This window comes from Rhizobium sp. CF142, assembly GCF_000281145.1.
Classification (GTDB): Bacteria; Pseudomonadota; Alphaproteobacteria; order Rhizobiales; family Rhizobiaceae; genus Rhizobium.
Genome location: NZ_AJWE01000135.1, coordinates 1 through 52415, shown reverse-complemented (window position 1 = coordinate 52415; position 52415 = coordinate 1). Strand labels below are relative to the sequence as shown.

43 protein-coding genes, 1 pseudogene and 1 riboswitch are annotated in these 52415 nt (G+C 61.3%); of the genes and pseudogenes, 23 read left to right on the top strand and 21 right to left on the bottom strand.

Translation table 11 applies throughout. The features are described 5' to 3' along the window. Window positions 1–58 precede the first annotated feature (58 nt). Window positions 59–952, bottom strand: coding sequence for a dihydropteroate synthase (gene folP, locus PMI11_RS34360; protein WP_007826837.1), 894 nt, complete (start codon window positions 950–952; stop codon window positions 59–61). A gap of 102 nt (window positions 953–1054) precedes the next feature. Here folP and PMI11_RS34355 point away from each other — a divergent pair, with 102 nt between their 5' ends. Beyond that, the gene (locus tag PMI11_RS34355) at window positions 1055–1684 is read left to right on the top strand and encodes a DUF922 domain-containing Zn-dependent protease (protein WP_007826835.1); all 630 of its coding nucleotides are present in this window, start codon (window positions 1055–1057) and stop codon (window positions 1682–1684) included. A 298-nt stretch (window positions 1685–1982) separates the two neighbouring features. Here the strand turns inward: PMI11_RS34355 and PMI11_RS34350 are convergent, their stop codons facing one another. Then, window positions 1983–2303: a 2Fe-2S iron-sulfur cluster-binding protein gene (locus PMI11_RS34350; RefSeq protein WP_007826833.1), complete on the bottom strand. Its 321-nt coding sequence runs from the start codon at window positions 2301–2303 to the stop codon at window positions 1983–1985. A 204-nt stretch (window positions 2304–2507) separates the two neighbouring features. Continuing rightward, window positions 2508–2879 carry an Hpt domain-containing protein gene (locus tag PMI11_RS34345; protein ID WP_007826831.1) on the bottom strand — a complete coding sequence of 124 codons (372 nt, stop codon included), beginning with the start codon at window positions 2877–2879 and terminating at the stop codon, window positions 2508–2510. Window positions 2880–3342: 463 nt separating this feature from the next. Here PMI11_RS34345 and PMI11_RS34340 point away from each other — a divergent pair, with 463 nt between their 5' ends. Together PMI11_RS34340 and PMI11_RS34335 are read left to right on the top strand one after the other, a co-directional pair. Further along, window positions 3343–10302: an apolipoprotein A-IV repeat region-like domain-containing protein gene (locus PMI11_RS34340; RefSeq protein WP_007826829.1), complete on the top strand. Its 6960-nt coding sequence runs from the start codon at window positions 3343–3345 to the stop codon at window positions 10300–10302. Window positions 10303–10497: 195 nt separating this feature from the next. Continuing rightward, window positions 10498–11364: a D-alanyl-D-alanine carboxypeptidase family protein gene (locus PMI11_RS34335; protein WP_007826827.1), complete on the top strand. Its 867-nt coding sequence runs from the start codon at window positions 10498–10500 to the stop codon at window positions 11362–11364. Window positions 11365–11442: 78 nt separating this feature from the next. Here the strand turns inward: PMI11_RS34335 and PMI11_RS34330 are convergent, their stop codons facing one another. The 4 genes from PMI11_RS34330 to PMI11_RS34315 form a co-directional block, all read right to left on the bottom strand. After that, the gene (locus tag PMI11_RS34330; RefSeq protein WP_007826825.1) at window positions 11443–12057 is read right to left on the bottom strand and encodes an ABC-type transport auxiliary lipoprotein family protein; all 615 of its coding nucleotides are present in this window, start codon (window positions 12055–12057) and stop codon (window positions 11443–11445) included. Window positions 12058–12136: 79 nt separating this feature from the next. Continuing rightward, window positions 12137–13507 (bottom strand): MCE family protein, encoded by a 1371-nt coding sequence (locus PMI11_RS34325; protein WP_007826824.1) that lies wholly within the window; start codon window positions 13505–13507, stop codon window positions 12137–12139. Window positions 13508–13516: 9 nt separating this feature from the next. Then, on the bottom strand, window positions 13517–14380 hold the full coding sequence (locus PMI11_RS34320) for an ABC transporter ATP-binding protein (protein WP_007826823.1): 864 nt from the start codon (window positions 14378–14380) through the stop codon (window positions 13517–13519). A gap of 1 nt (window position 14381) precedes the next feature. After that, window positions 14382–15551, bottom strand: a complete 1170-nt coding sequence (locus PMI11_RS34315; RefSeq protein ID WP_037072674.1) for an ABC transporter permease — start codon at window positions 15549–15551, stop codon at window positions 14382–14384. 101 nt (window positions 15552–15652) lie between these two features. Between PMI11_RS34315 and dgcA the strand changes: the two genes are divergently transcribed. Then, entirely contained in the window at window positions 15653–16636 is a 984-nt protein-coding gene (gene dgcA, locus PMI11_RS34310) for an N-acetyl-D-Glu racemase DgcA (protein WP_007826819.1), read from the top strand. Here dgcA and PMI11_RS34305 read toward each other — a convergent pair. After that, window positions 16588–17808, bottom strand: coding sequence for an MFS transporter (locus tag PMI11_RS34305; protein ID WP_007826818.1), 1221 nt, complete (start codon window positions 17806–17808; stop codon window positions 16588–16590). The genes dgcA and PMI11_RS34305 overlap by 49 nt on opposite strands. A 189-nt stretch (window positions 17809–17997) precedes the next feature. After that, complete coding sequence (locus PMI11_RS34300) at window positions 17998–18810, bottom strand: UDP-2,3-diacylglucosamine diphosphatase (RefSeq protein WP_007826816.1); 813 nt, start codon at window positions 18808–18810, stop codon at window positions 17998–18000. A 246-nt stretch (window positions 18811–19056) separates the two neighbouring features. Between PMI11_RS34300 and PMI11_RS34295 the strand changes: the two genes are divergently transcribed. After that, on the top strand, window positions 19057–21369 hold the full coding sequence (locus PMI11_RS34295; RefSeq protein ID WP_007826814.1) for an NADP-dependent malic enzyme: 2313 nt from the start codon (window positions 19057–19059) through the stop codon (window positions 21367–21369). Between the two features lie 43 nt (window positions 21370–21412). Here PMI11_RS34295 and PMI11_RS34290 read toward each other — a convergent pair whose 3' ends face one another. Further along, a complete protein-coding gene (locus tag PMI11_RS34290; protein WP_037072673.1) occupies window positions 21413–21946 on the bottom strand; it encodes a ribonuclease H family protein in 534 nt (177 codons plus the stop codon). A 198-nt stretch (window positions 21947–22144) separates the two neighbouring features. On the opposite strand from PMI11_RS34290, the gene PMI11_RS34285 reads away from it, so the two are divergent. Continuing rightward, entirely contained in the window at window positions 22145–23227 is a 1083-nt protein-coding gene (locus PMI11_RS34285) for a DUF2865 domain-containing protein (RefSeq protein WP_007826810.1), read from the top strand. Window positions 23228–23256: 29 nt separating this feature from the next. On the opposite strand, the gene PMI11_RS34280 is transcribed toward PMI11_RS34285, so the two are convergent. Then, window positions 23257–24111: a LysR family transcriptional regulator gene (locus PMI11_RS34280; protein WP_007826808.1), complete on the bottom strand. Its 855-nt coding sequence runs from the start codon at window positions 24109–24111 to the stop codon at window positions 23257–23259. A 134-nt stretch (window positions 24112–24245) separates the two neighbouring features. Here PMI11_RS34280 and PMI11_RS34275 point away from each other — a divergent pair, with 134 nt between their 5' ends. After that, the gene (locus tag PMI11_RS34275) at window positions 24246–25790 is read left to right on the top strand and encodes an MFS transporter (protein WP_007826806.1); all 1545 of its coding nucleotides are present in this window, start codon (window positions 24246–24248) and stop codon (window positions 25788–25790) included. Window positions 25791–25807: 17 nt separating this feature from the next. Here PMI11_RS34275 and bluB read toward each other — a convergent pair whose 3' ends face one another. After that, window positions 25808–26509, bottom strand: coding sequence for a 5,6-dimethylbenzimidazole synthase (gene bluB / locus PMI11_RS34270; protein ID WP_007826805.1), 702 nt, complete (start codon window positions 26507–26509; stop codon window positions 25808–25810). Between the two features lie 41 nt (window positions 26510–26550). Continuing rightward, window positions 26551–26742, bottom strand: a riboswitch (cobalamin riboswitch). Window positions 26743–26827: 85 nt separating this feature from the next. Here bluB and PMI11_RS34265 point away from each other — a divergent pair. Both PMI11_RS34265 and PMI11_RS34260 read left to right on the top strand, forming a co-directional pair. Continuing rightward, a pseudogene (locus PMI11_RS34265) lies at window positions 26828–28309 on the top strand (DHA2 family efflux MFS transporter permease subunit); the annotation flags it as partial. A 242-nt stretch (window positions 28310–28551) separates the two neighbouring features. Next, window positions 28552–29619 carry a 3-deoxy-7-phosphoheptulonate synthase gene (locus PMI11_RS34260; protein ID WP_007826801.1) on the top strand — a complete coding sequence of 356 codons (1068 nt, stop codon included), beginning with the start codon at window positions 28552–28554 and terminating at the stop codon, window positions 29617–29619. A gap of 777 nt (window positions 29620–30396) precedes the next feature. Here the strand turns inward: PMI11_RS34260 and PMI11_RS34250 are convergent. The 3 genes from PMI11_RS34250 to PMI11_RS37555 are packed head-to-tail and all read right to left on the bottom strand — an operon-like array spanning window position 30397 to window position 33127. After that, window positions 30397–31230, bottom strand: a complete 834-nt coding sequence (locus PMI11_RS34250; RefSeq protein WP_007826797.1) for a TolB family protein — start codon at window positions 31228–31230, stop codon at window positions 30397–30399. A 26-nt stretch (window positions 31231–31256) separates the two neighbouring features. After that, window positions 31257–32936, bottom strand: a complete 1680-nt coding sequence (locus PMI11_RS34245; protein ID WP_037072672.1) for an NAD+ synthase — start codon at window positions 32934–32936, stop codon at window positions 31257–31259. Between the two features lie 44 nt (window positions 32937–32980). Beyond that, window positions 32981–33127 (bottom strand): hypothetical protein, encoded by a 147-nt coding sequence (locus PMI11_RS37555; RefSeq protein ID WP_157179728.1) that lies wholly within the window; start codon window positions 33125–33127, stop codon window positions 32981–32983. Between PMI11_RS37555 and PMI11_RS34240 the strand changes: the two genes are divergently transcribed. The 7 genes from PMI11_RS34240 to PMI11_RS34210 all read left to right on the top strand — a co-directional run bounded on the left by PMI11_RS34240 (window position 33126) and on the right by PMI11_RS34210 (window position 41383). Further along, entirely contained in the window at window positions 33126–33662 is a 537-nt protein-coding gene (locus PMI11_RS34240; protein WP_007826793.1) for a DUF1003 domain-containing protein, read from the top strand. The genes PMI11_RS37555 and PMI11_RS34240 overlap by 2 nt on opposite strands. A gap of 124 nt (window positions 33663–33786) precedes the next feature. Beyond that, window positions 33787–36519, top strand: a complete 2733-nt coding sequence (locus PMI11_RS34235; RefSeq protein ID WP_007826792.1) for an ATP-binding protein — start codon at window positions 33787–33789, stop codon at window positions 36517–36519. 82 nt (window positions 36520–36601) lie between these two features. Continuing rightward, the gene (locus tag PMI11_RS34230; protein WP_007826791.1) at window positions 36602–37147 is read left to right on the top strand and encodes a hypothetical protein; all 546 of its coding nucleotides are present in this window, start codon (window positions 36602–36604) and stop codon (window positions 37145–37147) included. Between the two features lie 65 nt (window positions 37148–37212). Continuing rightward, window positions 37213–37851, top strand: a complete 639-nt coding sequence (locus PMI11_RS34225; RefSeq protein WP_007826789.1) for an ArsR/SmtB family transcription factor — start codon at window positions 37213–37215, stop codon at window positions 37849–37851. Continuing rightward, on the top strand, window positions 37848–39089 hold the full coding sequence (locus PMI11_RS34220) for an MFS transporter (protein ID WP_007826788.1): 1242 nt from the start codon (window positions 37848–37850) through the stop codon (window positions 39087–39089). Before PMI11_RS34225 ends, PMI11_RS34220 begins: the two co-directional genes overlap by 4 nt. 293 nt (window positions 39090–39382) lie before the next feature. Beyond that, the gene (locus tag PMI11_RS34215; RefSeq protein WP_037072671.1) at window positions 39383–40213 is read left to right on the top strand and encodes an alpha/beta fold hydrolase; all 831 of its coding nucleotides are present in this window, start codon (window positions 39383–39385) and stop codon (window positions 40211–40213) included. Between the two features lie 228 nt (window positions 40214–40441). Next, a complete protein-coding gene (locus PMI11_RS34210) occupies window positions 40442–41383 on the top strand; it encodes an MBL fold metallo-hydrolase (RefSeq protein WP_007826786.1) in 942 nt (313 codons plus the stop codon). On the opposite strand, the gene PMI11_RS34205 is transcribed toward PMI11_RS34210, so the two are convergent. Then, window positions 41380–41775: a GFA family protein gene (locus PMI11_RS34205; RefSeq protein WP_007826785.1), complete on the bottom strand. Its 396-nt coding sequence runs from the start codon at window positions 41773–41775 to the stop codon at window positions 41380–41382. The two genes, PMI11_RS34210 and PMI11_RS34205, sit on opposite strands and share 4 nt — an antisense overlap. Window positions 41776–42064: 289 nt before the next feature. On the opposite strand from PMI11_RS34205, the gene PMI11_RS34200 reads away from it, so the two are divergent. Together PMI11_RS34200 and PMI11_RS34195 are read left to right on the top strand one after the other, a co-directional pair. Beyond that, window positions 42065–42487, top strand: coding sequence for a TadE/TadG family type IV pilus assembly protein (locus tag PMI11_RS34200; RefSeq protein ID WP_007826784.1), 423 nt, complete (start codon window positions 42065–42067; stop codon window positions 42485–42487). Window position 42488: 1 nt separating this feature from the next. Next, a complete protein-coding gene (locus PMI11_RS34195) occupies window positions 42489–44228 on the top strand; it encodes a pilus assembly protein TadG-related protein (protein ID WP_007826783.1) in 1740 nt (579 codons plus the stop codon). A gap of 18 nt (window positions 44229–44246) precedes the next feature. On the opposite strand, the gene PMI11_RS34190 is transcribed toward PMI11_RS34195, so the two are convergent. After that, the gene (locus PMI11_RS34190) at window positions 44247–44621 is read right to left on the bottom strand and encodes a nuclear transport factor 2 family protein (RefSeq protein ID WP_081493327.1); all 375 of its coding nucleotides are present in this window, start codon (window positions 44619–44621) and stop codon (window positions 44247–44249) included. 270 nt (window positions 44622–44891) lie between these two features. Here PMI11_RS34190 and PMI11_RS34185 point away from each other — a divergent pair, with 270 nt between their 5' ends. Beyond that, entirely contained in the window at window positions 44892–45641 is a 750-nt protein-coding gene (locus tag PMI11_RS34185; protein ID WP_007826780.1) for an aminoacyl--tRNA ligase-related protein, read from the top strand. A gap of 96 nt (window positions 45642–45737) precedes the next feature. Here PMI11_RS34185 and PMI11_RS34180 read toward each other — a convergent pair whose 3' ends face one another. Beyond that, complete coding sequence (locus PMI11_RS34180) at window positions 45738–46151, bottom strand: NUDIX hydrolase (RefSeq protein ID WP_051034670.1); 414 nt, start codon at window positions 46149–46151, stop codon at window positions 45738–45740. A 130-nt stretch (window positions 46152–46281) separates the two neighbouring features. On the opposite strand from PMI11_RS34180, the gene PMI11_RS34175 reads away from it, so the two are divergent. After that, entirely contained in the window at window positions 46282–46764 is a 483-nt protein-coding gene (locus PMI11_RS34175) for an HIT family protein (RefSeq protein ID WP_007826776.1), read from the top strand. After that, window positions 46761–47519, top strand: a complete 759-nt coding sequence (locus PMI11_RS34170) for a hypothetical protein (protein WP_007826773.1) — start codon at window positions 46761–46763, stop codon at window positions 47517–47519. The genes PMI11_RS34175 and PMI11_RS34170 overlap by 4 nt, the downstream gene beginning before the upstream one ends. Window positions 47520–47568: 49 nt before the next feature. Here the strand turns inward: PMI11_RS34170 and tyrS are convergent, their stop codons facing one another. Further along, on the bottom strand, window positions 47569–48843 hold the full coding sequence (gene tyrS / locus PMI11_RS34165; protein ID WP_007826771.1) for a tyrosine--tRNA ligase: 1275 nt from the start codon (window positions 48841–48843) through the stop codon (window positions 47569–47571). A 194-nt stretch (window positions 48844–49037) separates the two neighbouring features. Further along, on the bottom strand, window positions 49038–49514 hold the full coding sequence (locus PMI11_RS34160) for an NUDIX hydrolase (protein WP_007826769.1): 477 nt from the start codon (window positions 49512–49514) through the stop codon (window positions 49038–49040). A gap of 79 nt (window positions 49515–49593) precedes the next feature. Between PMI11_RS34160 and PMI11_RS34155 the strand changes: the two genes are divergently transcribed. Next, complete coding sequence (locus PMI11_RS34155) at window positions 49594–50406, top strand: hypothetical protein (RefSeq protein ID WP_007826766.1); 813 nt, start codon at window positions 49594–49596, stop codon at window positions 50404–50406. A gap of 173 nt (window positions 50407–50579) precedes the next feature. Here PMI11_RS34155 and PMI11_RS34150 read toward each other — a convergent pair whose 3' ends face one another. Next, window positions 50580–51953 carry a class II 3-deoxy-7-phosphoheptulonate synthase gene (locus PMI11_RS34150; protein WP_037072668.1) on the bottom strand — a complete coding sequence of 458 codons (1374 nt, stop codon included), beginning with the start codon at window positions 51951–51953 and terminating at the stop codon, window positions 50580–50582. A gap of 255 nt (window positions 51954–52208) precedes the next feature. On the opposite strand from PMI11_RS34150, the gene PMI11_RS34145 reads away from it, so the two are divergent. Next, window positions 52209–52415, top strand: a 207-nt coding sequence (locus tag PMI11_RS34145; RefSeq protein WP_007826762.1) for a pilus assembly protein TadG-related protein, incomplete at its 3' end; no start/stop codon positions are given.

Below are 52415 nucleotides of genomic sequence, written 5' to 3'. Positions count from 1 at the left end.
GCATGTCGCGCAAAAATGTGCAGCGGTTTTGCGATAACGACATGCGAAAAACAAAGACTTAAAGCGTGGCACCCGGATCTGATGGATCGTGACACGCTTTCGAAGCGTCGTTCCGGGCGGCCAGCATAGCATCGGCCACGGCAAGCGCATCCCTGTTGATTGCGACATTGTGTACCCGGAAAACAGCCGCCCCCTGCAGCCTGAGAAGCGCGCTCGTCGCCGCAGTGGCCGGATCGCGCTCCGCCGGCTCCCGGCCGGTGACGGCGCCGAGGAAGCGCTTGCGCGACGTGCCGGCCAGAAGCGGCAGGCCGAAGCGGTGCAGTTCCTCGAACCGCGCCATCAGTTCCAGATTTTCCTTCGGCGTCTCCTTGGCAAAGCCGAAGCCGGGATCGAGCACGATGCGGTCGCGCAGGACACCGGCAGCGGAAGCGATCTCCAGCGAACGCTCGAGAAAAAAGACCTGGTCATCGATGATATCGGCAAGCTTCTGCCGGTCGCGGCCCGTATGCATGATGCAGAGCCCCGCCCCGGTCTCAGCCGACAGCGCGGCGATTTCAGGCTCCTTCTGCAGGCCGAAGACGTCGTTGACGATATGGGCGCCGGCACTGATGGCAAACCGCGCCGTTTCTGCGCGATAGGTATCGATGGAAATCAGTGCTTCAGTCCGTCCGCTGAGCGCCTCGATGACGGGCAGTACGCGCGCCTGTTCTTCCGCCGGGCTGACGGAGGCCGCATCCGGCCGAGTCGACTCACCGCCGATATCGAGGATCTCGGCGCCGTCTGCGACCGCCTGCAGCGCGTGCTCGACGGCCCTGTCGACCGTGTCGTAGCGCCCGCCGTCGGAGAAGGAATCCGGCGTCACGTTCACGATTGCCATGATCACTGAGCGCTTGTTGAGCTCGATCTCGCGGCCATGGGCCACACGCCAGAAACTGCTATCGAGCTGTTTCACCAGTCTAATCCCGTCGCTAGCCAAAAAAGCCGCTATCCGATATTGCTCTTGCGGTGGCTATGCCCCAAGCTCCGCCAAACTTCAACACAGGTTCAGTTCAGAATGCCGCTTGCGTTGCGTTATATGCGCTTTCCCATCGCCTTTTCCATGATTGCCTTTTTCCTCTGCGGCCCCGCGGCAGCCGAAGTCGTTGCTACGAAAAGCTATTCCTATTTCGATATCAAGGGAAAGACGGCCGACGAGCTGGACGACGAGCTGAGTCGCCGTGGCCCTACGGCGAACGGCTCCTCCGCCCGCCATCCCGGCGCCACCAAGATCCGTTTCGGCGGCGAGGCGACCTATATCCAGGAAAATGGCCGCTGCCGCGTCGGCAACGTCAAGGTCACCGTCCACACACAGATCATCATGCCGCGCTGGAGCAACCGCAAGGGCGCGAGCCGTGAGCTGTCGATGATCTGGGATGCGCTGTCGAGCGATATCAGGCGCCACGAGGAGCGCCATGCGGAGATCGCCCGCACTCAGGCGCGTGCCATGGAACGCGAACTCAAGGCGCTGCCTTCGCGGCGCAATTGCGAGGCCATGCAGGAGCTCGTTTCGGATGTGTCGGCTCGCGGGGTAGAGGAGCACGACAAGTTGCAGGCCCGATTCGATCGCGTCGAGGCGGTCAATTTTCAGAACCGCATGCTGAGATTGATCAACAATAGACTCAAGGGCAAGGGCGGCGAAAGATAAGCTCTTTTTGCCCACAACGCGAGCAGAGAACGTTAGCTGCCCAATGAAACTTGTGCGAAGCTTGTGGAACTCCCAGCCTTTTACCGGTCATTTTTCATTCTGGTGGACTCAACCGGAACGCGGTAATATGACTATATTCGAAAGTGCAGTAAGGCAGCTGGCTTTCGTGACTGTGTTCTCCTGGCGCGTTCCGAAGCCGCGGGTGTTCCTCCCTCATCCGTAGGTAATGCGCCCGCCTCGCCTCGCCCGCCTCCGGCGTGCGAGGCTCTCTTTTTGGAAAGAGCTGCGATTTTGGGACTTAAGCCTGCCGTTCCGGCACGTGCACCGTGAGCCCGTCAAAGGCAGCCTTCATCCTGATCTGACAGGAAAGACGCGAGGTTGGGCGCACGTCGAAGGCGAAGTCCAGCATATCCTCTTCCATCGCTTCCGGCTGGCCGACGATCTCCGTCCACTGCTCGTCGACATATACGTGACAGGTCGCACAGGCGCAGGCGCCGCCGCATTCGGCCTCAATGCCGGGTACGGAATTGCGGACCGCATTCTCCATCACGGTGGAGCCTTGATCGACGTCGAGATCGAAGCGCGTTCCGTCAAAGGCGACGATGGTAAGTTTGGGCATCAGGGTTAGGTTCCGGTCTTTCGTAGTAGATGGGCGGATTTCTTCCGACAATTCGGCGCGTCAGTCAACATTGCCGGATCGCCCCGAGATTCGCAGATCGGCCAGGGTTGCGCCATTCTCTATGCGTCACGGAGGAAGTCGCAAAAAGACCCGCCGTTCCGCTATGGAACAGCGGGCCTAGCTCAGCCCCTAATCTGCCCTGCCTTATCCTCGGCAGAGTTTCAGAATGAAATTCTCGGCGTCGACGACGGCTGCACCCAACGCCGCCATGGCGGTTGCGTCGCCATTGTTCTCTTCGACGGCTTCCGCTGATTGCGAAACCCGGAAGGCGCCGACGGAGCTTGCTGCTCCCTTCAGGCGGTGTGCCGCAGCACCCACCCTGGCAGACTCGCCGCTTGCAATGTCCTGCAAGCAGGCGCGCGCCTGGCGCGCAAACATCTGGAGAACTTCGATTTCCACCGTCTTGTCGCCCATCGTCTGGCGCGCAAGATGAACAAGGTCGATCGGCCGGACCTTGGAGGGCGAAGGCCCTGTGGAATTGTCAGGTGCTTCGAATGCGATACTCACTGCTGCCATTTGCCAATTCTCCCGTCTTATATCGTCCGCGCTTGCTACTGTTGTGCGGTCGGAGAATGGCGATCCCGTTAAATTCCGGCGTATTCGGGGCGAAAATCTAACCATATGGTTAACGTCCCTTAAATATCGCTAAAATATCGGCTTTTGGGCCGCTTCCAAAATTTAAAGGTGTTAACAACAGGTTAAGAGGGATGGAAACGCAAGGGTTCATTAATTGTGTAGGCAGCCCAGATGTGTCACTACGATACTGTTGAGGCGGGCTCATGCCGCGCGCCTTTGCCGACAGAGTGGATAATGGTAGTGTTTTGATACCTTTCGTTTGAAAAATCGGCTATCTACTCTGAAATGACATGCTTATCCGTCCGTCTTGGATGGAAGGCTGGAATGGCAAAGGTTCTTTCCGGGCAAAGGCGGTGGCCCGGATGCGCTGCCGGACTGGCCGGGAATTGCGAGGCATATCGGAATGGCGAATAACAAGTACAATGAATCGATCGAGGACAAGGCGTTCAAGGCATTGGACGAGGCGCTTCAGATCGATTTCGGCCAGGAGAACGTGCCGTCTCGCCGCGGCAACGCGCCCCACGCCCCGGAGGCTAATGTGACTGACCCATCCAATGCCCGTAATCAGTCCCAGGAAGAAGCACAGCGCCGCCGCGGCCGCTCTGGCCGTACAGGCGATCAGCAGGCCCCCCGGGCACCGGCCTTCGCCCCGGCCAACGATGCCAGCCGTAATTCGCCCGCTTCGCTTCTGAAGTCGCTGGAAAACGGCTCCAGCCGCCCCGCCCTGCGCACGGCCGCTCTCGTTTCCATCCTGTGGGTCATCATCGGCCTCGGGCTGATGTTCATGCTCTATGCGCCGCAGATCTCGCAGATCCGCTCGCTGACCGATCTTGCCGCCCTGCCGGGCGTGATCGCCGGCATCGTCGGCATCATCGTGCCGGTCATGATGTTCTATGCCTTCGCCATCATGATCTCGCGCGCCCAGGACATGCGCAACGCCGCCCGCTCCATGGCTGAAGTTGCGCTGCGCCTTTCCGAGCCGGAAACCATCGCGTCCGAACGCATCATGACGGTCGGCCAGGCCGTGCGCCGCGAAGTCTCGGCGATGAACGAAGGCATCGAGCGCACCATCGCGCGCGCTTCCGAACTCGAAACGCTCGTGCATTCCGAAGTGAATGCGCTGGAGCGTTCCTATGCGGATAACGAACTGCGCGTGCGCGGCCTTGTGCACGAATTGGGCTCCGAGCGCGAAGCGATCGTCAATCATGCTGACCGCATCCGCTCCTCCATCGCCGGCGTTCACGACCAGCTGAAGGAAGAACTGTCGCTTGCGACAGAAGAGATCGCCATCCGCCTTGCGACCTCGGGCGAAGCCTTCGCCTCGCTGATCGATACGCGCGCTGCTGCGATCATGGAAAAGTCCGACAGCGCCATGCAGTCGCTCGGCACGCTGCTGGCTGCCAAGACCGACACGCTGCTCCATACGCTGACCGCGTCCGGCCTTGCGATCGGCAATGAATTCGACAATCGCTTGGACGCGCTGACCAACACGATCAACGAACATGGCGATCGCCTGCTCACCCAGTTCGAGACACGTGCTTCGACGATGGATGCGAGCACCGAGCGCCTGAACGCCGCCCTGCAGGAGCGCACCCAGCAGCTCAATGAAATCCTGGTTTCCCGTACCCGCGAGATCAATCAGAGCCTGACATCAGGCGAACGCACGATCGGCGGCACGCTCGACGACGTGCTCTCCAGGCTGAATGCCGCACTCGACGAAAAGGGCGCCAGCTTCCGCCAGAGCCTGCAGTCGACAGCCGACGATGCCGTCATGGATCTCGACGTGCGCTCCGGCTTCTTCGAGGAACGCCTGCAGACGACTGTCGCCCAGCTTTCGACCGCCTTCGACGAACGGGTCGCCGAATTCACCGATGCCTTCGACAAGCGCTCCGGCTCGCTCGACACCAAGCTCATCGAAAGCCTCACCCGCATCAACGAAACGCTGTCGGGCAACGCGGATTCCATCGAAGGCATCCTCAATACCAATATCGATCGCCTCGGCGCGTCGATGAGTGAGCAGTCGCTGGCGCTGGCGACCGCCTTTGCAACCGGCCAGGAAGTGCTGGAAAGCACGCTTGCCGACCGTGCTGGGGAAATCACCTCGGCGCTGACGACCCGTACCGGCGAACTTGGTTCGGCGCTGAGCAACGCCACGTCGGAAATCTCGTTGGCGCTCGCAGCTGGCACCTCCGAACTGCAGAACAACTTCGCCGCCCGGGCAGCCGAATTCCGCGATACGCTGCAGACGACCACGACGGAACTCGCCGCTGCCGTCGATAGCGGCACTGAAAAGGTCACGGGGGCATTCGGCGGTCGCGCCGAAGAGCTGAGCAGCGTTCTCGCCGCCCGCGCCGCTGAAATCACCGATGCGCTGAAGGCTGCGCATACCGGCATCGACAGCGTGATGACCGAACGCGGCGGAGCGCTGATCGGCGCGCTTGCCGACCACCACACCCGCTTCGACGAGGCGCTTACGAGCCGTTCCGAGGCCATCATCAATACCGTCTCGGGCACGCATGACCGTCTAGCCGAAACCCTCGACGAGAAGGCGATGGCGCTGGCGATCTCGCTGAACGAGACGCAGTCGCGCATCGAAGACACGCTCTCGACCCATTCGGAATCGCTCATCAATGCCGTTTCCGGCACCAATGACCGCCTCTCCGAGACGCTGCAGAAAAACCAGGCCCGCATCGAGGATACGTTTGCGGCCCGGTCCGAATCCTTCCTCAATGCCATCTCCGGTACGCATGACCGCCTCTCAGATGCGCTTGATGAAAAGGCGATGGCGCTTGCGATCTCGCTGAACGAAGGCCAGGCCCGTATCGAGGATACGCTTGCGACCCGCTCGGAGGCCATCATCGATGCCGTCTCCGGCACGCATGACCGCCTCTCCGATACGCTTGATGAAAAGGCGATGGCGCTTGCAATCTCGCTGAACGAAGGCCAGGCCCGCATCGACGACACGCTTGCCACCCGTTCGGAGGCACTGCTCAGCGCCGTTTCCAGCACGCATGACCGTCTCGCCGATACGCTCGATGAAAGGGCGATGGCGCTCGGCATTTCGCTGAACGAAACGCAGTCGCGCATCGAAGACACGCTCTCGACCCATTCGGAAGCCTTGATCAACGCCGTCTCCGGCACGCATGATCGTCTCGCCGAAACCCTCGACGAGAAGGCCATGGCGCTCGGCATTTCGCTGAACGAGACGCAGTCACGCATCGAGGATACGCTGTCGACCCATTCGGAAGCGTTGCTGAACGCCGTGTCAGGCACGCATGACCGCCTCTCCGAAACGCTCGACGAAAAGGCGATGGCCCTTGCCATCTCGCTGAACGAAAGCCAGAGCCGCCTGGAAGACACGCTGACGGCGGGCACTGATGCTCTCGTCCACGCGGCCACCGGCACGCATGACCGGATCGCCGCATCGCTCGGCGAAAGCCAGCTCCGCATCGAGGAAGCGCTCACGAGCCGCGCCGAATCCATCGTCAATGCCGTCACGAACAGCGCCGACCGCCTGTCCGATACACTTGACGAAAAGACCATGGCGCTCGCCATTTCGCTCGATGACGGCCAGAGCCGCTTCGAATCCGCGCTCGAAAACCGCAGCAACGCCATTATGGACACCGTTGCCAACGCCGAAGAGCGTGTTGCCGGCGCCTTTGCCGACCGCACGGAAGCGATCCGCGCCGCCTATACGGATAATCAGGCACGTCTTGAAACAGCGCTCGCCGAGCACACTTCCACCCTGTCCGAAGCCCTCGATGCCGGCAGCGCCCGCATGGAAGGCATCATCGGCAGCATGGCGGGCCGCATCGAGGATGGCCTTACCGACGCCCAGCAGCGTATGGCCGCCCTTGCCAACGATGCGGCAAGCAACGTTGAAGGCGGGCTCGCCGCCGCGCATGACCGCATCCGCACCACGCTTGACGACCGCACCAATGCCATCACGCTGACGCTGACCGAGGCCCATAACCTCATCAACGACACGCTCTCCGAACAGGCGACCTCGATCGGCACGTCGGTTGCGACGAGCATCGGCATGCTCGAAATGTCGCTGGAAGATCGCGAGGCTGCGATCCGCACTGCGATCGATAAGAGTGCACAGTCGCTTGAGGATCGCATGCGCGAAGGTGCCGGCCAGATTGCCGGCCGCTTCCAGGAAGCCGCCAACACGATCTCGCGTTCGGCCGCCGATTTCTCCGGCCATCTCGACCACTCCGTGGGCAACCTCACGGGCCGCTTCACTGAGACCGGCGCCCGCGTCGAAGCCAGCCTTGCCGCCATCGAGGCCCGTATTGCCGATGGTGTCGGCGGCGTGGCCGATAAGGTCGATGCTGCAGGCAGCCATCTCTCCGGCCTTCTGGATGACAGTATCTCCCGTCTGGGTTCGATCGGCGACGACACAGCCCAGCGCATCGCCGCAACGCTCGGCAACAGCGCCGCAAACCTGACCCAGGCGCTCGACAGCCGCACCGCAAGCCTGACGGAAGCTTTCGACGGCCGCGCCGCCAGCCTGACGGATGCGCTGCATGCCGGCAGCGCCAACCTTACCCAGGCCCTCGACAACAGCAGCGCCAACCTCACGCATGCTCTCGACAGCCACAGCGCCAATCTCACCCAGGCTCTGGACAGCCGCCGGGCACATCTTGCCGAAACGCTCGATAGCAGCAGTGCGAACATGGCCCAGTCGATCGACGGCCGGACCTCGGCTTTGAGCGACGCGATGGATCGCGGCTCCGCGCGCATCGAAGAGCGTCTCTCCACCATGGACCGCGCTCTGACCGTCGGTCTCGATGCCGTCAACCGCACGATTGAAGGCAAGGCAGCCGGTCTTGCTGCTAGCCTGCGCAACGCCGTTGCCGAAGCCGCCGAAGGTATGGATGGCGAAGCCACCAAGTCCTCGGAACTGCTCAGCCGCACCGGCCAGCAGTTCGCAGAAGCCATGGACGAGCGCTCCTCGCAGATCGTCAACCGCGTCGCCGAGGCACAGAGCCGCCTCGCCGGCCAGGCTGCCGCCGTTGCCCAGACCTTCTCCGAGGCCGGCAACGTCATCGTCAGCAAGGTGGCGGAAGCAGAAAATATCGTCAGCAGCCAGGTCAGCGCCATCAATCACGCGCTTGCCGGTGCCGGCCAGACGCTGGAAGCGCACGGCAATTCGATCCGTTCGACGCTGACGGATGCCGGCAGCCAGATCACATCTAGCATGGCCGAGGTCGACCGTGCGCTGGAGGCCCGCAGCAGCATCATCCGCTCCAGCCTGGAGCAGCGTGCCCGCGAAATCGACACGACGCTCACTGATATCGACAAGGCGCTGGAAGCACGCGGCAATTCGATCCGCACGACGCTCGACGAGCGCACCCGCGACTTGAACTCCATGCTTGCCGGCCGCTCCACCGAGTTGACGCGCATCCTGGATGAGACGGCACGGCCGATCATCGATCGCTACACCGACGCCGGCCAGGAAGCTGCAGCCCGCATCACCGCAGCCGCAAGCCTCAGCGCCGAGCGCCTGCGTGCGGAAAATGAAGCCCTCACCCAGGCTGTCGCTGCCCGTGCCGAAAACGTCGCCAATGCCGTCGCGGCAATCGAGAATAGCCTGACGAACAACGTCAACGGCCTTGTCCAGCGTCTGTCGGAAAGCAGCGCCGCCATGTCCATGATGATGACGCGCGCCGCCGATCAGCTGAGCGGCGTCGACAGCCGCCTCGGCGACACGACCACGCGCTTCACGGACTCTGCCGCCAAGGCTGCCGAAATGGTCTCCGCTTCGACCCGCCTTCTCGAAGGCAAGGTCGACCGCCTGTCGGATATTTCAGGCCAGACGCTCGCCCAGGTCGGCGGCATCATTGGCCGCTTCGACGACCATTCGAAGGTTCTCGGCCAGGCCTCGCAGCTTCTTGCTGCCGCCCAGTCCGGCCTCGTCTCGACGCTGGAAGAGCGTGAGACCGCCCTGCAGACGCTGGCAGCCGGCCTCGTACAGCGTTCGGGCGAGATCGAAAAGACCATGCGCGGCCTCGGCGGCATGATCGAAACGGTCTTCGAGCGCGCCGAACAGCGTTCCAATCAGGTCACCGGCACGTTGCGCCAGAGCGTGCAGGCCTCGTTTGCCGATATCGGACGCGTGCTTTCGGATACCGAGAAGCGCGCCGAGGAAGCAGCGTCCACCATGCGCGAAGCAATCAACCGCGCCGGCGAGGAAGCCAATGCGACGATCGACACGAGCTTTGCCAATGTCGAGCGCCGCTCCGGCGACCTCACCAACCGCCTGCGTGGCGGCCTGACGGCTTCGCTGTCGGAAGTCGAGCGCATGCTTGGCGAAGCCAGCCGCGCCTCCGACAATGCAGCGCAGAACCTGCGTGAATCGCTCCGCGATGCGATCGATGACGCTGTCGGCCGCTTCTCGGGTGCGACGGAAGATATCCGCCGCTCCGCAACCGATATCCGCAACGAACTCGACGCCACCCGCGCCGAACTGAAGCGTGGCGCCTTCGATCTGCCGGAAGAAGCCAAGGAAAGCGCGTCCGCCATGCGCCGCGCTGTCGCCGAGCAGATCAAGGCCCTGCAGGATATTTCGCAGATTGTCGGCCGCTCCAGCCAGCGTCTCGAAATCTCCGAGCCGGTCGCCCGCACGCTTGCCCAGGCCGAGCCCGCACCGCGCGTCACCCAGCCGGTGATACCAACGGCGCCGACGCCGCAGCCGGCACCGACAGCTCGCCAGTCGATCGAATCCATGGGCCTGCGTGGCACCATCGCCCCGACCCCGGCAGCAGCACCCGCTCCTGCTCCAGCTCCGCAGCGTCCGGTCGCTCAGGCTCCCCAGCCGGCCCCTGCAACAGTCAGGCAGGAAGCTCCGCGCACGGAAGCCACCAGCGGCGGCTGGATCAGCGATCTCCTGCGCGGCGCCTCGCGTGAAGAGACCGAGGAAGCATCGCGTGCCGCCCCGGTTCGTCCGGCAGCAGAAGCCGCCGCTCCGGCCCCTGCTCCCGCCCAGCGCGCCAATGACAGCCGCAACCCGCGTCATGTCGTTGAATCGCTGAACTCGCTCTCGGTCGATATCGCCCGCGCCATCGATCATGACGCCTCGGTCGATCTGTGGCGCCGCTACCAGCGCGGCGAGCGCGACGTCTTCACCCGTCGCCTCTACACGCTGAAGGGCCAGCAGACTTTCGACGAGATCAAGCGCAAGTACGATCGCGAGCCGGAATTCCGCACCGCCGTCGACCGCTATATCGGCGATTTCGAAAAGCTGCTCGCCGATGTCGCCCGCACCGATCCGAACCGCACGGTCACGCAGTCTTACCTGACCTCGGATACCGGCAAGGTCTACACGATGCTTGCCCACGCAGCGGGCCGGTTGAACTGAGTTGTCGGGTGGAAGCCTGACGTGGTGAGACAAAAGGGGGCATCTGTGGATGGCCCTTTTTTATTGCCCCGGCTCCTTCATTCCGTCACAAACATCCCTGATCCGCATGCACCAACGGGGCAGCCCCCACCAAGACCATCGCCAAGCCAATTGCCAAACCGCAATCACTTGCCACGACAGAGACCGTAGACATTGATGACCAAGACGACCTCCGGGCTGATAGTCGCCGCCTTATCCTCAGCATTTCTTCTGGGCGCGTTCATTCGGGCCGAAGCCGGCCAGGCAAGCTTCCTCGTGGATGTGCAGTCCGGTCAGGTTCTGGAAGCGTCCAACCAGGATGATCTGAACTATCCGGCATCGCTGACCAAGATGATGACGCTCTATCTCACCTTCCAGGCGCTGCATGACAAACGCCTGACCTGGGATCAGAAGATCACCATGTCGGAAAATGCCGAAAGCAAGGAGCCCTTCAAGCTCGCCATCGGCGCTGGCCGCAAGGTCACGGTCAAGGAGGCTGTCGAAAGCATCGTCGTTCTTTCGGCCAACGATTCCGCGGTGGCGCTTGCCGAACAGCTCGGCGGCTCCGAACAGGCCTTTGGCGCGCTCATGACGGACAAGGCACATCAGCTCGGCATGAAGGACACCATCTTCAAGAACCCGTCGGGCCTGCCGGATCCGGAACAGGTCACCACCGCGCGCGATATGGCGACCCTCGGCGTCTCGCTGATGCGTGACTTCCCCGAAGAGTTCAAGCTCTTCTCCATGCGCGGCTTCCAGTTCCGCGGCATGAAGCTGCGCGGCCATAACAACCTCATGTACCGCTACAATGGCGTCGATGGCATCAAGACCGGCTTCACCGATGCGTCGGGCTACAATGTCGTGACATCGGCCGCCAAGGACGGCCGCCGCGTCGTCGGCGTCGTCATGGGCGAAAAGACCGCGAGTATTCGAGACGACAAGATGGCCGGCCTGCTCGACAGCTACCTGCTTTCGGCCTCCACCGCGACTGCTTCGGCAACGGGCGGAACGCCGACGATGACGGATGCTCAGCCGACCAAGTAAGCCGCCCAGACAAGCTAAGAACGGATAAGGCCCGAAACCGTCTGACGGTTTCGGGCCTTATCTTTCTAAAGCGAAGGCTTAGATCGATGTTAGCGTCCAGCCAACAATCTGGTCGGTGACCGATGTAAAGGCACGGCCCAGCCCCTTGACGAAACTCACGTTGTCACCGCCGGCCGGAGCAGTGGCCCGGAAGACCTGCTGGGCACGCACTGTGCCGTTTCGATCGTTGAGGATCTTGGCGGAAATCTCCACCACAGCCTTGTTGCCAGACGCTGCGTCGATCTCGAAGGAGCGGATGTCGGTTACGAGCTGATAGTCTATCGCCAGTCCCTGCCCCGGCTTTCCGACGCCGCCGAGCTTTCCGGAATTCTCGAAGGCCTGGACGAGCTTCGACTGCACCATGCGCGGCAGCGTATCGCTCCACTGCGAGCGTGACAGATACTGAATTTCCGAGGGCGAAACGCGGATGACGATCTGGTCGCTGTTCAGCGCCTTCAATGCCGTCGGATCGGCAATCAGGATCTGCTTGCTCTTAGCCGAGGGACCGGTGCCATCGACCGTAGCTGCCGAGAGATCATAGGTGTCGTTCTTCGCCGTCGTTCCGCAGCCTGCAAGAAGCGCTGCCGTCAGCGGCAAAATAATCGCCGTTCCACGGATCCAGGAACGGCGCGACATCACATGCGATAGACCCATATTACGCTACCCCTGACCTCTGTTTTTCTTTCCCGCAATTCCGGACGTAAAACCGCTACACACTTTTCCTGGAATTGCTCTAGCGCCGCGTGCGCCCGTCATATTGCTTGACCGTCGGCCCGCCGAAAATGATCCGCTGCGGATTCTGGTCGAAATTGCTGATGGCATTGTTCAAATTATTGGCCGTGCCGCGCAGCTCGTTGACGAGCGTCTGGACATCACTCAGGCCGCTGCCCGAGAACCGCTGCAGATTGTCGGCGATAGGCCCGATGCGTGAATTGACGTTATCGGCGACCTTCTTGAAGGATTCGAGCGTCGCGCGCGCTTCGGTGAAGAGCGAGTTGGTATTGTCGGAGCCAAGCAGCGCATCGACCTTGATGAGGATGCCGTCGACGCGGGTCGAAGCCGAGTTCAGCTTGTTCGCCATCTGCTGGACGTCCTGGATCGTCTGGTCGATATCCTTGCGCCGGTCTGCCACCGTGGTGGTCACGTCTCGGATCTGGGCGACCGCGGCGCGTGCATCCTTCGTCGCCTGGGCGATATCGTCGACCGAACCCTTGACCTTGTTGGTGTCGATGGCGGCGACCAGCGTATCGACGCGATCGAGTGTGACCTGCGCCTTCTTGCCGAACTCGTTATAGGTCGTCACCGTCTGGTCGACCTTGTCGACGAGACCCTTCAGATCGCCGGAAGCGTCGGCTATGTCACGGCTCACCTTCTCGGCATTGCTCAGGATCGTATTGATCTTCTTGGCATCGACCGCCTTCACCAGATCTTCGACAGCAGCAAGCGTCGAGTCGACGCGGCCCGAGACATTGCGCACCGTGTTGGAGAGATCGCCCACACTCTGCAGGAAGCTGTCGATATTGCCGGAATTCTTGGCGAGCGCGTCCGAGAAGGTTTCGGCATTCTGCAATGTCTTGGTCAGCGGCCCGCGCGCGTCGCGCACGAAACCCTGCACGTCGCCGACAGCGTCATTGGCGCGGTCGAGGATCTTGTCGGCGGTTGCGAGCAGGTTGGTGACGCTCGACTGGTCGGCGACGATCACGGCGCGTTTGCCGCTTTCCAGCGCCTGCTGGAGAATGTTCTTGTCTTCCTTGCGGCCACCGGAAAGCTCGATATAGGCAGCACCCGTCAGGCCCTGGATTTCAAGGGCCGCCTTGGTGGACGGATAGATCGGCGCATCCGAGCGCACTTCGGTGAAAGCCAGCGAATATTGCGGATCGTCGGCATCGATGGAGAGCGACTGCACCGAGCCGACCTGAATGCCGTTGAAGCGCACGGGCGAACCGACGCTCAAACCGTTGGCAGAGCCCGGAATGCGCACGATCAGCTCGGCCATCGGCCCGCTGCGGCCATATTCGGCCATCCAGTAGACGAAGCCGAATGCGGCTGCGATCACCAGAACGGTGAAAAAACCGACGATCGTGTAATTGGCTTTGGTTTCCATCGTCTCCGGTCACTTCCCGCTGTCATGCTGCGCCCGGGCCGCCGGCGCGTCGTCCTGCGGCACGATCGAACGCGCGCGCTTGCCCTTGAAGTAGGCCTGAACCCACGGATCGTCGTAGGCCAGCATGTCGTCGATCGTTCCTTCCACCATTACCCGCTTCTTTCCAAGCACGGCAATACGGTCGCAGACCGAAAACAGGCTGTCGAGGTCGTGGGTCACCATATAGACGGTTAACCCCAGGCTATCACGCAGATTGGCGATCAGCTCGTCGAATTCCGCAGCGCCAATGGGATCAAGGCCCGATGTCGGCTCGTCGAGGAAGACGAGTTCGGGATCGAGCGCCAGTGCGCGGGCAAGCGCCGCACGCTTGATCATGCCGCCGGAGAGTTCGGAAGGATATTTGTCCGCCGCGTCGGCCGCGAGCCCCACCATGCGGATCTTCAGATGCGCCAGCTCATCCATCAGCGTAGCAGGCAGATCGAGATATTCGCGCATCGGCACCTGGATATTCTCCTTCACCGTCAGTGAGGAGAAGAGCGCGCCCTGCTGAAAGAGAACGCCGAGACGCATGTCGAGCGCATTGCGCTCCGGCTCGTCCAGCTCGTCGAAATCCTGGCCCAGGATCTTGATGGTGCCGGAGCGGCGCGGCAGCAGGCGCAGCACGGTGCGCATCAGCACCGATTTGCCGGTGCCGGAAGCGCCGACGAAGCCGAGGATCTCACCGCGATAGATATCGAGATTGAGCTTGTCGAGCACCACCTTGGGGCCGAAGGCGACCGTGACGTCGCGCGCCGACAGCACGACATCCCGCTCCCCGTTTTTGGTGCCGTTCTTGCTCGTTTCGATCGGTTGCTGATCCACGTCGTTCGCCATGTCAGAAATCGATCGCTGCATAGAACATCGCAAAAAGCCCGTCCATCAGGATGACGACGAAAATCGCCTTCACGACGGAGGCCGTCACATGCTGGCCGAGCGATTCGGCACTGCCGCCGACCTTCAGGCCCTCGACAGCTGCGACGATGCCTATGACGAGCGCCATGAACGGCGCCTTGATCATGCCGGCCAATATGGTCGAAAGCGTTACGGCCTCATGCAGGCGCGACAGGAAGGTTGCGAATGTAATGCCCGAATAAAGATAGGCGACGGCAGCGGCACCGGCGAGCGACGCGAAGTTGGCAATCACGGTTAGAAGCGGCAGCGCAACGGTCAGCGCCACCAGCCGCGGGAAGATCAGCACGCCGATCGGGTTGAGGCCCATTACCTTCAGCGCGTCGACCTCTTCACGCATCTTCATTGAGCCGATCTCGGCGGTGATCGCGCTGCCCGATCGACCGGCGATCATGATGGCGGTCAGAAGCACGCCGATTTCACGAAGCTGCAGAATGCCGACGAGGTCGACGACGAAGATTTCCGCACCGAAATAACGAAGCTGGAAGGCGCCCTGCTGCGCGATGATCGCGCCGATCAGGAAGGACATCAGCAGGATGATCGGAACGGCGCGCACGCCCATGTGGTCGATCTGGTTGACGATCGAGGCCGGCGAGACGCCGCTGCCACGGCCGAATTTCATCTGCGCGCCGCGCACTGCAGAACCGAGGATATACATGGAGGCGGCGACATTGTCCCAGACGTCGAGGGTCATCCGCCCGATCGGTGCGAGGATGCGCTCGGTGATCGAGAGCCTCTGCTTTTGTTCAGGCTCCTGCTTTTCAGGCTCCTTGGAGAAGGTGGCGATCAGCTCGTCGATATGCTGGTTCGTGCCCTCGAAATGAATCGTTCGCCCGGCCTCTTCCTGCTGTTTCTTTAGCCGGCAAAGCAACCAGATGCCGGCTGTGTCGATATCGGTGACATCGGAGAGATCGAGCGTCAGGTCGCCGCTATTGTTGCGCGACAATTTCTCGAAATCCTGCAGGACGAGATGGATGTTGGCGCTGCGCCAATTGCCTTCAAGATGCACATGCTGGGCCGAGCTCCCGGCTCGGTCGTCCACATGCAGCGAGGCGGCGTTGCGTTTCTCGGACTTCAAAATACTTGTGTCTTTCAATGCTTGCAGCGACAGTCCCGACTCGCGAACGTGATATTCGCCGCCCGGCGCGTTAATATACAGAACGAACGGGCAATTTCCATGCTCGCAGGAGAGCAAATATGCCGCGCCACCTTGATATCCAGATGAATTCGTTCCCGATTGCGGGCACTTTCACCATCTCGCGCGGGGCAAAGACCTCGGCGGACGTGATCACCTGCATGTTGACAGAATCAGGTGCCAGGGGTTTGGGCGAATGTGTGCCCTACCGCCGCTACGGCGAGACGATGGAAAGCGTGATGGCGCAGATCGAAGCGGCCCGCCCGCTGATCGAGGACGGCATTTCGCGGGCCGGATTGCTGCGTGCCATGCCGCCGGGAGCGGCCCGCAACGCTGTCGATTGCGCGCTGTGGGATCTCGAAGCCAAACTGTCAGGCAAGAGCGTCGCCTCGCGTCTCGATCTGCGCAAGCTGAAGCCGCTGACCACGGCCTATACGATCTCGCTCGGCGAACCCGATGTCATGGCGGCCCAGGCCCACGAACATGCGCAGCGCCCGCTCCTGAAGGTCAAGGTCGGCACTGACGATGACGAGAGCCGCATTCGGGCGGTGCGCGCTGCCGCGCCTGATTCCGCCATCATTCTCGATGCCAATGAAGGCTGGCCGGAAGACCGGCTGGAACATTACCTGCGCATTGCTGCCGAAGCCAATATCGCGCTGGTGGAGCAGCCGCTGCCGGCCGGACGCGACGACATGCTGGCCGAGATTGCCCGCCATGTGCTCATCTGTGCCGATGAAAGCGTCCACCACACTGGCGACCTTGCAAGCCTTGCCGATCGCTACGACGCAATCAACATCAAGCTCGATAAAACCGGTGGCCTGACGGAAGCGCTGGAAATGAAGGAGGAAGCACAGCGGCTCGGCTTCTCGATCATGATCGGCTGCATGGTCGGCACCTCGCTTGCGATGGCGCCTGCCGTGCTTCTGGCGCAGGACGCAGATTTCGTCGACCTCGACGGTCCGCTGCTGCTGACCCGCGACCGCGAGCCCGGCCTGAATTATGCCGGTTCTCTCGTATTTCCGCCGGAAGCCAGCCTCTGGGGCTGAAGGTAATAGGCGATGATGACAAGGGCGAGCCCGAAGGCGGCGACACAGGCCATGACATAATAGCTGTCGAGGCCGAGCGCGGAATAGATATAGCCCGAAGCGATCGTCATCAGGCCCGAGGCCATGCCGATATAGAAGAAATAGGCACCTTGGGCCGAGGCTTCCTGCGTCTCCTGCACCGTGGCGACGATGCGCCGCTGCACGCCGGTATGCACGAAGGCATAGGTGAAGCCGTGCAGGCATTGCAGCATGAAGAAGCCGATAAAGCTCGTCTCCGTCGGGAAGAACACCCAGCGGCAGATGCTGACGGCGCAGCCGAAGCGGATCAGCGTCCAGGCGTTGAAGCGGCGGTTGAGGCGCCGCGACAGGAAGAATACCGTCACCTCAGAGGCCACACCGGCACTCCAGAGCATGCCGACTTCGGTGCCTGAAAAGCCGAGTTGATGCCAGTAGATCGAGGAAAAGGCGTTGAGCAGCGCATGGCTTGACTGCTGGATCGAAACGCCGAGCAGCAAAAGCAGCAGATGCGGCTCGCGCAGCCCGCTGCCTGTGGTCGCCGGAAGATTGATCGGCTGGCCGCGCCGCCGCGTCGGCCCGATGCGCGGACAGAAGACCGCCATCGTAATGGTCAGCACGAAGCCGAAGATCATCACGGGCAGCACCATGCCGCCACCCCAGCGGCCGACCAACTCGCCGCCGGTGAGCGTCGAAATAATGAAAGCGATCGAGCCCCAGACGCGCATGGAGCCGTAATCGAGCCCCCAGCGGCGCACGCCCGAAATCACGATCGATTCGACGACAGGCACATAAGGGGCGAAGGTCGCGCCCTGCAGCGCAAAGACGATCAGCACCGGCCAGAAATTGCTCGTCCAGTAGAGCGCGATGGCCGTCAGCAGCGAGAGCATGCCCGACCATAGGAGCACATGCGCCCGCTCCTGCATGCGGTCGGCAAAGACCGCCACGATTGGCGCCACGAGAACGCGCACCACCATCGGCACGGCGAGGATCGTGCCGATCTGATGATCGTTGAACTGGTGAGTCGCAAGCCAGACGGGGAAGAAGGGCAGGACGATACCGTTGACCAGCAGCGGCGCGCTGTAACAAAGCGCGCTGAGCAGCCGGAAACGCGGCGGCGCTCCCTCACCCGTCGAGGGATTTTGTGCGGGAATCATGATGGACCTGAAGGAAACTATGCGTTGCCTAACACATCCAATCAAACACGACTATGGCGAGAAATGGCCCGATCGAAACGATACGGATAGAAATCGAAACGATTTAAAAAATAAATTGGGCCTGTCGCCTGGTGGCAACGGCTAAATTCATGATGCACCGGCTAGGCCGGTGCGGTACGCACACATTATTCAGGCAGCCTGCGGGGCAAGATCGCCCTCTTCAAGCAATTCGAGAGAGGTCAGTGCCGGCACATTGCTGGTCAGCGCACGCCAGGTGATGAGTTCGAACCTGCCGTCTTCATGCTCGACGATCGCTGTGCAGCTTTCGACCCAGTCGCCGGTGTTGATGTAACGGATCCCGTCGAGATCCTCGATCACGGCGTGATGGATATGGCCACAGATGACGCCGTCGGCACCGCTTTTGCGGGCCTCTTCGGCAACCACGCGCTGGAACTCGCCGATGAAGTTGACGGCGTGTTTGACCTGCAGCTTGGCCCAGGCCGAGAAGGACCAGTAGGGCATGCCGAGGCGGCGGCGGACCGCTGCGAGCACGATGTTGATGCGGATCGCCATGTCGTAGGCCCAGTCGCCGAGATAGGCGAGCAGCCGGGCGTTGCGCACGACGACGTCGAATTCGTCGCCGTGCAGGATCAGATACTTCTTGCCGTCGGCGCCGTCATGGACGATGCGGTCGACGACCTCGATGCCGCCGAAATGCATGCCCGGAAAGGCGCGCAGGAATTCGTCGTGATTGCCGGGGATATAGACGACGCGCGTGCCCTTGCGCGCCTTGCGCAAGAGCTTCTGGACCACGTCGTTGCAGACCTGCGGCCAGTACCAGCTGCGCTTCAGGCGCCAGCCATCGACGATGTCGCCGACGAGGTAGATCGTATCTGCCTCGTGGTATTTCAGGAAATCCAGCAGGAAATCCGCCTTGGCGGCCTTCGAGCCGAGATGCACATCGGAAATGAAGAGGGTGCGGAAGCGCCGAGGTTCCATCATGTCTGTCACAAGCCTTTCCGCTCGTGTCCCATCGTTCTTCGTCTGGTCTTCCAAAATCAGACTCGTGTATCAGGAAGATGACAAACCGCAGGAAAGCCCTGCAAAGCCGTTCAATCCACCGGTTAGAGCCTTCCCCGTTACCATCAGGTCAAAAAGTTCCGCTGCGGCCATTTCCATACTGTTCCGGCCGGGCGATTGATGTATGGAGGAGTCTTCAAAAGACTTCGAACAACGCTGGAGGCGGCGATGGATCACCAGGAAAAATCCAAATCGGAAAAGAATTTGACAGGCGGCAGTCTCGACGAGCAGGCGCTTTTCTTCCACCGCTATCCGCGCCCCGGCAAGCTGGAAATCCAGGCGACCAAGCCGCTCGGCAACCAGCGCGATCTGGCGCTCGCCTATTCTCCTGGTGTCGCCGCTCCCTGCCTCGCCATCCGTGACAATCCGGAGCAGGCCGCCGACTATACGTCCCGCGCCAATCTCGTTGCCGTCATCTCCAACGGCACCGCCGTGCTCGGCCTCGGCAACATCGGCCCGCTCGCCTCCAAGCCGGTCATGGAAGGCAAGGCCGTCCTCTTCAAGAAATTCGCCGGCATCGACGTCTTCGATATCGAAGTGGATGCGCCAGATGTCGACCAGATGGTCGCTACCGTCGCCTCGCTCGAGCCGACCTTTGGCGGCATCAACCTTGAAGACATCAAGGCCCCTGAATGCTTCCGCATCGAGAAGCAGCTGCGCGAAAAGATGAAGATCCCGGTCTTCCACGATGACCAGCACGGCACCGCAATCATCGTCGCAGCCGCCATCCTCAACGGCCTGGAACTTGCCGGCAAGAAGATCGACGAGGTCAAGATCGTTGCCTCAGGCGCCGGTGCGGCAGCCCTCGCCTGTCTCAACCTGCTTGTGACGCTCGGCGCCAAGCGCGAAAACATCTGGGTCCACGATCTCGAAGGCCTCGTCTATGAAGGCCGCGTCGAGCTGATGGACGAGTGGAAGGCGATCTACGCCCAGAAGAGCGACACGCGCACGCTCGCCGAAAATATCGGCGGTGCCGATGTCTTTCTTGGTCTCTCGGCTGCCGGCGTGCTGAAGCCGGAACTGCTGGCGCAGATGGCCGACAAGCCGCTCATCATGGCGCTCGCCAACCCGACGCCGGAAATCATGCCGGATCTCGCCCGTGCTGCCCGCCCGGACGCGATGATCTGCACCGGCCGCTCCGACTTCCCGAACCAGGTCAATAACGTCCTCTGCTTCCCCTATATTTTCAGGGGTGCGCTGGACTGTGGCGCTGAGACGATCAACGAGGAAATGAAGATGGCGGCCGTGCGCGCCATCGCGGCCCTTGCCCGCGAGGAGCCGTCGGATGTTGCTGCCCGCGCCTATTCCGGTGAAACCCCGGTCTTCGGCCCCGACTATCTCATCCCTTCGCCCTTCGATCCGCGCCTCATCCTGCGCATCGCGCCTGCGGTCGCCAAGGCTGCTGCCGAAAGCGGCGTTGCCCGCCGGCCGATTACCGATTTCGATGTCTATCTCGACCAGCTGAACCGCTTCGTCTTCCGCTCCGGCTTCATCATGAAGCCGATCTTCACGGCGGCAAAGACGGCAGAGCGCAAGCGCGTCATCTTCTCCGAAGGCGAAGACGAGCGCGTGCTGCGCGCCGCCCAGGTGCTGATCGAAGAAGGCATTGCCGAGCCGATCATCATCGGTCGCCCGCAGGTCATCGAGACGCGCCTGAAGCGTTACGGCCTGCGCATTCGCCCTCTGTCGGATTTCGAGGTCATCAACCCCGAGGACGATCCGCGCTTCCGCGAATATGTCGATCTCTATCTGCAGCTCGTCGGCCGCCGCGGCGTCATCCCGGAAGCAGCCCGCACCATCGTGCGTACCAACACGACCGTCATCGGCGCGCTGGCGCTGAAGCGCGGTGAAGCCGATGCGCTGATCTGCGGCCTTGAAGGCCGTTACGAGAAACACCTGCGCGATGTGCGCCAGATCATCGGCAAGCGCCCGAACGTGCGCGACTTTTCCGCACTCAGCCTGTTGATTTCGCAGCGCGGCGCGACCTTCTTCACCGACACCTACGTGACCTTCAATCCGACGGCCGAGGAAATCGCCGAGGCGACGGTTCTGGCATCAGAGGAAATCAAGCGCTTCGGCATCACCCCGCGAGCCGCCCTTGTCTCGCATTCGAACTTCGGCTCGCGCGAATCCGAAAGCGCCACCAAGATGCGCAATGCGCTGCAGCTGGTGCGTGAAGCGGCTCCCGATCTCGAGGTCGACGGCGAAATGCACGGCGAAAGCGCGATCTCCGAGGAGCTTCGCCGCCGTGTCATGCCGCACACGACACTGCATGACGAAGCCAACCTGCTGGTCTTCCCGAACCTCGATGCGGCCAACATCACGCTCGGCGTCGTAAAGTCGATGACCGACGGCCTGCATGTCGGCCCGATCCTGCTCGGCACGGCGATGCCGGCCCATATCCTGGCGCCGTCGGTCACGTCTCGCGGCGTGGTCAACATGGCAGCGCTTGCTGTTGTCGAGGCATCGCAGCCGGCGTAAGCCGCGCCGGCCGTCTGCGAAGCGAAGGCCGTTGGCATCTGGATCAGGCACGCCATATTGATCGGCGTCCCTGATCCGAAAGCTCATCGGCGCGTTCGTTACCTTCAATGCCGGAATGGCCCTTGCACCAGGCAATCGCTATCGATGGATTCTGGGATAGCGCGATATCGACGGCTTTCCAGAGTTCCGCATCTGATATTGCCCGGTTTCTGGCCCTGCCACCCGGATTGCTTTTCTTCCAGCCATTGTTCCTCCAGATAGGACGCCAGCTGTTGCAGCCTTCGACGGCATAGACGGAATCGGACCAGATGACCGCTGTTGCGTCCTCTGCTGTGCGACTGATCCAGATTGCCGCTTCAAGCACCGCAGTCAGTTCCATCGCATTGTTGGCGGAATCTTCTACGCCTCCGAAACCGGATGAGATTTCCACACCATCGCGATAGGCGACGAAGGCCCACCCGCCGTGTCGCGAACCGGGCTCATAACAACCGTCCACGAAAACGTGAAGGCCGTGCCGTGCTTCCGGTATTCCCGATGTGGTTTCGGCGGAGCGGATTTCGTCGGAAATGCCTGGCATATCAGTCATCTAGCTATCAACGTGTTCCGAGCGTGATTGCAGGGGCGAAGGGATGGAAGCGTTAGGCTTGCTGGATAAGATCGCAAAAATGCGCTAGGAATTACTGCGAGCTTATTAAGGGAAATACGTTAAGACAAAGCGCGGTGGATTGAAGCCGCATTCACCGATAGATGCTTTTTCTCATTCCGGGACGACGTCGTGAAGCGCCGAAACCTGTATCTCGTCTTCTTTCTGGCATTCGCGGTTCCGGCAGCGGCTGAAACCAAAGCGATCTGCGAGGATCTGCGCGGGCGTCTTGCCGATCTGCCGCAATCGATCGGCACGAATGGTGCCGAGATGCGCCAATATGCGGGCGCGCTTGCCGAACAGAACCTGGAATTGCGCAAGGTGCGCGGCGATCTGCGCCGCTACGGCTGCACGTCGGGCAGCATGGTCGTCGTCGGCGGCGAAAATGCCGGCTTCTGTGGAGAGCTTGAGCAGTCCGAAGCCAAGATGGTGGACAATATCCGCTACCTGCAGGACCGTCGCAATGAACTGCGCCAGGGTGGTTCCGATCCGGCCCGCGAGGGGCTGATGGCGGCCCTCGAAGACAATGGCTGCAACAGCGACAGCTTTACAGAATCCGCGCAAGACGATGCCTATGCGCCCGCTCCTTCCATCGAGGAGCAGGCGATGCGCGGCGATACCTTCATTCCCCTCGGCGGTGGTGAGCGTTACGGCCTGCCGCGGGCGGAAATGCTCTCGCCCGTCAGCACCATCTGCGTTCGTACCTGCGACGGCGGCTTCTTCCCGATCAGCAATAACGCAACCTCGGTCGATTTCGGCCGCGATGCCGCGACCTGCGCCAAGATGTGCCCTGGTGTGGAGACGGAGCTCTATTACCGCGACATCTCCAGCGCCGACGCCTCGAACATGATCTCGACGGCAACGGGCGCCCCCTATGGCGCGATGAAGAACGCCTTTGCCTACAAGACCCGCGCGCCCGGCGAAAAATCCGCCTGCTCCTGCAATCTGACCGCCTATTACGAGGAAATGCGCAGGAGCCAGGCAGCCTATGCACCGGCGCCTGAGCCGAAGGGTTCGATCACCACGATCCATACGGAAGCACCGAAGGCCGCAAGCGCCCCGCCCGCCCCGCAGGCGCAGGTGCCGGATCGTCCCTACGACCCCGCCAGCAACAAGGTGCGCCAGGTCGGCCCGCAATTTCTGGCCGGCGATCAGGGCAAGATCGATCTCACCAATCCGGCGACATCAGGCCCGCAGCCCCAACAACAGCAATAACCACGATAGCGGCAGTCGAAATCGCGTCTTCAGTTTGACGAGCGATGTTCTCTGAAGGCTGCCGCCAATGTGCGCAGGGCCGCACGCGATTTGGCGTCCGTCAGTGTCGAATGCAGCACGACCTCGGAGGATGGCAGCGCCGGCAGGCCGAAGCGCTCGCTGACCTCGACCGTGCCGACAGGCGCCAGACGATAGGAGAAGGTCGAGACGGCAAGCCCGGCCGAAACGGCTGCTGTCACAGCCGAAGAGCCGCCGCCGAGGAAGACTTCCGCCCAGGGAATGCCTGCCGCATCGAGCGCCCGGGTGCAGACATCCCGCACCTTGCAGTTGGGCGACAGTGCTGCAAGACGCAGCGGTTCGCCGCGGCGATATTCGAATTGCGGCGTTGCAAACCAGCCGAAATGCTCCGGTGCCAGAACCTCGCCATCGCGCCGGTCCTCGTCCCGACGGACGATCGCCGCATCCAGGTCGCCGCGATCGAAGGCGGCAAGCAACTCGCAGGAATTGTCGAGCCGGACCTCGATTGTCAGCCCCGGATCATGGGCATTGAGGCGCGCAAGCAGCGTCGGCACTTCCGGGCCGGCGACATGGGCCGCAATGCCCAGTCTGAAACGACGGCGCGACGAGGAAAGTGCTTCGATCGCCCGGTCATGGGCAGCGAGGAATTCCCGTGCGGCATCAAGAAATACCGCCCCCTGTGCCGAAAGCCGCACCAGCCGCGGCGTGCGTTCGATCAGCCGATGGCCGAGCCGCTCCTCCAGCCGTTTGAGCTTGACGCTGATCGCCCCTTGCGTGCTGCCGAGCTCACTGGCAGCGCGGGTGAAGCTCTTGTTCTCGGCGATCGTCACGAAAGCCTGAACGGAATCGACATCGAGCATGGTCATTGGATCTATCCGAAATTGTTGTGTCTGAAATATTCAATCATCCAATTCTGTAATGATCAAGCTCTGCTTATGCTGACGCAAATGGACAACAACGGATGTCACCGTTCTATGTCTCAACGTCGAAAGGCCAAAGCATGATCTCTGCCTCCCCTCCATCCTCACGTATCAGAGGCATCATCGCCCTGATGGCGGCCTGCCTCTCCTCACTGATGTTCGGCCTTGAAATATCGAGCGTACCCGCAATCCTGCCGACGCTGGAAAAGGTGCTGCATGCCGATTTCAGCGCGCTGCAATGGATCATGAATGCCTATACGATCGCCGTGACGACGGTGCTGATGGCGGCAGGCACATTGGCCGATCGCTACGGCCGCAAGCGCGTCTTCCTGATCGGCATTGCCGCCTTTGGCCTCACCTCACTGATTGCCGGCCTTGCTCAGGATGTTTCGCTGCTGATCGTTTCCCGCTTTCTGCAGGGCATGAGCGGCGGCGTGATGCTGATTTGCCAGGTGGCTGTCCTCTCTCATCAATTTCGGGAAGGCCGCGCCCGCAGCATCGCCTTCGGCTGGTGGGGCATCATCTTCGGCATTGGCCTTGGCTTCGGCCCGATCATCGGCGTTGCGATCGTTGCGGCGGCCGGCTGGCAATGGGTGTTCCTCATCCATGCCGTGCTGGCAGCCGTGACGGTAACGCTTGCCGTAACGGGCGTTGAGGAATCGCGTGACCCCGCTGCAGGACGGCTCGATATGGCCGGCATTGCCACCCTTTCGCTGGCGGTCTTCTGCCTCGCTTACTTCATCACCCAGGGTCCGGCTCTCGGCTTTGCCAGCCCTGCAGCACTTGGCATTGTCGGACTTGCCGCGGCAAGCCTCGTCGCCTTCGTCATTGCCGAGAGGCTGAACCCGCGACCGATGTTCGATGCTTCAGTCTTCGGCATTCGCGCCTTCTCGGGTGCCATCATCGGCTCGGCTGCCATGAATATCAGCTTCTGGCCCTTCATGATCTATCTGCCGATCTGGTATGAAGCCGGTCTCGGCTATGGCAGTGTGGCCGCGGGTCTGGCGCTGCTTGCCTATACGCTGCCGACGCTCGTCGTGCCGCCGCTTGCCGAACGGCTCATGCTGCGCTACCGGCCGGGCATCATCATTCCCGGCGGCCTTTTCACCATCGGGCTCGGCTTCCTGCTGATGAAGTCAGGCAGTGCCGCCGCCGCGGCAAGCTGGCTGACGATGCTGCCCGGCGCGCTGCTTGCCGGCATCGGGCTTGGCTTCACCAACACGCCGGTCACCAACACGACAACCGGTGCGGTTTCCAGCGATCGCGCCGGCATGGCCTCCGGCATCGACATGAGCGCCCGGATGATCTCGCTCGCCATCAACATCGCCGTCATGGGCTTCATCCTGTTCAGCGGCGTGCTCTCCCATCTAAGGAGCGCCTTGCCGAACTCGATCGATGCCGGCGATCTACGCCCGCTTGCCGAACGGATCTCCGCCGGCAACATCGCCGCTCTGCCTGATATTCCTGCCGAGACGGTGCATGGTGCGCTGGTCGCAGGCTTCGGCGGCGTCATGCTCTATGGAGCGATCGGCGTCTGGCTTCTCGCTGCTGCGAGCTTCCTCACCTTTGGCCATTGGAGGACACCGGCCTGCGCCAAGGATTGCAGCACCCAGCCGGCCGAGTGACGCACACCCGCGCCAGCTCAAACCGGCGCGGCCTCGCTTTCCACCTGCCCCCAGCCGTCATGGAAAACCAGCTCTTCCAGCGCCACCCGCTGCCGCCAGCCTTTGACCGCCAGTTCCGGCTTATCATAGAGCCGGTCGACGAAGCCGGCGCAGAGCCAGGCGACGACCTCAATATGATCGGGAATGCCGAGGATCTCCTTCAGGTCACCCTCGCGAAAAATGCTGACCCAGCCGATGCCCACGCCTTCGGCTCGTGCCGCAAGCCACAGGTTCTGGATGGCGCAGGCGGTGGAATAGCTATCCATGCGCGGATTGTGGGTACGACCCAGCACCACGCTGCCGCTGCGGGTCGGATCGCAGGTCACGCAGATGCCGAGCGGCGCCTGGACGATTCCTTCGAGCTTCAGCGAACGGTATTGTTCCTGCCGCTCGCCGTCGAACATGCGGGCCGCTTCTTCATTCGCCTTGAGGAAGGCATCGCGTACCCGCGCCCTCACCTCGACGCTCTTCACCAGAATGAAATTCCATGGCTGCATGAAGCCGACCGAGGGCGCGTGATGCGCGGCGGTCAAAAGACGCGTCACCAGATCATCCGGCAAGGGATCGGGCAGGAACTGGCTGCGCACGTCACGCCGCGTCATGATGGCGTGATAGACGGCCTCGCGTTCGGCCGCAGAAAAGCTGGATGCCGGGCAAACGGCATCATCAATGGGTCGCATCGTCAAATCCCCAACAACGCAACCGCCCGCCGTCCGCGCGGGTTGGGTCTATCTTGCCAGGCCGGTCTTCTGACTTTGGCGTCATCCGCTTGGCCGCAGCCTTCCCGGCCTTGCGGCCAGTGGCATTCTATGCGGCAAGCGTCGGCCTTACAGCGTTGGGCACGTTCCGGTCTTGCACCGGATTCCCGATTCTCCCGCTTATGAAAGCGGGCACCTGACGGGTGATCTATGGCGCGGAAACGGCATGGCGGCAAGCTGCATGCGACATTCATTTCGTGGACAGGCTGAAAATGCTGGCCTAGAACGAGACCCGACGCCGCTGGCGCCGAATCCTCTCTCATTGCCTTCCGGTTGCCCGTGTCCCGCCTAACACCAATGATCCTTGCGGTCGCCCTGTTCATGGAGCAGATGGATTCGACCGTGATCGCCACCAGCCTGCCGGCCATTGCCTCCGATATCGGCACCTCGCCGATCGCGCTGAAACTTGCGGTAACGAGCTACCTCGTGGCGCTCGCAATCTTCATTCCGATCAGCGGCTGGATGTCGGATCGCTTCGGTGCACGCAAAATCTTCCGCCTGGCGATCTTCGTCTTCATGGTCGGCTCGGTCGCCTGCGCATTCTCCAATTCCATCGCCGCCTTCGTCATCTCCCGCCTCATCCAGGGCGCTGGCGGCTCGATGATGACGCCGGTCGGGCGATTGCTCCTGGTGCGCGGCACGCCACGTCACCAGCTGGTGAATGCCATGGCATGGTTGACCATTCCGGCGCTGATCGGCCCGATCATGGGCCCGCCGATTGGCGGCTTCCTGACAACCTATCTAAGCTGGCACTGGATCTTCTGGATCAATGTGCCAATCGGCATTATCGGCATCGTCCTCGTCACCCGTTTCCTGCCGGTCGTCGAGCCGCGCAGCCCGAAGCCGATGGATTTTCCGGGCTTCTTCCTGTCGGGTATCGGCTTTGCCGGTTTCGTCTTCGGCCTCTCGGTCATCAGTCTGCCCGCCGTTCCCGTCATCTACGGCTATGTCACTGTCGCCGTCGGCGTCCTCTCCGGCATTCTCTATTTCGTGCATGCCAGGCGCACGCCGCACCCGCTGCTCGATCCCAAGATGTTTCGTTACCCGATGTTCCGGGCGGCGATCCTCGGCGCCTCGAATTTCCGCATGGGCCTCGGCGCGCTGCCCTTCCTCATGCCGCTGATGCTGCAGCTCGGCTTCGGCCTGACGCCGCTCCAATCCGGCTCGATCACCTTCATCAGCGCTCTTGGCTCCATGGGCTCGAAATTTGCGGCTACCCGCACCTATAACGCCTTCGGCTTCCGCAACGTCATTGCGCTGACGACCTTCCTCGCAGCGATCTTCCTCGGCGTGAACGGCTTCTTCACCGCGGAAACGCCGATGTACGTCATCATGGGCTGTCTTCTCGTCGGCGGCCTTCTGCGCTCCATGGCCTTTTCCGGCGTCAACGCCATGGCCTTCGGCGATGTGGACGAGGCCGACAGCAGCCAGGCAACCGCCATCAATGCGGTAGCGCAGCGCATCTCCATGGCCATGGGCGTTGCCGTCGCCGGCACGATCCTGGAAATCTCCTCGAGCTTCCACGGCGGCAAGCTTTTGGTCTCGGATTTCCATATCGCCTTCTTCATCGTGGCCGCGATATCAGCACTTGCCTGCATCACCTTCCTGCGCCTGCCTGCCAATGCCGGCGAAGAACTGACGACACGCCGCCACAAGAACAGACATGCCGAGGCGGCAGAACCGAAAGAGGCCCAAGGACAGGCAATGGCCGAGAGCCGCTGAAAACTTCACGGATCTGTCGTTTTTCCTCACAGATTCCACGTGACAATTCCGATCGGCATAGCTACATAGCCTGCATGTCGATTTCGTCCGTTTACGCATCGCGATTTTATTCGTACCGCTGCTTCCAGCGGATGCGGGTCTGTGCGTAACCGAAACTAACGCGACGACACACCCGAACAGCCGCTAGTCAACCTGGCGGCTTTTTTGTTCCGCCACGGTATGACCAAACAGGAGAGCATACCGTGACTGACACCATTGATGATCTGCGCATCGTCGAGATCACCCCGTTGACCAAACCTGCCGACATTATCAAGGAAATCCCGCGTGACCGCGCGGTCACTCAGACCGTGACCAGCACACGCGACACGATCCACAATATCCTGACCGGTAAAGACGATCGCCAGCTGGTGGTCATCGGCCCCTGCTCGATCCACGATCCGGCAGCCGCCCGCGAATACGCATCCCGGCTTGTCGAACAGCGACGACGCCTGTCAGGCGACCTCGAAATCGTCATGCGCGTCTATTTCGAAAAGCCCCGCACCACCGTCGGCTGGAAGGGCCTGATGAACGACCCGCATCTCGACGGCAGCTACCGCATCGAGGAAGGCCTGCGCCTTGCCCGCCAGCTGCTGCTCGACATCAACGCCATGGGCCTGCCGGCCGGCTGCGAATTCCTCGACACGATCACGCCGCAATATATCGCCGATCTCGTCAGCTACGGCGCCATCGGCGCGCGCACCACCGAAAGCCAGATCCACCGTCAGCTTGCCTCGGGTCTCTCCTGCCCGATCGGCTTCAAGAACGGCACGGATGGCGGCGCGCGCATCGCGCTCGATGCGATCATGGCGGCCTCCCAGCCGCACCATTTCCCGGCTGTGACCAAGGACGGACAGGCAGCGATTGCCTCCACACGCGGCAACGAGGACTGCCACATCATCCTGCGCGGCGGCAAGCGGCCGAACTATGAGGCCGCTGACGTGCAGGCCGTCATCGCCGAGGCCGTCAAGCTCGGCGTCGACCCGCGCATGCTGATCGATGCCAGCCACGCCAACAGCGGCAAGGACCCGATGAACCAGCCGAAGGTCGTGAAAGACGTCGCCGGCCAGATCGTCGCCGGCAACCATCACATCAAGGGCATGATGATCGAGAGCAATCTCGTCGCCGGCCGCCAGGACCTCGTTCCCGGCAAACCGCTGGTCTACGGCCAGTCGATCACCGACGGCTGCATCGGCTGGGACATGTCGGTCGACGTGCTTGAGAATCTAGCCCAGGCCGTCCGCGATCGTCGCAAGGCCGCTGTCGCGGCTTGAGCCGCTGCATCAGTCGCGGCGGGTAAACCCCGCCGCCCATTCGCAGGGCGGTGGCGTGGTCCTTTTGGGGGTTACCCGTTGTTGATTGCATAGATGAGCAGAGCGGTCCACGCGGATCCGATCACAAATATCACTGACCAGAGCCACATTGCCTCTTTTAAGGCGCGCTCGTTCTTCCTTAGGAAATGCAATAACAGAGACAATATAATTAGAGGGTAAATTTGCGGGGCTACCAAAAGAACTCCAAATAGTGGTCCCCTGAATTGAAATGTATCGGAAATTACATCATATATGTTTCCATAATACCATACCGGCCAAATGATAATGTTTAATGATATGAAGAAAATGATAAATATCATTATCATTGATTTTCTTATCAGGTGTATTTTATTCACGGCTACATCCCACAGATGCCCCAGTTTTATGTTGAATTTTAATGCTTCGTCGAAGCAAAACTATCCTGCGGGCATCGATATGAAAAATGCCCGGTAGCGCAATACGGATTTCAGCGAAGCACTATAGTGCACTGTGGCATCGTTTTCCGTCCAAGGCTCGCGCCGACATATGAATTTTAACGTTGATGGAAGGTTCATGAAGGCGATCCAAGAACACTTTCAGCCGTGGCAATTTTCGTCCGATAAATCGCAAAGATTTACGACCATGATGCCGCGAACGTTGAGCTGCCGGCGCCAGATGAAGTCCACGAATAATTGGGGCTACAAGAATGGTCCCCGCTTAGTACCCGCCACCCCCATCATCTAATGGCGATGCGCGCCCTCAACCTCTCGCCGGGAAATACCGCACATAGGCGAATTCCTCGCCATCGGGCGACCAGTTCGGCACATTGATCGTGCCCTGCCCGCCGAAAAGCTCGAACAGCTCCGTCAGGTTGCCGCCATCCATGTCCATCATGCGCAGCCGCACATTGAGATCGCGCGGATGGTCGAAGACATCAGAGTCGTAGGAGAGGATCAGTACCTTGTCGTTATCAGGCGACGGGTGAGCAAACCAGTTGCCGTAATTGTCCGATGTCACCTGCTGGAGACCAGTACCATCAGGGTGGACACGCCAGATCTGCATCAGTCCGGTGCGGCTGGAATTGAAATAGATCCACTGTCCGTCCGCCGACCAGTCCGGCCCGTCATTGCGGCCCTCGCCATGCGTCAGCCGCTTCTCCTCGCCGCCATTGACCGAGATAGTGTAGATATCGAAGACGTCGTTGCGGATGCCGCAATAGGCGAGCTTGCGCCCATCGGGTGACCAGCCGTGCCAGTAGGACGGCAGGTTCTTGGTGACCAGCCGCGGCTTGCCGCCTTCGATCGGCAGAATGTAGATCGCCGACTTGCCGAACTCGGTCTTGTCGGAAATGACAATTTCCTCGCCATCGGGCGAAATGCCATGGTCATTGTTGCAATGCACGGCAAAGCCGGTATCGACCCGCTCGACGAGATCGCTGCCATCGAGGCGCAGGCGATAGAGCAGCCCGTCGCCGTTGATCAGCAGATAGGCGCCATCGCGTGAGAAATTCGGCGCCTCCACCAGCGCCTCCGTCTGCCAGACGACACGGCTTTCGCCGCGCCTCACATTGAAGATCTCTACCGAACTGCGCATGTTTCCTCCCAGATCTTCGAGGCGTCTCAGCGATCCCGGAACCGATTGGTGATCGGGTAGCGCCGGTCGCGGCCGAAGTTCTTCTTGGTGATCTTTACCCCCGGCGCCGACTGGCGGCGCTTGTATTCGGCGAGATAGAGCAGATGCTCGATGCGGTGGACCGTCTCGACATCATGGCCGCGCGCCACGATCTCCTCGACACCCATCTCCCGCTCGACAAGGCATTCGAGGATGTCGTCCAGAACAGGATAAGGCGGTAGCGAATCCTGATCCTTCTGGTCGGGGCGAAGCTCGGCCGACGGCGCCTTGTCGATGATGTTTTGCGGAATGACTACGCCGGAGGGGCCGAGCGCATCCGGCGGTACATTCTCGTTGCGCCAGCGCGACAGCGCATAGACCTGCATCTTGTAGAGGTCCTTGATCGGATTGAAGCCGCCGTTCATGTCGCCGTAGAGCGTCGCATAACCGACCGACATTTCCGACTTGTTGCCGGTCGTGACCACCATCGAGCCGAACTTGTTGGAGATCGCCATCAGGATCGTGCCGCGTGCACGGCTCTGCAGGTTCTCCTCGGTAATGCCGCTGTTCGTGCCCTCGAAGAGGCTTGAGAGCGCCGAGGAGAAGCCGGTCACAGGTCCTTCGATCGGCACGATATCGTAGCGGCAACCGAGCGCCTTGGCGCAATCGGCTGCATCCTTCAGCGAGTCCTCTGACGTATAGTGATAGGGCAGCATGACCGTGCGCACCCGCTCTTCGCCGAGCGCGTCGACGGCAATCGCCGCGCAGATCGCCGAATCGATGCCGCCCGAGAGCCCGAGCACGACATTCTTGAAGCCGTTCTTGTTTACATAGTCGCGGAAGCCCAGCAGGCAGGCGCGGTAATCGGCCTCTTCCGCTTCCGGAATGCGGGCTATCGGCCCCTGTGCGCAGTGCCAGCCATCCTCGGTGCGCTTCCATGTCGTCACGGCGAGCGCCGGTTCGAACTGGCTGAGCTGGAAGGCGAGCGACTTGTCGGCATTGAAGGCAAAGCTTGCGCCGTCGAAGACGAGCTCGTCCTGGCCGCCGAGTTGGGCGGCGTAGACCATGGGAAGGCCGGTTTCGATGACCTGCTTCAGCACCACCTGATGGCGGATATCGACCTTGCCGCGGTAGTAAGGCGATCCGTTCGGGACGAGCAGGATTTCCGCCCCGCTTTCAGCTAAAGTCTCGCAGACGCCGAGATCGCCCCAGATATCTTCGCAGATCGGAATGCCGATGCGCACGCCGCGGAAATTCACGGGCCCCGGCATGGCGCCCTGGTCGAAGACGCGCTTCTCGTCGAACTCGCCATAGTTCGGCAGGTCGATCTTGTCTCTGATGGCAATGACCTTGCCGCCGTCGAGCACCGCGATGGAATTGTAGCGCCCCGTCTCGTCCTGGCGCGGAAAACCGATGACGATACCCGGCCCGCCATCGGCCGTATCGGCCGCAAGGCTCTCCACCGCCCTCCAGCAAGCCTGGATGAAGGCCGGCTTCAGAACCAGATCTTCCGGCGGGTAACCGGAGATGAAAAGTTCCGTCATCATCAGCAGATGCGCGCCCTGCCGCGCCGCATCGGCGCGCGCCTCGCGCACCTTGGCAAGGTTTCCGGCGACATCGCCGACCGTGGGGTTCAGCTGGGCGATGGCGATGTTGAACGTATGGGAGAGAGCGTTTTCCTGTGTCATGTCATTCATTTAATCCGCCCCTTCGTGCACCGCAATAAGCCGCTTCAAAAGCCGTAGCCATCTGCGGCAAAAATTTGATGAAGGGCAACCCCATCCCTTTGTTTGCCTTGCGCGACGCCGATACGCATTGCAATTTGCGGCAACGGCGGAATACTGCGCGCCAATTCGATCCACTCCCGGGACAATGCCATGTCTAACTTTCCAAATTTCGTCCACCTGCATTTCGGCAAGCCGGCCGAGGAGCTGGGTGATATCGAAAAGCGCGTGCTTGCCAGGACCCATGAGCGCAAGATCATCTCCACCGACGTCAATGCCGCCTTTTCCGCCGAAGCCTCCTTCGGCGAGCGGCTGGCCGATGGCATCGCCCGCGTCGGCGGCTCCTGGTCCTTCATCCTGGCCTTTCTCGGTTTTCTCGTCATCTGGACCCTGATCAACACGGTCATTCTGCTGAGCAGGGCCTTCGATCCCTATCCCTTTGTCTTCCTGAACCTCATCCTCTCCATGCTCGCCGCCATCCAGGCGCCGATCATCATGATGTCGCAGAACCGCCAGGCCGAGCGCGACCGTTTCGAGGCCGCAAAGGATTATGAGGTGAACCTGAAGGCCGAGCTGGAGGTCCTGTCGCTGCATCAGAAGATCGATATGCGGGTGCTGACGGAACTGACTGCGCTGCGCGAGGATGTCTCCCGGCTGAATGCCATCCTTGCGGAGCGCGGGCAAGCTTGATCCCGCTAAAATAGCGCGACCTTAAACATCTGAAATCTCGTCGCAATTCCAGCCGTGTCACCGCGTTTCATTTGACAGGGCGCAGGCATTTGGCCAACCTGCCGCCATCACGCAGGGAGCATGATTGGAAGAAGAGCTTCAGTTCGGCGCATTTTCGATAGTGCCCGCCAGGCGCAGCCTGTTGCGGGAAGGGTCGGCCGTGCCTCTCGGCAGCCGCGCCGTCGATATCCTGCTGTTTCTCTTGAACCACCCGGGCGAGCTGAAGACCAATGCGGAGATCGTCAAGCAGGTGTGGCCGGATACGTTCGTCGACGAGGCCAATCTGCGCGTTCACGTCTCAGCGCTGCGCAAGGCGCTGGGCGACATCAAACGCGAACCGCAATTCATCGCCAATGTGCCTGGCCGCGGCTATACATTCATCGCGCCCGTCAATCGCCGCAGCAATGGCGCGACACCTGCCGTTCGGCCGACACTCTCGAGACTCCGCTCCGAACGCCTGCCCGCCCGCATCTTCGGCCGCGAACAGACGATCGCGGCCGTGACCGGACAGCTGACCAAGGGCCGTCTCGTGACCATCGCCGGCCCGGGTGGCATCGGCAAATCCACCGTCGCCCGCGCCGTGATTGCGCAGGGCAACTTCGAGGGCGAGATCGTCTGGATCGATCTGTCGGAAGTCGCGACCGGAAATCTCGTGCCGACGGTCGTGGCATCTGCACTCGGCATCCTCTCGCGCAGCGACGATATCGTCACGGAAATCGCCGCCTATCTGCAGCCGCGCAATCTCCTGCTCGTGCTCGACAGCTGCGAGCATGTGGTGGCCGATATCGCCAAGCTCGCCGAAGACCTGCTGGCGGAAGCGCCCGATCTGCAGATCCTCGCCACCAGCCGCGAGCCGCTGCGCGCCCAAGGCGAACGCGTCCACCGCCTCCTGCCGCTAGACCTGCCCTCGTCTGCCGTGACAGCGGAAGCTGCCCTGGCCTCGCCCGCCGTCCAGCTTTTCGTCGAACGCGCCGATGCCTGCCTTGGCGGTTACAAGCTGACGGACGAGGACGCCGCCGATGTCGTCGATATTTGCACGAGGCTCGATGGCATTGCGCTGGCAATCGAGCTTGCCGCCGGCCGGCTGGAGGCGATGGGCATCGCCGCCCTCTCCCGCTCGCTTTCAGATTGCTTCCGGGTATTGACCCGCGGCCGGCGCACGGCGCTGCCTCGCCACCAGACACTGCGCGCCACGCTCGACTGGAGCTACCTCATCCTGTCGCCGGAGGAGCAGCAGGCGTTGCGCGAACTCTCCGTCTTCCGCGGCCGCTTCAGCGGCAGGGCCGTAGCCGCGGTCCTCTCCGGCACCGAACCCGAGGATTTGCTGGCTGCGCTCGTCGCCAAATCGCTGGTCGTGGTCGAGACTGCGAGCGACGAAACGCGCTACCACCTACTCGATACGACCCGCCTCTATGCCGGCGAAAAGCTTGCCGCCTCGGGCGAACTGCCCGATGTTATGGCCCGCTTCTCCGCCTATCTCTTTATCGCGCTCGAAAGCGCCGAGCAGGATCTCTATGCCGCCTCGCCGGAGGAATGGCCTGATGATCTCGCCCAGCAGGTCCCGGGCCTGCGGGCAGCCCTCGACTGGGCCTTCGGTCCATCAGGCGGCGATGCGCTGCTCGGCGTGCGGCTGACGGTCGCCGCCCTGCCGCTCTTCTTCCGCCTGTCACTGCTCGATGAGTGCCTGGCCGCCCTCACCCATGCAATAACCTTCCTCGATGCCCGCCCCGGCCTCGACGAGAAAAGCCGCATGAAGCTCTATGCCGCGCTCGGTTGGCCGCAGCTTCGTGCCACCAATGCACCGGAACTCGGCGTTGCCGCCTGGACGACCGCCCGGCGGATCGCCGAGGAACTCGGCGATGTCGACCATCAGCTTCGCGCGATCTGGGCGCTTTGGGTCGATCTGCTGAACCGCGCCAAGCCTCGCCAGGGACTGGAGCTGGCGGAGCGCTTCGCGGCCCTTGCTCCGTCCTCTTCCGATCCATCAGATGCCATCATCGGCAGGCGTATGAAGGCCGCCACGCTGCACTGGCTCGGCCGCCATGCCGAGGCTCGCGAGGAACTTCTGGCGATGCTGGCGGACTACGAGCATGTGCCGCAGGTTCGCCATTCCGTGCGCTTCCAGTTCGACCAGCGCGTGACGGCGCGTATCATCATCGCCCGCTGCCTCTGGATATTGGGCGACGAGAAGGCCGCGCTGAAGGAGGTCGAAGAGACAATGCGCTACGCCTGCGATATCGGCCATAACCATTCGATCAGCAATCTTCTCGCCGAAGCCGTCTGCCCGCTGGCGCTTCTCTCCGGCAACGACGGCGAAGCGGCTGCCGCGATCCGGCTTCTGCGTGACCATACCAAGGCCCTGTCGCTCGATGTGTGGCACACCTATGCCGACGGCTTCGAGGCGGAGCTACGTCTGCGGGACGGCGAATACCGGCTCTGCCTCGCAAAGCTGCGCCCGGCGATGGACATCCTCGATCTTGCCGGCTTCAACCTTTTCCGCACCTACTTCCAGTCCATCGAGGCGCAGGCCCTGTCCGGCCTCGGTCAACATGCGGAAGCCCATGCGGTGATCGATAGCGCCTTGGAGCATGGCGATGTCTCAGGCGAACGCTGGTGCCTGCCCGAGCTCCTGAGGGTGAAGGCAATGGTCACCGTAAAGGGACAGAGCCCGGAAGGACTGGACGCCGCTTCAGCCATCCTCGAGGCGGCACGCATCGCCGCAAGGCAGGATGGCGCGGTCGGCTGGGAACGCCGCATCAACGTCGATCTCGAAGCCCTCGGCCATGAACCGGCGCAGCTTTCGGGCGCGGCCGGCTAAACCCGTTTACACCGATTTACAACGATCAACTCGTCCGCTTCTCGTTGTCTGTGCATCATTGCTCCCCAAGAGGAGGATGCCCATGGACGGCCAAATACCCATCCGTTTTCTGATCATTCTCGCTGCGGATGGAGATAACAGCGAGGTCAGGATCGCGCGCCTCGCACCCGCCTATTACCTTTTCAAGGATGCACCGGCAGAAGTCGTCCTCGCGACACCATCAGGCGGCTTCGCCGATCTGACCAGCGAGTTGCGCCAGACCGTCCATCAGAGCGTCCATAAGGAGCCTACTGTCGGACGCTTCCTCACCGACCGCGCCGCACGCGACGATCTCGCCGATACTCTGCGCCTCGACCAGATCGTGACAGAGGATTTCGACGCCGCCTTCTGCATCGGCCTTTCCGGCCCGCTCTGGTCCGCCGAGGGCGTCGCAGCCACGATCCGCGCTTTTCTGACATCGGGCAAACCGGTCGCCGTCATTCCCGGCCGGCGTCTGGACATAACACCCGAAGGTGCCGCCACCGGCCTGCTGATCCTCGGCGACTGCGAAGCGTCCCCGCTGCTGTCAGCCCATGCACTTCTCAAGGTCGTGCTGGAAGGTCGTAAGACCCTGACGTCTACGCGCTGACGATTTACCGTCAAATCTGCAAAGAAATCTTTGCAAAGATTCATTTGCGGTACTACGCTGCCGCCATGAAAACACCCGTTCCTACACCAGCGTCATCTACATCCCGCGACGTCAGCCGGGTCGTCCCCGACGTCACGGCGCTGAAGGCGCTCGCCCATCCGGTGCGCCTACGTATGCTCGGTATACTGCGCATCGATGGTCCCGCAACGGCAACGCAGCTCGCGACACGGCTCGGGCTCAACAGCGGCGCGACGAGCTATCACCTGCGCCAGCTTGCCCAGTATGGTTTCATCGAGGATGCGCCGGGGCCATCCCGTCGTGACCGCTGGTGGAGGGCATGCCACGAGATCACCTCGGTGCCGCCGGCGGAAACCGAAGGCGAGGCTTTCGATATGGACGTCGCCTTCACGCAGGCGATCCTCTCCCTTCAGGTCGATCAGATGCAGAAGGCAGTCGAGGAATATGCCGAGCTGCCGCTCGCATGGCGCAAGGCCAGCACCGCAAGCGACATCATCATTCCGCTGACCCCTGAAAAGGCCGAGGCCCTGACGAAGCGGCTGAACGACCTCCTCATGGAAGCGATGCGCGAGGCCCCGCCCCTCGGCGAGCCATTGCCATCAGGCACCGTGCCTTTCACCGTCATGCTGCACGCCTTTCCCTATCCGGGCCGCCTGCCGCATGGCGAGGAAGAGAGCGAGCCATGAGCCGCCGCAGTCCCTTCGTCGCGCTCGCGCTCGCTGAAACGCTTTCCATTTCAGGCACGCGGCTCTCCAGCGTCGCCATCCCCTGGCTGGTGCTGAGCACGACCGGCAGTCCCGTGCTGACCGGCCTCGTCGCCATGATGGAGATGTTGCCCTATGTCGTCGCCAAGGCGCTCGGCGGCCCCTTGATCGACCGCCTCGGCCCCAAGCGCATCGCCATCATCTGCGACAGCGCCTCGGTGATTGCGGTCGGCCTCGTGCCGCTGCTGCATCTGCTCGACCTGCTCACCATGCCGATCCTGCTGCCGATCGTCTTCGCCATGGGTGTGCTGCGCGGTCCCTCGGATGCCGCCAAGCAATCCATGGTCCCCGACATTGCGGAACTCGCCTCCGTGCCGCTGGAGCGCGTGACCGGCGTCGTCGGCGCCATCGAGCGCCTGGCATCGGCCGCAGGAGCGGCCGGCGCCGGCGCGCTGATTGCCCTTGTCGGACCAAGCCAGGCGCTAGCCGTCAACGCCCTCACTTTCGCCGCCGCCGCCGTGATCGTCGCTGTCGGCATTCCCGCGTTGCGGCACACCCGGAAAGCCGAATCAGGCGGCATTTCCGGCTACGGTCGGGAATTGGCGGAAGGCTGGCATTTCATGCGCCGTGATGCGGTGCTGGTCGCAGTCATTCTGATGGTGGCGACAACCAACCTGCTTGATCAGGCCTACTTTGCCGTCCTGCTGCCTGTCTGGACCCAGGATTCGGGCCATGGCCCCGCCCTGCTCGGCACCCTGTTCGCCGTCTTCTCTGGCGCTTCCATGATCGGTGCGGCGATTGCCGCCCTGATCGGTGATCGCATGCCGCGCCTTCTCGTATACACTGTCGCCTTCCTGCTCACGGGCTTTCCGCGTTTCTTTGTCTTTGCGGTGGATTCCCCGCTGCCTGCGATTTTCACAATTCTCGTCATCGGTGGCTTTGCCTCCGGCTTCCTCAATCCGATCATCACCGCTGTGCTTTTCGAGCGGATTCCGAAGCCGCTGATGGGGCGTGTCACCTCGCTGAATGCTGCTCTCTGTTGGGCGCTCATTCCCTTCGGCGGCCTTGTCGGCGGCGCACTGATCGATGGCCTTGGCCTCTCGGTCGCACTGCTCCTTATGGGTTTCGCATATCTGGCAGCGACGATTGCTCCCCTGGCACATCAAAGCTTCCGTGGCTTCGACAGGAAAAAATCTGCGGATAACATACTGTGTTCATGAGCTTATTACGCCTTTTGGCGCATTGCTTCATTTTTGCTTTGCATCAATTTACGACGGTTAACTCGCATCACTGCCCAAAGTGAGCCAGCTTGTCCTCGTTGAAGAGGCGCGGAGAAGCCCAAACGGAGGCGATCATGCCGACACCTATGAATGAACGCAGCATTGCACTGACGGCCGATGCCACGCGGCGGGATGTTCTTCTGGCAGGCGGCGCCGCGGTTGCGGCCATCGCCCTGCCGAAAGCCACGCTCGCCGCAACCACTCCAACATCATCACAACCCCGGAGCCAGACCATGCCTTTCATCAAGACCCATGACGGAACTGAAATCTTCTACAAGGATTGGGGCAAGAAGGATGCCCAGCCGATCGTCTTCCATCACGGCTGGCCGCTCAGCGCCGACGACTGGGACGCGCAGATGATGTTCTTCCTGGAAAAGGGTTTCCGCGTCATCGCCCATGACCGCCGCGGCCACGGCCGCTCGACCCAGACGTGGGAAGGCAACGAGATGGACACCTATGCGGCCGATGTCGCCGCACTGACCGACCATCTGGACCTCAAGAATGCCGTCCATATCGGCCACTCCACCGGCGGCGGCGAAGTCGTCCACTATGTCGCCCGCGCGAAGCCGGGCCGTGTTGCCAAGGCCGTCATTATCGGTGCCGTACCGCCGATCATGCTGAAATCCGACAAGAACCCGGGCGGCCTGCCGCTCGAAGTCTTCGACGGCTTCCGCGCAGCCCTTGTCGCCAACCGCGCCCAGTTCTTCCTCGACATCCCGACTGGCCCCTTCTACGGCTTCAACCGTCCGGGCGCCAAGGTGAGCCAGGGCGTGATCGAAAACTGGTGGCGACAGGGCATGATGGGCGGCGCCAAGGCCCATTACGATTGCATCAAGGCCTTCTCCGAAACCGACTTCACCGAAGATCTCCAGAAGATCACCGTGCCCGTTCTCGTCATGCACGGCGATGACGACCAGATCGTCCCCTATGCCGATTCCGCGCCGCTGTCCGCCAAGCTGCTGAAGAACGGCACGCTGAAAACCTATCCCGGCTTCCCGCACGGCATGTGCACCACGCACCCTGAAGTCATCAACCCGGACCTCCTGGCCTTCATCAAGGGCTGAGTTTTTCTCTCGAAGACTTGCGGGCGCGCCCTTGTGGCGCGCCCTTTTGATCCTGATCTGCGGTTGTCATCGTCGTCAGGAAATGGTTGTCCGGTACGGTTTCCCGGCATCAGCCGTAAAGAACTGAAAATCAATGTAAATAATTGATAATATTGAATTTTATAGGCGAAATCCTGTCGCCGTTCTGCTATTGTCTCCTCATGGTGATACCGAAGAGGAGACGAGCAGATGAGCGATGCGGATAATCTCGGCATGTCGGCTACACGCCGTCAGCTTCTGGCCGGCGCCCTCTCGGGCGTGGCGGCCTTTGCCCTGCCGCGCAACACCTATGCGGCGGAGTTTCATCGCTTTACGCATGGCGCCTTCGACATCACTGTCGTCAGCGACGGTTTCATCACCCTGCTCGGCGAAGTCCTGCTTCCCGATGCAACGCCGGAAGAGCGTCGACTGATCCTGACGCGGCTCGGCGGTGATGCGGCAGGCGCTCCGGTTCAGGCCAATATCCCGCTCATCCGCCACGGCAGCGACCTGATCCTCATCGATAACGGCTCCGGCACGCATTTCCAGGCAAGTGCCGGCAAGCTCGCCGCCAACCTGAAGGCAGCAGGCATCGAGCCGGAAGCCATCACCAAGGTGATCTTCACTCACGCCCATCCCGATCATTCGGGTGCCACGACCGTGGCCGAAGACAAGTTGCTCTATCCGAATGCCGACTATTTCGTCAGCGAGACCGAATGGAATTTCTGGACCGACAAGGACTATGAGGCCCATATGCCCGCCGCCCTGCACGATTTCGCTCGCGGCGCACAGCGCGATCTCTTTGCGGTGAAAGACAAGCTCACCCTCGTCAAGCCGGGACTGGAAATCCTGCCCGGAATGCAGGTGATCGAAACATCAGGCCATACGCCGGGTCACATTTCCTTCGAGCTCGCCGGCGACGGCAATCTCCTCATCACGGGTGACGCCTGCACTAATGACGTGATCTTCTTCGAACATCCCGCCTGGCATTTCGGCTTCGACACCGATCCCGAAACCGCCCTGAAAAACCGCCGCATGCTGCTCGACCGCGCCGCTTCGGAAAAGATCAAGCTTCTCGGCTATCACTGGTCCTATCCCGGCGTCGGTTATGCCGAGCGCAAGGACAGCGCCTACCGCTTCGTGAAGGTTTAAGGTCGTACTGCATATTGCGGAACGCCACCGGGAATCTCATAGAAATCGGCCTTGTCGGCACAGAAGATATGGTAGCCGAAGCGGAGCCCGCTTGGCTCGTCGAACGCGCCGGCCAGGATGGACATTGCCGGTCCGCCGAGCCTCTGCCAGAACAGCGCCGAGCCGCACTGCGAGCAGAAACCACGCCTGGCCTCATCGCTCGACTGATACCAGCGCAGGTTTTCCTCGCCCGTAATCGTAAGCGCCGAAACCGGCACGTCGGCCGCAGCATAATAAAGCCCCGTCTGCCGCCGGCATTGCGAGCAATGGCAGCCGACCACGACATCGGGCTTCTCCCGCGTTTCGAACCGCACCGCGCCGCACAGGCAACCGCCCGCATGATGTTCGCTCATTTCCGTTCTCCCTGAAGCAGCTGGGAGAGTGACGTCGGTACAACCGCCAGTCAAATCCAAAGCGCTGATCAATGGCTTCAGGAAAACTGATGCCCTGGAAGAGGCAGAGCATTATCGGTTGCAGGCCAGATCAAGAAGACCTTTCCCGGCTCATATCAATGCCTTTGGTGCGGCATCATTCCTCACGAATACAGCCAATACGTTTATTAGATAAACCAAAATTAATAAATTCTGATTTAAGATCCGGCTACTGATCGAAAACACAACTCGGCGGCAAGCGAGGTGAAATATGAAGCTTTATCGTCGTTTCCACGCCAATATCTCGGGTGCCGCCGCCATCGAATTTGCGATCGTCGCACCGGTCTTCATACTGATCGTGCTGACGATGATCGCCTATGGTATCTATCTCAGCGCAGCCCATGCCGTCCAGCAGTTGACCGCGGATGCTGCGCGTACGGCTGTCGCGGGCCTTACCAGCCAGGAACGCACGCAACTCGTCAATGACTTCATTTCCCGATCGACGATCGACCATCCGCTGCTCGACCTCTCGAAACTGCAGATCAGCGTCGCCACCGATCCGGCCAATGCGAACCAGTTCACCGTCTCCGCTGCCTATGACACGTCCAATCTTCCGCTTTGGAATCTCTATACATTTCCCCTGCCCGACCACGTAATCCGTCGTTTCGCCACGATCCGGATGGGGGGCATCTGACATGCGGACATTTCGTGTTCGGCTAAGCTGCTTCGCGGTCGATGCAGCGGGCAATATTGCCATCACCGCGGCCCTCTGCGCGCCGCTTATACTCTATACGCTCGGCCTCGGCATCGACTACGGCATGATGACGCTGCAGCAGCGCCGCCTGCAGGAATTGAGCGATCTCGGCGCGATCGTCGCCGCCTCCGATATCAACCATGCGGCTGAGAATCTCGTGATCAATTTCAACGAGAACGGCTTGGACGTCGCTGTCAGAACCGCAAACGGCTATGCAACGAAGCAGGGAATGAGGCAGCTTTCGGAAGCCGACCTCAAGACATTCGATGCGGTTGCAAACCTGGTGCCCGGCACCTACCTCGCCGATCCATCCACGGCGCTTGGCAGCCGGTTCTCTCCCGGAACACAACCATACGATGCAGCAAGAGTGGATCTCAGCCAGATAGCCGAGCTGACATTTGCCGCTGCCTTCGCTGCTGCACCGACCCTGAGTGCCACAGGCACGGCCTCCGCCTCCAAGCTTGCCGCCTTTTCCGTCGGCTCGCGCCTTGCGAGCCTCAATGACGGTGTGCTGAACGGATTGCTCGGAAGCCTGCTCGGTACCACGCTTTCCCTCAAGGTCGCCGATTACTCTGCGCTTGCGAGCGCCAATGTCGAGCTGCTCTCCTTCCTGGATACTCTGGCGACAGATCTCAATCTCACCGCCGGCAGCTATAATGACGTGCTGGCGACCGAGATCACCTATCCCCGTCTGCTCACGACGCTGAAGAAGACCAGCGGCCTGACGCCCACGGTGACGAAGACGCTCGACACGGTCCAGAAGGCACTCGGCACCACGCAGGTCAAGCTGAAGCTGGAAGACCTCCTGAACCTCGGCTCGACAGGTGAAAGGGTTGTCGGCAGCGGCTCGCACCTTTCTGTCGATGCCAGCATGATGGATATCCTCTCGGCCGCCGCAATCGCCGCCAACCAGAAGAAGCAGGTCGCCGTCAATCTGAACGCCGCCGTGCCCGGCGTCGCCGCCACGAAACTGACGCTCGCGATCGGCGAGCCGCCAAAGGAGATAGCCTCCAACGCCGTCGGCACCACGGGCGCCGTCGTGCGCACCGCCCAGGTGCGTCTCGCAATCGAACTGAATGTTCTCGGCATCAGCTCGATTGCCGGCATCAAGCTGCGCGTGCCGCTCTATGTCGAGGTCGCCTATGCGGAAGCCAAGCTTGCGAGCATTTCCTGCCTCGGCGGCGGAGCACGGAACGCCAATGTCGGCATCGATGTCGTGCCCGGCGTCGCCGAGCTCGATCTCGGCGATGTCGATACCAGCGCCTTCGCCAATTTCGGCAGCAAGCCGCGTGTGACCCGCGCCAAGATCATCGATGCGACGCTGCTCGACGTCTCCGCCCTGGCGCAGGTCAACGTCACCAACCAGACCAAAACCCGGCTGACGTTCCAGCCGAAGGATATTGCCGCCGGGACCATCAAGAATGTCTCGACCAAGGACACGCTGACCTCGACCGTCGCCAGTCTGCTCGCCAACACCGATATCCAGGTCACCGTCCTCGGCCTCGGCATCGGTCTGCCGAAGGCGGTGATCCAGGGCGCGGTAGCCGACACGCTGACCGGGCTCACCAAGCCGCTCGACGAACTTCTCTTCAACACGCTGACGCTGCTCGGAATCAAGATCGGCGAAGCCGATGTCCGCGTCACCGATGTGCGCTGCCAGCAATCGGTGCTGGTGCAGTAGGAGGAGGTCTGCGTCGGCTCAGTTCGCCAGCGTGCCTTGATGGAAGACGATCTTCCAGCCTTCGTCTGTCCAGCGCCAGATGGTCGAATGGCGCGTTACGCGCTGCGGCTCTTCGAGTATGTAGGAAAGAAGGAAGAGCCCGTCCGTCAGCACCGTGATGGTGAAATCCCGGCAGGGCCAATCATGCGGCTCAAGTCCGTTTTCGTAGCGTGCAAGCGATGTTTCGATGGCATAGCTGCGCTGATAAACTTTCCCGCTCGCACCGATTTCCCAGAAATTGCTATCGGTCATCCGCTCGAGATCGGCCCGCGACGTGCCGAATTCCCGCCTGTGGAAGATCGGCTCGCGGGCAGCAAGTTCTCTAAGAATATGGTCCAGATCCAGATCGCTCATGCCGCTAGAATGCATGGATGAAGCGCTGGCCGCAAGGCGAAAGGCCGGTTTGACAAGCGCCCGGTCCGCGGATACGAACACTGTCATGAGTTCCAACAGCGCGCCCCTCTCCCGTCTTGACCGCACCTGCCCGCAGGTTGCCGTTTTGCGCGCTTTTGGCGGACGAGGTCTCCGCGTCCAGTCGTAACGTCCGGATGCCTGATGCGTCCGGCGAACTGCTGGACGTAAAGCCCCCATCATTCTGTAAGGGCTGCCAGGGAGACAGGCACCGTGCTCAATCTTTTCAATGTCAATTCGCTCGTTCACTGGGAAGAGCGTGAAATCAACATGCGTGACCACATGGTCCGTTTCTTCTCCGAGGAAGTGCGAACCTTCCTCCGGTCGGTTAACTCGGCCTGGGATATAAGACGGGTCGAGGCGCCCGCGCTGACGCCGCGCGCCCTCATCTCGGATGCCTATACCAATGCCGATATCTGGATGCAGGAACAGCTTTCCGAAACCGATCCACCGCTCGTGCTGAGGCCGGAAACGACGCCCTCCAGCTACGTCTACATGCAGCACATTCTCGGCAATCATTCCCGAACGCGCCTGCCTCTTTGCGTCTGGCAGGCCGGTCGATCCTACCGGCGCGAGCAGGATCAGCCGACCAAGCACATGCGCCTGAAGGAATTCTGGCAGCTGGAATTCCAATGCGCCTACACCGCCGACAGCGGCAACGATTACCACGCCGCTTCGCTGGAGCCCGTGCGCCGCATGATTGCCTCGCTCATTCCGCTGCCGACCCGCATCGTGCCCTCCGACCGCTTGCCTGCCTACGCGCAGACGACAGTCGATGTGGAAGTGGATAACGGCGACAAGTGGATGGAAGTCTGCTCGATCTCCCGCCGCACGGATTTTCCCGAACGCTACAGGACGCAGCCGAAAAAGGGTCCGGCCGTCGAGCACGACGTTCTCGTCCTCGAAATCGCCATCGGCCTTGATCGCTGCGTCTACAATTGGAACATGGCAACCAGCCTGTAAGGGAATGCGGGCCGGGTTCACTAGGGGATCCGGCCCGTATTTTAAATATAGTTTTATTTATATGTATTTCCGCGTCTTAAGCGACGGCTTCAGCTGTCAACGCATGTCACCAAGTAGAGACTTTTCGTGAAGCTCGCGGAAGATCGAACACCATTGCGGGTGCCCCATATCGCCAAGGGCCTCGGCCTCACCAGGCGTGACCCATCGCATCGCCGTATGTTCATCACCAAGCAATACAGGATCTCCGCCCTGCCATTCGCTCACCAGAAAGAGATGGTAGGTGGTAACTTGCTCGAGATGCTCGGCGACCTTTCGGAACCGCAATGGGGTCAGGCCGATCTCCTCTTTTGCCTCACGCATCATTGCCACCTCGGGGCTTTCGCCGATTTCAACATGGCCGCCGACTAGATCCCAGCAATCCGGAAAGCGCTCTTTGTGCCCTGCTCGCCGGACCAGCAGAACCCGGCCTTCCCGCCAAAAGATGGCGCATGCAATATCAATCAAAAACATTTCCCTTCGATGCGTCCGCAATCTGCCTCGACAACAGGCGAAAGTCACGTCTCCTTGCCTTGCCGAAGCATGTCATCGTCGGCCACTCTGCGAATCTGCACGGCTGCCCCACGCGATGGAGAAACAGTCCTTGGAAATCCCCGAAGAGTTTCATGTATCCGAAACATCAGGCTGGCTAGTGAACCATCGCATCAATGCCGCCCTGCCCGGCTATCTCATGGTCAGCTCGCGAAGCTTCACCAACGACCTCTCGGAACTCTCGCCCGAAGCCCTCGCCGAACTCGGCCCGCTGCTGGCAAAGGCGCAGGCAGCCCTCGGCACGGTGCTCAGCGCAAAACGCGTCTACATCGGCCGCTATGGCCACGCGCCGGGCTATCCCATCCATTTCCATATCATCCCGATCTACGACTGGGTGGAAGACCTTTTCTGGCAGGACGAGCGCTATCGCCTGCTCCAGACCTTCGCCGAAGGCCCTGGCGAAACCCCGACCGATGGCGCAGAACTAACCTTCTTCGTCTGGCGGGAATTCTGCGAGCGGGCCGACCCGCCGCCGATAAAGGGACTATCAGTTGCCGAGACCATCGAATTGCTGAGAAAGACATTACGCGCATGACATTTGCGGACCAGGCATTCACGATACCAGCCGATCATATCCATTGCCGCCTTGCCGAGAGCTTCCACCTCTCCGATCCGGTCGAGGCGCAGCGGAAGGCGGGCTGGGATCGCTTCCTCGCCAGACACCCCGCCGCCTTCGACGGACAGCTTCTGCGCATGGCCGCGCATCACATCGAAGATAACAGGCTGACCATCACGGCGCAGAGCACATGCTTTTCCGCCTATGTGGCGACCCGCCATGCCGGCTTTGCCGAGGAGTACCCGCAAGCCGAGCGCGCCGACCCGCTCGGGCTCACCGTCGTTCTTGTCACCGCAGACCAGCAGGTGATCGTCACCAGGCGAAGCCTCACCGCGGAGCAAAATCCCGGCGCTCTCTATCTGATCGGCGGCTACGCGGAGCCAGCGGAAGGCGAAGAGATCGATCTCTTCGACGAGGGGGCCCGCGAGCTTGCCGAGGAGGTCGCCGTCACCGATATCGACCGCGCTTCAGCCTTCGGCATCGGTCTCGCCTACGATCCGACCTACTGCCATCCGGAGCTTTTCCTGATGGCATCAAGCCGCTCCACCGCCGCCGAAATCCTCGACGGCGCCCGCCATGCACCTGACCGTAACGAGGCAGCCGAACTCTTCGCGTCACCGCTGAGTGATATCTTGAACAACGAAGATTTCATGCCCGGCTCTGCCAGGACATGGAGCTTCCAAAAGGCTCAGGCTTTTCTGCAGCAGCATTTCCGCGCGCACAATGCCCTGTAACATCAGGGAGCGGGTACCTACGTGACATAGGCGCCCGCCCCCGATGGCATCACGGTTCCAGCCGCAATAACACGTGCTTCTTCCGACCGACCGACAGGCGGATGACGCCGCCCTCCATATCCGCATACCCAAGCAGCATGGTTTCATCGCTGACGCTGCGGTTGTTGACGCGAACGCCGCCACCAAGGATCAGCCGCCGCGCCTCGCTTTTCGACTTGGCAAGCCCCAACGTGACAAGCGCATCCGGCAGCGGCAAGCCCTGCCGCAGCAGATCGCCATTCACCGGAACCGTCGGCAGGCCGGCAGCGACCTCGCCCACTTCAAACATCCGGCGAGATGTTTCGGAGGCCTCTGCCGCCGCTTCTGCGCCGTGGCAGAGCCCGGTCACCGCGTCGGCAAGCACCTTCTTCGCCAAGTTGATTTCGGAGCCGCTAAGCCTTTCCAGCCGGGCGATCTCGTCAAGCGGCAGCTCAGTGAAGAGGCGCAAGAAGCGCCCGACATCAGCATCCTCGGTGTTGCGCCAAAATTGCCAGAATTCGTAGGGCGACAAGCGGTCGGCATTCAGCCAGACCGCACCCGACGCACTCTTGCCCATCTTCGCGCCCGAGGCGGTCGTCAAGAGCGGCGCCGTCAATCCGAACAGCGTGCGCCCGCCGGCACGCCGTCCGAATTCCACGCCGCTCAAGATATTGCCCCACTGGTCCGAACCGCCGAGCTGCAGCAAGCAGCCGTGGCTTCCGGCAAGCACATGAAAGTCATAGCCCTGCATCACCATGTAGTTGAATTCGAGCAGTGATAGCGATTGCTCCCGCTCCAGTCGCTGGCGCACACTGTCGGAGGTCAGCATCCGGTTGACGGAGAAATGCGGGCCGACATCGCGCAGGAAATCCAGGTATTTCAGACTGCCCAGCCAATCGACGTTGTTGACCATGAGCGCATCGGTCGGCCCGTCGCCGAAAGTGAGGAACCGTTCGAAGATGCGCCTGATACCGGCGAGATTGCCGGCGATCTGCTCTTTGCTGAGCAGAGGCCGCGACGTGTCACGAAAGCTCGGATCGCCAAGCAACGTCGTCGCCCCGCCCATCAGCGCGATCGGCCTGTTGCCGGTCTTCTGGAACCAATGCAGCATCATGATGGGGATGAGATGCCCGACATGCAGGCTGTCGGCCGTCAGATCGAAGCCGTTATAGGCCGTCCTAGAGCCGGTACTGAGCCAGCTATCGAGCGCTTCAAGGTCGGTGCATTGCTGGATGAAACCGCGCTCGGAGAGAACACGCAGAAACTCCGATCGAAGCTTGGTGGAAGGCTGGAAATTGATGGTCATAAGGGTCTCCATGGGGGCCAATCAGGCCGGAGACCTTCTGCTGAAACACGCGCCGCCGACCGTGCGGCGTTTCGGGTGTCGTAGATGACCGTCGCCGCTCTATGGGAGCAGCGCGTAATACAGGCCAGAAAGGGTCGGTACACGGGTCATGCAGTTTACATACCGGGCCTGCGATCCGGCCACAAGAGGGCTGGTCAACGACGCGCGGCAATCGGCAAGGCAGGCTGCGCGGCGGCAGCCTCCATCAGATCGAGGATTCCATCGGGAAAAATGATCTCGGTACTGCTGACGAGTTCCGCGGTCGACCACCAGTGATGATCGGCCATGACTTCTCGTTCCAGATCCGTCCAGCCGCTGTCGGAGATCGCACCGCGTTCGGCGCGCACCGCAAAAAACTGCTCCTCGGCACGCACCATCTCGCCATCGGGCAGTTGCAGGTCGAAAGACCGGTTGCCGATCGACGGTCCCACCTGCTCCGTATGAAAGCCCGTCTCTTCCGAGAGTTCGCGCAGGGCCGCCTGCTCGAATGTCTCGCCCTCCTCGAGCCCGCCGCCCGGTGTCGCCCAATATTGGCGCCCCGCAAGCGCGCCGGATCTGAAGACGAATTTGAACAGCAGGACGCAGCCAAACTGATCGAGCAGAAGCAGCCGTGCCGACGGACGTATTCGCATCAAACTCACCCTCTTGTGTAATCTCTCATGAGAATGGCAATAGAAGAAAATCGCAACTTCCAGTGCAAAAAAACATCAGATGCTTCGTTTCGCCTTCCGCTTCGCAATCGTCGTCTTTCTGACCCTGCTCACCCAGATTGGCGGTATCGCTTATCTTGTAGACCTTGCGGTTGCACGCCTCTGGGGCGTGCGCAGATTTTTGCCCAAGCTTGCAATCTTTCTGCTCGTCTATACCGGCCTGATGCTTGCCACCGGCATCGTTGCACCGATCTTCGGGCGTGTTCCCCTGTCGTGCCTGGCAGACGCTTCGAACAAGCTCGTCGTCCGCTCACCGATCTACTGCGCCCTCAACCGCAACTATGTTACGCCCGGTATGCGCGATCTGGCCCATGCGCTTGCCGATAATATGGACAGGCAGTTCCCTGGCACGACAACGGTCGTGCTGGATGCCAACTTCCCGTTCCTGACCGGTTTCCCGCTGTTGCCGCACCTATCGCATGCCGACAGCAGGAAGCTCGACTTCGCCTACTATTACAAGGATGCCAACAGCGAATTTCTGAATAGCGAAACCCGCTCACCGATCGGTTATTTCGCCTTCGAGCAGCCTGCCGATGGTGATGATCAGCCATGCAAAGGGCGGACTGACTGGCTGACCGGGCGTTGGGATCTGGATGTGATCCAGCCGTTATTTCCGAACTTTCGAATTGAGGAGCAGCGCATGGTCGCGGCGATCAATTGGCTGACCACCGATGGCGTCAGCAAGTTCGGACTGGAGAAGGTGTTTATCGAGCCGCATCTGAAGAATACCCTCGGCATCACCGATGATCATGTGCGCTTCCAGGGATGCCGTGCGGCTCGGCATGACGATCATATTCATGTTCAGGTGCGGTGATCGAGGCGTCGGCAACGCCGATGATTTTGCGCGTAAGCCTCCTCCTCTCTCATCCCCTCCTCGTGCTGGCACGAGGAGGGGATGAGAGAGTTTAAGGTGGGCTCTCCGAACACAAAAAACCCGGCGCGAGGCCGGGCTTTCGACTCTAGTGGCTATTGGCTATTCGCATCGCATTACGCGTTGGCAGCCATCCGCTTCTCATCACGCCCGCCCTTCATGCGCTCTGCCAGCAGGAACGCCAGCTCGAGGGCCTGGTCGGCGTTGAGGCGCGGGTCGCAGTGGGTGTGGTAGCGGTCCTGCAAGTCCTCGGCCGTCACGGCACGGGCGCCGCCGGTGCATTCGGTCACGTCCTTGCCGGTCATTTCGATATGGATGCCGCCCGGATGCGTGCCTTCGGCGCGGTGGATCTGGAAGAAGCTTTCGACTTCCGAGAGGATGCGTTCGAAGGGGCGCGTCTTGTAGCTGTTGAGCGTGATCGTGTTGCCATGCATCGGATCGCAGGACCAGACGACCTTCTTGCCCTCGCGCTCGACGGCGCGGATGAGCTTCGGCAGGCTGTCGGCCACCTTGTCATGGCCGAAGCGGCAGATCAGCGTCAGGCGACCGGCTTCGTTGCCCGGGTTCAGCGCATCGATCAGTTCGATCAGGTTGTCTGGCTGCAGCGACGGGCCACACTTGAGCCCAACAGGGTTCTTGATGCCGCGGAAATATTCCACATGCGCATGGTCGAGCTGGCGCGTGCGGTCGCCTATCCAGATCATATGGCCTGATGTGGCGTACCAGTCACCCGAGGTGGAGTCGACACGGGTCAGCGCTTCTTCATAACCAAGCAGCAGCGCTTCGTGGCTGGTGAAGAAATCCGTCTCGCGCAGGCTCGGATTGTTTTCCGAGGTGATGCCGATCGCCTTCATGAAATCCATGGTTTCGCTGATGCGGTCGGCAAGCTTGCGGTAACGCTCGCCCTGCGGGCTGTCCTTGACGAAGCCGAGCATCCACTTGTGCACGTTGTCGAGATTGGCATAACCGCCCATCGCGAAGGCGCGCAGCAGGTTCAAGGTCGCTGCCGACTGGCGGTAAGCGTCGAGCTGGCGCTCCGGGCTCGGGATACGGGATTCAGGCGTGAATTCGATACCGTTGACGATATCGCCGCGATAGCTTGGCAGCGACACGCCGTTCTGCGTTTCCATCGGCGCCGAACGCGGCTTGGCGAACTGGCCGGCGATACGGCCAACCTTCACGACAGGAAGCTGGGCGCCAAAAGTCAGCACGACGGCCATCTGCAGGAAGGCGCGGAAGAAGTCTCTGATATTGTCGGCGCCATGCTCCAGGAAGCTCTCGGCGCAATCGCCGCCCTGCAGCAGGAAGGCGTTGCCTTCGGCCACATTGGCAAGCGCGCTCTTAAGGCGGCGAGCTTCACCGGCAAAAACGAGTGGCGGATAGGTGGCAAGCACGGCTTCCGTCGCGGCAAGTGCTGCCGCGTCAGGATATTCCGGAACCTGCTGGATTGGCTTGCTCCGCCAGCTGCTCGGGGTCCAATTCTGTGCCATGTCACTCATCTGCTTCCCCATCCGGTTTGCTCCGGATGCCTGCCCGTTAAAGAATGCGGCGGCTTATAAACCTTTCGGCTCCCCTTGCCTAGCGCATTCGGCGCCCTGGGAGAGTTTGCATCGGCGGCTCGCAGCGTCACTCTGGCTGCGCCAATATGACATCGAAACTGGCGTTAAGACGATATATACCATGCTATTTTCCTGCTAATTTAGATTTCAAATGTACAGAATACCCTAATAAAATAGGGGTTCAGCATGGGTATCCTTTCGTCCGCTTTCCTTTCGGACCGGTCTGGCAATTTCGGTATCATGACGGCGCTTTTGATGGTGCCGTTGGTTGGCTCTGCCGGTCTGGCGCTGGACTATGCCCATGCGCTGAGCTTGCGTACCCAGCTCTATGCCGCCGCCGATGCCGCAGCCGTCGGCGCCGTTTCCGAAAAATCGGATGCAGTGGCAGCCGCC

Excerpts from the sequence above, each read along its gene's own strand:
- PMI11_RS34355 (WP_007826835.1), top strand. The coding sequence starts at position 1,055 with ATGCCGCTTGCGTTGCGTTATATGCGCTTTCCCATCGCCTTTTCCATG.
- PMI11_RS34350 (WP_007826833.1), bottom strand. The coding sequence starts at position 2,303 with ATGCCCAAACTTACCATCGTCGCCTTTGACGGAACGCGCTTCGATCTC.
- PMI11_RS34345 (WP_007826831.1), bottom strand. The coding sequence starts at position 2,879 with ATGGCAGCAGTGAGTATCGCATTCGAAGCACCTGACAATTCCACAGGG.
- PMI11_RS34340 (WP_007826829.1), top strand. The coding sequence starts at position 3,343 with ATGGCGAATAACAAGTACAATGAATCGATCGAGGACAAGGCGTTCAAG.
- PMI11_RS34335 (WP_007826827.1), top strand. The coding sequence starts at position 10,498 with ATGACCAAGACGACCTCCGGGCTGATAGTCGCCGCCTTATCCTCAGCA.
- PMI11_RS34330 (WP_007826825.1), bottom strand. The coding sequence starts at position 12,057 with ATGGGTCTATCGCATGTGATGTCGCGCCGTTCCTGGATCCGTGGAACG.
- PMI11_RS34325 (WP_007826824.1), bottom strand. The coding sequence starts at position 13,507 with ATGGAAACCAAAGCCAATTACACGATCGTCGGTTTTTTCACCGTTCTG.
- PMI11_RS34320 (WP_007826823.1), bottom strand. The coding sequence starts at position 14,380 with ATGGCGAACGACGTGGATCAGCAACCGATCGAAACGAGCAAGAACGGC.
- dgcA (WP_007826819.1), top strand. The coding sequence starts at position 15,653 with ATGCCGCGCCACCTTGATATCCAGATGAATTCGTTCCCGATTGCGGGC.
- PMI11_RS34305 (WP_007826818.1), bottom strand. The coding sequence starts at position 17,808 with ATGATTCCCGCACAAAATCCCTCGACGGGTGAGGGAGCGCCGCCGCGT.
- PMI11_RS34300 (WP_007826816.1), bottom strand. The coding sequence starts at position 18,810 with ATGATGGAACCTCGGCGCTTCCGCACCCTCTTCATTTCCGATGTGCAT.
- PMI11_RS34295 (WP_007826814.1), top strand. The coding sequence starts at position 19,057 with ATGGATCACCAGGAAAAATCCAAATCGGAAAAGAATTTGACAGGCGGC.
- PMI11_RS34290 (WP_037072673.1), bottom strand. The coding sequence starts at position 21,946 with ATGCCAGGCATTTCCGACGAAATCCGCTCCGCCGAAACCACATCGGGA.
- PMI11_RS34280 (WP_007826808.1), bottom strand. The coding sequence starts at position 24,111 with ATGACCATGCTCGATGTCGATTCCGTTCAGGCTTTCGTGACGATCGCC.
- PMI11_RS34275 (WP_007826806.1), top strand. The coding sequence starts at position 24,246 with ATGATCTCTGCCTCCCCTCCATCCTCACGTATCAGAGGCATCATCGCC.
- bluB (WP_007826805.1), bottom strand. The coding sequence starts at position 26,509 with ATGCGACCCATTGATGATGCCGTTTGCCCGGCATCCAGCTTTTCTGCG.
- PMI11_RS34250 (WP_007826797.1), bottom strand. The coding sequence starts at position 31,230 with ATGCGCAGTTCGGTAGAGATCTTCAATGTGAGGCGCGGCGAAAGCCGT.
- PMI11_RS34245 (WP_037072672.1), bottom strand. The coding sequence starts at position 32,936 with ATGACACAGGAAAACGCTCTCTCCCATACGTTCAACATCGCCATCGCC.
- PMI11_RS34240 (WP_007826793.1), top strand. The coding sequence starts at position 33,126 with ATGTCTAACTTTCCAAATTTCGTCCACCTGCATTTCGGCAAGCCGGCC.
- PMI11_RS37555 (WP_157179728.1), bottom strand. The coding sequence starts at position 33,127 with ATGGCATTGTCCCGGGAGTGGATCGAATTGGCGCGCAGTATTCCGCCG.
- PMI11_RS34230 (WP_007826791.1), top strand. The coding sequence starts at position 36,602 with ATGGACGGCCAAATACCCATCCGTTTTCTGATCATTCTCGCTGCGGAT.
- PMI11_RS34225 (WP_007826789.1), top strand. The coding sequence starts at position 37,213 with ATGAAAACACCCGTTCCTACACCAGCGTCATCTACATCCCGCGACGTC.
- PMI11_RS34220 (WP_007826788.1), top strand. The coding sequence starts at position 37,848 with ATGAGCCGCCGCAGTCCCTTCGTCGCGCTCGCGCTCGCTGAAACGCTT.
- PMI11_RS34215 (WP_037072671.1), top strand. The coding sequence starts at position 39,383 with ATGCCTTTCATCAAGACCCATGACGGAACTGAAATCTTCTACAAGGAT.
- PMI11_RS34210 (WP_007826786.1), top strand. The coding sequence starts at position 40,442 with ATGAGCGATGCGGATAATCTCGGCATGTCGGCTACACGCCGTCAGCTT.
- PMI11_RS34205 (WP_007826785.1), bottom strand. The coding sequence starts at position 41,775 with ATGAGCGAACATCATGCGGGCGGTTGCCTGTGCGGCGCGGTGCGGTTC.
- PMI11_RS34200 (WP_007826784.1), top strand. The coding sequence starts at position 42,065 with ATGAAGCTTTATCGTCGTTTCCACGCCAATATCTCGGGTGCCGCCGCC.
- PMI11_RS34195 (WP_007826783.1), top strand. The coding sequence starts at position 42,489 with ATGCGGACATTTCGTGTTCGGCTAAGCTGCTTCGCGGTCGATGCAGCG.
- PMI11_RS34190 (WP_081493327.1), bottom strand. The coding sequence starts at position 44,621 with ATGAGCGATCTGGATCTGGACCATATTCTTAGAGAACTTGCTGCCCGC.
- PMI11_RS34180 (WP_051034670.1), bottom strand. The coding sequence starts at position 46,151 with ATGTTTTTGATTGATATTGCATGCGCCATCTTTTGGCGGGAAGGCCGG.
- PMI11_RS34170 (WP_007826773.1), top strand. The coding sequence starts at position 46,761 with ATGACATTTGCGGACCAGGCATTCACGATACCAGCCGATCATATCCAT.
- tyrS (WP_007826771.1), bottom strand. The coding sequence starts at position 48,843 with ATGACCATCAATTTCCAGCCTTCCACCAAGCTTCGATCGGAGTTTCTG.
- PMI11_RS34160 (WP_007826769.1), bottom strand. The coding sequence starts at position 49,514 with ATGCGAATACGTCCGTCGGCACGGCTGCTTCTGCTCGATCAGTTTGGC.
- PMI11_RS34155 (WP_007826766.1), top strand. The coding sequence starts at position 49,594 with ATGCTTCGTTTCGCCTTCCGCTTCGCAATCGTCGTCTTTCTGACCCTG.
- PMI11_RS34150 (WP_037072668.1), bottom strand. The coding sequence starts at position 51,953 with ATGGCACAGAATTGGACCCCGAGCAGCTGGCGGAGCAAGCCAATCCAG.